This is a genomic window from Rhodococcus opacus B4, assembly GCF_000010805.1.
Classification (GTDB): domain Bacteria; phylum Actinomycetota; class Actinomycetes; order Mycobacteriales; family Mycobacteriaceae; genus Rhodococcus_F; species Rhodococcus_F opacus_C.
This window is the reverse complement of the sequence record NC_012520.1, coordinates 345315-402985: the sequence shown is the minus strand read 5'-3', so window position 1 is coordinate 402985 and position 57671 is coordinate 345315. Positions and strand designations below refer to the sequence as shown.

Below are 57671 nucleotides of genomic sequence, written 5' to 3'. Positions count from 1 at the left end.
CCATCTGCTTCGCAGGGGTTATCTGCTCAACATTCCCCACTTGCCACGGCAGGACACATGCGACTGATAGGTGCCCACACCGCGTAGGTGCCTACACCGCGTCCAAGCCCGGCAACGAAAGCACTCACGCTTCCGTCGACACCGACCTCGTCCGCGGAGCCTTCACCATCCAGCCGGAGCAGCCGCCTATGAGCTTGCGGCGGCGCTTCTCGCCAGATCCAGCCCCGTCACTGAAGCCGTCGGTACCACCGAGAAGGGGAATCGCCCGACGCCCCGCCCGAATCCGGGCGCCCCGGTTCGTCGACCCTGCCCTGCGGACTCGTACACCCCCTCGAGTTCGGTCTACCGATGCGACCCCGAGGATTTCGCCGCCGCATTCGCGCTCGCCGACGGCCACGAACAGCTCGCCCAGCACGACAATCTTCTCGGATCTGCTGCGAATATTCCACTTGCCCAAGATAATTCCTACTTTGAGGCGTGTCGAGGAGATCGGTCCGACTCGAGCCTACTGCTGCCGCTTGGGCGCGTTGCCCTGCTCCTGATCGTGTTCCGGTCCTCTTGCACGGCGCCGACTGACATCTAGCAGTTCCTCCTCCGACAAACATTGAGACAATGTCGCACTATTGACAAAGATTACTATTCTGTCGAGACTGGCCAGACGTGTGTTAGACCCCACATCGCAGGGAGAATCGATGACCTCAGCCTTGTCCGCCGAGCGTCTGCGCCCCGTAACTCCGATACGCCGCCTTCGACACGAAGCTGGCGAAACGCCACCCTTGAGACGCTGGATGCGCCACGACATGGGAAACACATGAGCACGGCGGCACCCTGGCGGTGTACGGCCCGGTCTTCGGCACCGTCCCGGACCGCGCGCGTCTGTCACGTACGAGGTGACAGCGCTTCGGGATGGGCAGCCAAGACGGGACTGCGACGGCCTTGGATCGCGGGTCACCTGGATACTACGTTTCCGAGACTGTTTGCTGGCCACCGAAGAACACCTTGCTACAGTCCGAACAGGCGAACCCCGGCAAGAGGCTTCGATCGAAGTCCCCTGGTCTGCGACTTCCGCGAAATTCCTCGCCGAAGAGCAATCCCCGCACGCAAACACTGCTCACCGCGACCAAGCTGCTGTCGATCAGATACCGGCCTTTTCCGGTGGTCGGCGTCATCAGCGCCTGCAACGTCCCACTGGTGGTATGAACGCGGGCCGAACAGATTGCACGCCCACCCGAGATCGGAGCGGTGAACCGGCGGCAACCACCGAGACCGCGCCCGCAAAGCCCTAGACAACTAGGCGACAGACGTCAAGGACGGTACCCCATGGTCAATCTGATTCACGCTCCGCTGGACAAGGCGCGCGAACGCGTGTCATCCGTCGTGATGCTCCCCGCGCCACGACGGATCGAGAACGCACTGCGCAGCTTCAGCCACAAATGGCCGACCCGCCACCTCGCTGAGCCACCGTCGGGCAGCGGACTCAAGCCGGTCGAAGGCGACCGAGGACTGCCGCTGCTCGGGCACACTCTGGACTACATCCGCTTCGGCTCGGATTTCACCCGCGACCGGTACAACCAGTTCGGACCGGTTTGTTGGATGGGAGCCTTCGGCACCCGAATGGTCATCGTCTCCGGGCCGGACGCTACCCAACACGTGCTCACCAACAAGGACAAGGCCTTCTCCCAAGACGGCTGGACTTATCTCATCGACAAGTTCTTCCACCGCGGCCTGATGCTGATGAGCTTTGATGAGCACCGCATGCACCGGCGCATCATGCAGGAGGCCTTCACCCGCGACCGGCTCGCCGGCTACGCCAACCAGGTAGGCCCCTGCGTGCGGGAGAACGTGCCGACCTGGCCGACCGACAGCACGCTACGCATCTATCCACGTTTGAAGAACCTCACGCTCGACATCGCCACCGAAGTGTTCATGGGCGGGTGCGGCGGCGGAGAGGACGCCGCAGCGATCAACCAGGCCTTCGTCGCCACCGTGCGTGCCGCGAGTTCAATCGTGCGGGCACCGTTGCCCGCCACACGGTGGCGCGCCGGCGTCAAGGGACGGCGAGTGCTCGAGGACTACTTCGCACGACACCTTCCAGAAACGCGGTCCGGCGACGGCAACGATCTGTTCGCCGGACTCTGTCACGCCACCACCGCCGACGGCGAACGCTTCACCGACGACGACGTCATCAGCCACATGATCTTCCTGATGATGGCCGCCCACGACACATCAACGATCACCACGGCCGCGTGCGCCTACTACCTCGCCAAGAACCCGGCCTGGCAGCAACAGGCCCGCGACGAATCAGACGCCCTCGGCGACGATCTACCCGACATCGACGCCCTGGAAGGACTCCAAACCCTCGACCTGATCATCAAGGAGACGCTGCGACTGGTCGCACCCGTACCGATCGTGATGCGCAAGACCGTCGCCGACACCGACGTCCTCGGCCACTACATCCCTGCCGACACCCTCGTCGCTGTCGCACCCGCGGTAAATCACTTCGTCGAGGACTACTGGACCAATCCCGACACCTTCGACCCGAATCGCTTCGCCCCCGACCGTCAAGAAGACCAGTCGCACCGCTTCGCCTGGATTCCCTTCGGTGGCGGCGTGCACAAATGCATCGGACTTCACTTCGGCACACTCGAGGTCAAAGCGATCCTGCACGAGATGCTGCGCGTCTACACCTGGACTGTTCCTGACGACTACACCGTCCGCTGGGACAACACTTCCTTGCCCGTTCCCGTCGACGGACTACCAATCCAGCTCAGCCGCAGATAGCCCACGACAACTTCGAGCAAGCGGGAGTGTGCCTTGCTCCTCTGACCCGAAAATCCCCTTGACCACGGGCGTACGTCGGAGACCCGGCGTAGCTTGCGGATCCGGGTTCTATTGTGGCGGTGCCGGATTCGGTTAGGCAGCTGGCGCGACGGTGACGCGGTAGCCGAGTCCGGCGCGCGGCGATGCGCCGGAACTTCGCCGAGAAATAGGTTCCCTTAGCAGGAGACGGCGAGGGCGGCGGTGCCGGGGCGCCCTTGAGATACCGGTTTCCGGGCCGGGTCTTCGTGGATTTCACCCGACCGGCCGACTCGTTCGACCCCGGCGCGGTACCCGCCCACGAGGCCAGATGCCCTGATGACGCTCGGCGAAAGTGCTCAGACCTGCTCGGTGAAAGTGCTCGCAGTTGCTGTCCGGACTGCGGAGTTACGCGACAAGGTTGATTTCGAACCGACTCATCGGACGCCGGCGCCGGCGAATGTCAGGGCGTCGGCGAAGGTGGCTCCGGCCGCGATTTTGGCGCGATACTTCATGATCTTGCCGGGCTTGTTGACTGCCAACGCGCCGACGAGCAGGTCGCCGCGGCAGTACAGCGCCAGCCAATCGTGGTCATCGATGCTACCGACGACCACAACGTCGTCGGCAGCGCAGATGCCGACCATCTGGATTTTGTCTGTGTACCAGTCCGACCAGAAGTAGGGGACAGTCTGATAGGGAGTGGCGTTGTCAGGATCGAGGGCGTTGCGGGCAGCGAGAGTCCCTTGTTCAGCCGCCGCTGTCCAATGCTCGAGGCGCATCGACTCCCCGAACAGCGGGTGGTTCCATCGGGTGATGTCGCCCGCCGCGTACACCGAGTCAGCGGCCTTCAACGTCGCGTCACACACCACACCGTCGTCGAGGTCGAGGCCCGAATCCGTGAGCCACTCCACAACGGGTTCCGCACCGATCCCCACGACGACGAGATCCGCGTCGAGCACGGTGCCGTCGGAGAGATGCACGTGCTCGATCCGGTCCGTTCCCGTCAGAGCGGTGACCGTGACATCGCAGCGAAGGTCGGTGCCGTTGCGGGTGTGCAGCGCGGCGCACGCCACCGCCATCTGCGGGCCGACAGCGCGGATCAGCGGCAGCGGTGCAGCCTCGACCATCGTGACGGGAAGTCCACGTCGACGGGCGGCGGCGGCGATCTCGGCACCGATGAATCCGGCACCGATGATCACAGTGCGTGCCTGCGCCTCGAGGGCCGTACGAATTGCCTGCGCGTCCTCGACGGTGCGCAGGGTGTGCACTCCGGGCAGCTGTTCGCCGGGCAGGGTGCGGGGACGGGAACCGGTCGCGGCGATCAGGCTGGAATAGTTGATCCGCTCATCGCCGGCGATGATGTGGTGTGTCGCGGTGTCCAGACCGGTGGCAGTGCAACCGAGGCGCACCTCGACACCCAGGTCGGGTAGCGAAGCGGCACCGGGGAACGTGGTAGGCGCCGGTGCCGGGCCCTCGGCGAGGAACCCCTTCGACAGTGGCGGCCGATTGTAGGGCAGGTGCTCCTCGGCGCCGAGCAGCGTGATCGGACCGTGGTAGCCGGTCTTGCGGGCCGACTGGACCGCATGCAGCCCGGCCAACGAGGCACCGACGACAACCAGGCCGGATTCGCTCACCGGGGTCAGTCCTCGATGCTCAGCGCGTCGGTTGGACAGACGCCCACCGCTTCCTCGATCAGCGCGCGGTGGCAGTCGGCGGGGTTGGCGTCGAGAATGTGCAGTGCACCGTCGTCGCCGACCTCGAAGAACTCCGGGGCGGTGGCCTCACACATCCCGGTCGAGGAACACCTGTTTTCATCGAGCACGATTCTCATGTCGTCTCCTTGTCAGTGCGACGGGCTGAACCGGACGGGGAGGTGGTTGACCCCGTGAAAGAAGGTGCTCACGGTGTAGGACGGCGCGCCACACACCTCGATGTCAGGCAAGCGGTGGAGCAACTCGTCGAAGAGCGCAGCGAGCTGCTGGCGGGCGAGCTGGTTTCCTAGACAGTGGTGGATGCCGCCACCCCCGAAGCTCACATGCGGGTTGGGATCGCGGGAGAGGTCGAAGCGTTCCGGATCGGTGAAGACCTCGGTGTCCCAGTTCGCGGAGGCGTAGAACATGACGACCTTGTCACCCTCGGTGATCTGCTGACCGGCCAGTTCGCAGTCGTGGGCGGCGGTCCTGCGGAAGGTCATAATCGGGGTGGCCCAGCGGACCATTTCCTCGACCGCAGTCTTGATGCGGGCATCGAAATCGTCCATCAGCCAGGCGCGCTGGTCGGGGAAGTCGGTGAGGGCCTTCATCGCGTGACTGGTGCTCTGCCGGGTGGTGTCGTTCCCGGCGATGGTGAGCAGCCCGAAGAAGGAGACGATCTCATCGTCGCTGAGCTTTTCGCCGTCGACCTCAGCCTCGACCAGGTTGGTCAGAAGGTCGGACTCGGGATGGTTGCGGCGTTTGCCGATGAGGTCGGCAGCCACCTCACGCAGATATCCCATCGCCTCGAACAGGCGGGGGATCGGCGGTTGGTCCCCCATCAGCTCCGGATCGCTCCATCCGCCCGCGTAGCGAGCTTCGTCCGCGACCTTGCGGCGCACATCCTCAGGCACACCCATCATGTCGCAGATGTTGTGCATCGGCAGCAGTGCCGCGCACTCGGTCACGAAATCCGCCTCGCCCTGGGGTGCGAGGTCATCGACGACTCGTTTCGCGTTGCCGCGGATCTGGGTGTTGATGCGGGTGATCTGCTTCGGGGTGAACGCCGAGGTCAACAGCCGGCGTACCTTGGTGTGCCGGGGCGGGTCCATCGCGATGAAACCCTGTCCGGCGTCGAGCAGTTCCTGCGGCATCGACTCCATCACAATGCCCTCGCCGGACAGGAAGTCCTCGTTCCGCTTGGTGACTTCCACCAGCGCCGCGTGGGACATGACAGCCCAAAAGCCTTGATCGTTGGGGTCTTCGATGAGGAGTTTCTCCACCGGCCGGTGCCAGCTCACCGGGTTCGTCGCGCGCAGATGCGCGAACGTAACTTCCCGTTCGCCGGCGGTCGACGACCAGAACGCGCTCGACGACAGGTCGGTCTCGTCGTACGGCCGTGCGAGGCGCCGTGTGGCGCTCGTCGGGGTAGTGCCAGAGGTCTCGGTGGTCATGGCAGCTCCGTCTGAGGAATCGTGCGAAAGGCGGTTCGAACGACGTCTCCATTCTAGCTAGAGTGTCCATAGTGTGACACTCTGTTTCGGAGTGTAAATCGGGCATGAGCGGGATACGGCGGAGGTCGTGGAGCCCACCGGTAGGCATGTCGGTCAGCGGTCGAGGAAGGCGGTTGACAGCTGCAGTTCGGTCGACGCTGGGGCGGGTATACCGGCGTCGGCTGGATTCGAGACGACCGTGGCCTAAGTTCTGCGACGGGGGTTGCGTAAGTGAACGATGACTCAACCCCCGAGACTTGCCGACCTGCTCGTCTATACCGGGCGCGCATTGGGGAAGCCGTGGCCCGAACCTCGACGGCGTCACAGTGAGAAAATCCCGTCACCGGCAAGATCGCGGACGAGTGGGGAACATCAACTTTCGGTTGATGTCCTGGGAGCGATAGGTGCTAGTTGGTGCTGTCGAGCGGGGTGGAGCAGTGATCAGGTCGACGGCGGCGGGTACGAGGTAAGCCTGCGGACCGCGCAGCGAGCGGGCCGCGACGGTCAGCGCCCGGCGAGGCTCGCCTCCATCTCCGGCAAGAACGCGGCACGGTCGGCGGCGACAGCCGCTCGGAGGATCGCGGGCATGCTTCTGTCGGACGCTGCGGTCGCCACTCCGCTCCGCCCGCGCGATGCGAGATGCGCCGCCTCCGCCGCTGCGTGGACGGCAGGATCGCCGAGGCGGTCGGCCAGTATTTGGCATCCTGAGGCTTGCAGGCTGCGGAAGGATTCCGGCTCCGAAGGCAAGTGGGGGGCGTCCGGTCGGGGTGAGATCGAGAGTGTCGGGGTCGTCGAAGACGTCGGGGTCGCGGTTGGCGGCACCAAGGAGTGTGAGCACGGCCCGCCCTGGGGTCAGGTCGTGGCTGGCGAGGGTGGTCGGGCGCAGCACTGTGCATCCGTTGGTTTGCACGAGGGCGTCGTAGCGCAGGAGTTTCTCGACTGCGGTGCCGACAATTTCGGGTCGTTCGCGGAGCAAGTGCATTTGCTCGGGGTGTGCGCGCAGCGCCGCCACCCCAGTTACCGATGAGATTGGTCGTGGTCTCGAAGCCCGCGGCAAACAGCAGCAGCGCGGTACCACGCATTCGTCGTCGTCGTCGAACGCGTTGTCCCCGCGCGCGGTGGCCAACCTGCTGAGTAGATCGTCGCCCGGCGCTCGGCGTTTTGCCGACAGTAACCCGGTGAAATAGTCGGTCAATCGATCCTCGGCGACGGCCGCGCGCGCGACGGCGGCGGCGTCAGCGCTGGGTTCGAGCGGGGCGACGAGGTCGCGAACCAGCTGCGCCGCCGCCGCACGGTCGTCATCCGGGACACCGAGCATCGTCCCGATCACCGAGACCGGTAAGGGTAAAGCCAGATCGGCAATGATGTCGGCATGGGGTCGCACGCTCATCTTGTCCAGCAGCAACTCGATCTGGGCGATCACCGACGAGCGCAGTTCGTCGATATGACAGGGGTGAACACATCTACCACGATGCGGCGCAACCGCGCGTGGTCGGGTGGGTTGCGAAAGCATCGTGCGCCGAAAACGACGCATCGCGGTGCGCTGCAATTCTTCGGGCCCTTCGCTGAGGCGAAACCCGAGCGATTCGTCGACCTTGCCCAGATTACGGTCTCGTCGCGCGGCGTCACAGTCGTCGTAGCGGGAGAGAATCAGCGCTCCGGTCCGCGTCGACAGTGCCGGGTGAGCGCCGCGCAACCGAGCGAACGCGGCGTAGGGGCCGGCGGGGCCGTGATCGGTGAGCAACGCATCGACGAGCAGCCCCCAGTGCTCGAGGCGGTCACGGGAGGTCCTGGTCGATATCCGTGGTGGACTGGGCACGTGTCAGCGAGGTCGTGAAATGTGCCAGGTCGACGACGATGAACAACGCGCGCGCCGATGCGGCAAGATCCCCGGTGGTCGCTACTTCCATCCGCGCGGTCACGTCGAGTTTGCGCCCGCGACGGCGCTGCAGGTCCGCGGTGATCACGTACCGAGTGCCGAGCAGGACGGGGGCGTGGAATTCGGTGTCGAGGCGCCTAGTGACCGCCATCTCGCCTACGGTGTAGAGCAGCATCCCGAACATGTCGTCGAGGACCGTGGTGACGGCGCCGCCGTGCGCGATCCCCGGAGCGCCCATGTGCCGGTCGTCGAAGACGTGCTCGGCGACGACCCCCTCTCCGCGACGGCGCGCGTGCAGGTGGTGCCCGTGCGGATTATCGGGTCCGCACCCCAGGCACCAACTGTGATGCGGTGGAAGCTCGTCGCCGTCTCGGACAGTCGGATGGTGCTGGTGAAATCTCCCCCACCACTGTCCCAACACCCCCTTGTCGGCGCTCTGCGGTACGCGCAAACCATCAGCCGAGTGTCGTTGTTCACCGCCCTCACCGTGATTGCTACACCTGCGACTCATACGGCACCTTTCGAAGGAGCTTGTACGTCTCAACTCGAAGAATCATTGCATACATATTTTGATCAATTGTATATGCAGATACATAGTCGCATAGTTTGTAAACGCGTTTTCGCTGACCGGCACTATCGGACCAGTGTCGCGATCTGAACACTTGTCACCCATCCGTTAAGGTGATGGTCGTGATCGGGGAATCCCTGCGGATGTCTTATCGGCGGCACATGCGAGAGGAAGCCTTGCGTGCGACGCAGACGTTGATCACCGAAAAAGGGTGGAACAAGGTCCGCTTCAGTGACGTCGCTGCCATGATCGGAGTTTCGCGTCCGACGTTGTACAAAGAGTTCGCCAGCAAAAATGAGCTCGGGGACGCCCTCGTACTACGTGAAACGGAGCGGTTCCTCACGGGAATACAGACCATCCTCGACACCAACACCGACTCCGTCCCGAGGGCTATCACCGAAGCGGTGCAATACACCCTCGACGAAGCAGTCGAGAGTCCGTTGCTTCGCGCAGCGCTGACCGCACCGCTCGATGACCTCCGGGGGGAATCGAGCGTACTGCGCTTGGTCGCCACGTCCACATCAATGCTCGAACTTGCCACGCAACGGCTGATCAGCTGGTTCGATGAACACTTACCCAACCATGACCGCGCCGACATCGACCACGCCGTCGACGTGCTGATCCGGCTCACGGTCAGCCACATAGTCCTGCCCGCCGCCGATGGCAACGTACACCGAGAGAATGTGGAGACCTGTCGGCAGATTTCTGATGTCGTTCTCCGTTTCCTTCGTCTGTGAGGACATTCTGTGAGGACATGACCGGAGCTCCATGCGTCGACCTGGACGCCTCAGATCACTCATCTCAGCTGACCGGAGTTGGAGCTTCACGAGCGGCCCGCCCCGCCAGGCGTGATGCGGGATCTGACACGAGATGGGTTCGGTCGAACTATGCCGGCGTCCAAATATTCGCACCACCCGCGGGAAGGACCTGTGTGTCCTGTTCGGCGTCGATGCTTTCCCTGATGGCCGCCTGCGCGTTGGGGGCAGCGTATGCATGATCTCCCTGACCGCTCCTGACGACGGAACACGGCCTCGCGAAACGGCAGCCCTGGAGTCGGCTGAATCTGCGCGACAATGCCTTCCATCTCTCTTCCGTGCCGCCACGATGATGGCCAGCCTCGACCAACGCCTGCTCCCGGGCAATCTGCGATTCATCCTTCTCCTCGCTCATACCGATGGGCCGATTCGGCGACCACTGAGGAACTGTTCCACGACGGGCTAGTGTCCCGCGTCAGAAATTCGTGAGATATATTTGGCGAGGGAATCGAGGATCTCCTCGGCGGTCTTGTGCCAGACGAACGGCTTCGGGTCGTCGTTCCAGGTCTTGATCCAGTTGCGAACGTCTTTCTCCAGTGCTGCAACGCTTTTGTGTACACCACGGCGGAGCAGCTGATCGGTCAGGAATGCGAACCAGCGCTCGACCTGATTGATCCAGGAGGACCCGGTCGGGGTGAAGTGGACGTGAAAACGTGGGTGCTTGGCCAACCAGTCGCCTACTGCCGGCGTCTTGTGGGTGGCCAGGTTGTCGCAGACGAGATGCACGTCCAACTCGTCGGGGACGGCCTTGTCGATCGCGGTGAGGAACTTCTTGAACTCCACGGCCCGGTGACGTCGATGAAGCTCGGAGATCACCGTACCGTCGGCGATGTTGAATGCCGCGACTCCCCCAAGGACTACGTCCAGGGAGGTACCCCCAGGCTGGTGACGCCGCTGCGGGCGTAGTCATGACTGCGCCGTTCCGGCATGCCGGGCATCATCGGCAGCACCGGCTGGGAACGGTTTGAATGCCTACATCTGGCCCTCCTCGTCCACACAGAGGATAACGGCATGCTCGGGCGGATTATGGTAAAGGCCAACAACATCGACAACCTTGTCCACGAACTGCGGATCCGTGGACAGCGTGAAACCGTCGGTCAGATGCGGTGTGAGTTCGAACTTGCGCCAGATCCGGCCGATCGTCGACGGTGACAGGCCGGTGCGCTTGGCCATCGCGGTACGCGACCAGTGCGTCGCATTGGCCGGGGTGGTTTCCAGTGTCGCGGTGACCACGTCTTCGACCCGGTCCAGCAAGATCGAGGGCGGACGACCCGGTCGAGGTTCGTCGACCAAGCCGTCGAGGCGTCGGTCGACGAAGCGCCCGCGCCATTTGTTGACCGTGTTAGCGGATATCCCCAGGTCTGCCGCGACTTGCTTGTTGGTCATCCCCGGCTCCGCGCAGGCCAACACGATCCGCGACCTCAGTGCCAACGATTGGGGGGTTTTCGCTCGCCGCGACCATCGAACGAGTTGTTCGCGTTCGTTATCGGTCAACATCAACTCAGCCTTCGGGCGTCCGGTTCGAGGCATGCCTCGGTATATCAAGTTAAAGCACGAATTTATGGCGTACGACACTAGTCGCTGGTGAGGAGGACCTCCCTGGGGGCCGAACATCACCAGATACCTACGAAAGAGCATTCCGATGTTGTCAAGCACGGTGCGCGCGACGGAAATATTGTGGGTCACGATCAAGATGGTGGCGTCGATCTGCGCATTGATATCGATCAACAGCTGGCTGAGGTAGGCCCGGCGGACCGGGTCGAGACCGGAGTCCGGCGCATCGCACAAAATGAGCTGCGGGTCGAGAACCAGAGCGCGAGCGAGACCGGCACGTTGTCGCATTCCGCCGGAGATCTCGCCCGGGAGCTTGTATCGGTCGCTGATTCACATTCCGTCGCTTTCGAGCAGGTGCAGATACCTGCGGAATATCACCAAGACGGGTGGTGTCGTCATCGTGAATAGCGAGCGTGCGGCGCATCTCGTCCTGGACCGAGGGCACCACTTCCCAGTCCGGGTAGTGGATCATCCCCAGCTCGGGTACCTACCCATCGCCCATGCCCTCCCTCATCCGCTGCCGTGGTGCGGCGGCCCCGTGTCGGGCCAATTCCGTGGCCTCCCTCCGCTCCGCACGTTCTACCTTCGCTGCGTGCGCGTGCTGGTTGTCTTCACGTGGCCCACGACCCCGTTCATCCTTACGCCTTTGGCGCCGGACCGCTTGCCCGTGAATACGAGCGGTCAGCGGCTGAACTCAGACATCGCGGCCCATGGCATCGGTGAGGAACGAGGCGGTCACATCGGGCCACCGCCGTAACCATCGATCACCGGAGCGGACGTCTTCGAGAAGCTGGGACAGAACATGTGGAATTTCCGCACCGCCATCGAGCAGCAAACGCGGTAGTCCGAGAACGGCACACTGCGACGCGACTGGAGCCAGCGTCCGTTTGGCCTCGTCCATCCGGCCCGCCGATGCAAGGCAGTGCACCAGCAGCAATGTCGACACCATCAGTGCTCGCGGCCGCTTTTGCTTCTTCACGCTCTCGACCAGCGCTCGCCCACGGGCGAGGGCCGCTTCGATGGATGCGTCAGAACGGTCGGCGAGGAGCAGCATTATCGTCGAATCTTCGTCGAATTGAGATGAGACCTCCGCGATCCCGTTCTCCATCTCCTCTCGAGGGCCGGCATCTTTCAGACGCGCTTCCAAAGAGGGATCGATTGGCAATCCGGCGCGAATTCGCTCGTTCACAATGCGCTTGGCCAAACGCGGAAGATGGAGCTTCTCCGCTATCCTCGCCCCTTCCTCCAGACGGATCGTCGCGGAATCACGGTCTCCGCGAAGTACCTTGATCCGTGATCCAACGCCGTAGGTGGCGAGCATGATGTCGACGACACCACCTTCGGGGCCGAGTTCGTTGCTGCGATCGAGCAACTCTTCCGCGCCGTCGATGGCGCCCTTGTCGTACAGCACAGAACCGAGAAGTGCGCCAGCGAGGCGTGCGGCGTGACTGTGCATGCCGGTCTGTCGTGCGAGCGCCAGTGCGGTATGAAAGATGTTCTCGGCCTCCCCGACGTCGAGAACCTCGTATGCTGCTACTCCAGCCATGCAGTGGCCGTAGACCGCACTGAACGGCCCGACGGTCTGCTCGTGATACCTGCGTGCCCAGTCCTGCCATCGCCGAGCTGCCGCGAACTCGAAGTTGTGAATCGCCAGAAACGACGCCACATCGCTCGCGGCCGACGCGACGAAAGGACGCAAACCGTCAGGATCTCGGAGAATGTCGTCGATCAGGTCCTGAACACCCTCGCTCTGATCGGCGAGGACCTTTGCGACTGCTCGGACCAAGTTTGCTTCGCGGGCGATAGCACGCTGTTCCCACTCGGTCATCGACTCCGAATCGAGGGAGGAAGAGAGACGGTCGAGCGCGAGTTGCATGACCTTCGGCCGCTGTAACAACACATTTCCCCACGCGACGGTGAGCTGAAGACGCGGTCGATTGTATGCCACAGCGGGGGGAAGCTTCGCGACAAGACCAAGCAATGTTGCCATCCTGGAGTTCTCGATCAACTCCATTCCACCTGATTCGACCAGATGAGCGGCACGATCGAAATCCTTCGCCGCCATTACGTGATCGACTGCCTCACTGAGCATTCCGTGGTCCTCGAACCAGGTCGACGCAGTGAGATGCAGTTCTCGGGCCCTTGCCGGATCGACTCGTTCGAGTCGACGTTGGAGGAACTCGGCGAACAGATGGTGGTAGCGGAACCATTCCTTGTCATCGTCGATGCTGGTCAAGAAGAGATCCCGACCTTCGGCTTCCTCGAGCAGTGCCTGGCCAGATTGCAGGCCGGTTAGTTTTGCGGCTAGGTCGCCGCAGACCTTCTCGGCGATCGCCGTGGCCATCAGGAAATCGAGTAGGTGGGGCTCGAGCGTGTGAAGCACGTTGGCCACGAGATACTCGCCGATGGCATGATGCCGTCCAGACAGATGTCTGATGAACTCTGCCGGATCGTCCCGGCCGCGAAGCGACAGCGATGCCAACTGCAGCGCGGCCGCCCATCCGTCCGTCGCGATGGCCAGTTCAGTGACCTCCGATTCGCTTAGCCGCAGGCCATTGACGTCGAGGAGGAAAGCCTTCGCTTCCGAGGCATCGAACCGCAGTGCGTCCGGGTCTATTTCCACGAGTTCGTCGCTCACCCGCATCCTGCTCAGGGGTAGACCGGCCTGAGTGCGACTCGTCACTACCAGCTGCAGATGGTGACACCCATGGTCGAGGAGGAAGTCCATGGCCTCGATCGTTTCGTCTGCGCTCACCCGATGCCAATCATCGATGACGACCACCAAACGCTCGCCACTGGAATGGATCTCGTCGATCAGCGAACTCAGTACGTATCGGGCCGCGTCCGGGGGATGGTCTTCGAGGATCTGTCCGAGCTCACGCGCCAGGGCGGGGCGAACCTGGCGGACTGCTTCTACCAGATGGGCGAGAAACCAGACCACATTGTTGTCGTCGGGGTCGACGCTCAGCCATGCGACTGAGGCACCGTCCTCGACCAGAACGCCTCGCCACTGCGACGCCAGCGTGCTTTTGCCGAAGCCGGCGGGCGCATGTATCAGGACCAATCTGCGGTGCGCACCACTTTGCAGAGTGTCGATCAGCCTGCGCCGCACCACCAATGGTCGAGTGGAGGTGGGCGGACGGAACTTGGTCGAGGCGCTCGGCGGTGTGGATGTCGCCGCAGGCATCCACCCAGCCTCATGTGCCCTACCAACCGGTTGGTCCGCGGAACGGTTCGCGAAAGTATCGGTTCCTGTGGGCCCTGCAAGCGCCATATCCGCGCTGTACAATCCGTGCTTCTCTCGGATTCCCCGGAGTTCATCTCCGAGAGCGACGGCCGATTGGGGGCGGTCTGTTGGAGACTTGGCCATCGCATGCTCAATTGCGGCCACCACATCGGGTGGAAAATTCCGCATACGGAGGTCGGGGATCGACGCACGGGTGATTCGTACGAACTGAGCAACAACGCCCTCGCCGGCCCGGCGTTCGAACGCTGCGTGTCCGGTCATCAACGTGAAGAGCGTCGAGCCGAGTCCGTAGATATCGGATACCGGTCCGGGTGCCTGACCCTGCAGCAATTCCGGGGCGGTGTAGGCGGGCGAGCCTGCGATGTGTCCCGTCGAAGTCTTGAAGGCGCCGCCGACCCGCGCGATGCCGAAGTCGGCTAACTGAGGCTCCCCGTAGTCGGTGATCAGGATGTTGGCCGGCTTCACGTCGCGGTGCAATATCTCGAGGTCGTGTGCTGTGTGTAGAGCGCCAGCGAGCTTGATCCCGACCTGAAGGACATCCGGCCAGGGCAAGGGGCCGTGGCGTCGAACCCACGCTTCCAGCGAATCGCGCGCGTGGAATGGCATCACGATATACGGGCGCCCTGCCGCGAGAACTCCCACCTGCAGTATCTGGACGATATTCGGATGCCCGGACAATCTTCCCATGACCCGTTGTTCTCGGACGAAGCGTTCGCGCTCGTCACGTTCGAAGCCTTCATTCAAGACCTTGATCGCGACTGTTCGATCCAATGCGGTCTGAACACAACGGTAGACGACGCCGAAGCCTCCGCGACCAACTTCCAGCGCGTCGTTGAAGCCTTCGGCTTCGAGCTCGGAGACGACTGAGAGCGCTACGTCGCGTTCAGTCCGTGCGGGCTCTGCATCGGCCATCTCCTAATCCTGGTCTCCCTGGCGATGCCTGCGTTAGCATTTTCTGGAAAGAATACGAATGCCCATCGTCCAACCGCCATGGGCGGAAGAACTGACCCGCAGGGCCATCATGGTGGGCCGGGCGCCTGCACAGGACGTCCGCGTCGCGGCGCAGGTGCCGTACCGACGCGCCTCGCCGCAGAGGAATCGTGGTGGGGTGGACGGCACGGAATACCTGGGACTCGTAGCGTCACCGCCGTGGTGGTGAACCAGTCGGCTCCGGCCAGCGTTTGTCGTGCTCGCCGCTCAGGGTGCCCGTTAGTAATGATGGTCAACGATGTGTGCCCGAGCAGCTTGGAGACCATTCCGACAGGGATTTCGCCCTAGCCTGGGTGGCGTAGGTGTGCCGGCCCCAGACCGTGTTGACGTTGGCTGGACTGGGCCTTTTTTGGGGGGGTGGCCGGTGCTTGACATGCCCTCACGGCCCGTTGCGCTGCTCAGGCATAGGCGGGCCGACCACCCACGCAGTTGGCGTCAGCGAGCTTCGATCGTGTGCCATCGGGCACTATCTCATCGTGTTGGCCACACCCGGGGCGCTGACCGCGGCCCTTACGTCCACTTCTGGTTGCACAACCGGGCCAGGAACTTCATAGATCTGGCGACGACGCTCAGTCGACTGTGCTCGTGCCGAGGAGCCCGTAGTGACCGGCCAAGCCGGCCGCGACGACCCGATTCGGCGCCCCCAGTTTGTTGAGCAGCGCTGCCACCATTCGTTTGGTTGTGCGTTCGGAGACGAGCATGTGCTTGGCGATCTCCGTGGTCTCCAGGCCGCGGGAGAGCAGAACCCAGAGTCGAATCTCCTCCACGGCCAGTTTGTCGAGCAGGCTTTGCGGAGGGTGCCGGACAGAATCGAGAAGTACGGTCAACAAATCAGGTGCGATGACTCGTAGACCGGCGGCCACGGTCAAGAGCGGAGCTACCAGTACGTGTGGGTCCGCCGACTTTGGTAGAAATCCGTCGGCGCCGGCTCGTAAGGCTTCCTCGGCGAGCTTGTAGTCCGTCGTCCCGGACAGCACGACGACTTTCGTGTCGGGGTATCGGGACTTGATTTGACGAATCGCCAGCATTCCGCCGGTCGGGGGCATCGTGAGATCGACGATTGCGATGTCTGCACCGCACGAGCCGACCAGGGCCAGGGCCTCATCTGCTCGGTTGGTGATGCCGCCTACCTCGAAACGGTCGGCGTCCTGCGCCTCGAGGAGCATTGCCAGCCCTTGCGTGAACAAATCATGATCATCGATCAGGGCCAATATCAGTTTCTGGTCACGCATTGCCTCACCCGAATTAGTGTCATGCCACAGTGATTACACATCAAACGACTGGTTGAGTGTAAGTGGGAGGTAACCATGTCGGCCGTTCCGTGGTGGCGCTCGTCGGGATCCAGTATGCACTCGGGCACGGAATCGTTTAGCGATACCGATATCCGAACGATCCAGCGGATCATCATCAGCGTCCGTTGTGGTGTCGTGCTGTCGGTGGGGGTGCTGCTGGCGGTGGGAGCGGGCAATGTACGCGAGCATCTCGGGTGGGCGCTACTTCTCCTCGGTATCTCGACCGTGTATTCGCTCACGGGGTTCTACTATCCGTCGACTGAACTGGGGAGCATGAGGGCGTCCGCAATCGTGACTACCCTGGACGCGGGGCTGTCGCTCGGGTTCATCGCGACAACCGGCGGTAGGGAAAGTCCCACCGTGGCGTTGCTGTTTCTGGTTATCATCGCCGCGGCGACGCGATTGTCTTTTGCGGGTACCGTCCTGCTCTCCCTTGCGCTGGGTGTGTCGTATTTCCTCCTCGCACTCACTGTGAACTCCGCGGACACGCCGCTCGAGGTTCGACTACAGGCCGGGCTGTGGTGGCCGCTATATCTGTTGTTCACCGCCGCATTGACGGCGGCCTTCACGTTGCTCACCGAAGGCGCGGCGCAAGCGCAGGCGGCGGCGCGGGCCGAAGCGGCCGCCGAACACGCGGCCGCCGAGGAGGAACGGGACCTGCGTGCTCGATTGCTGAAGTCGTATGAGGCCCAGGAGACTGGCCTACAGGTCATTTTGCACGAATTACGAACGCCGATCGCTTCTTTGAAGGCCCTGGCCGACGCAGGTCAACGCAATCTACCGGCCCACGATACTCAACGGGCCAGGGACCTGATCGCGGCACATGCAGGTCACCTGTCGGCGATGATGGATGCTCTGGGGGATGTTGCAGCGAGCCGTCGACCCACGTTCAGCACCGGGCATCGGCAGCTGGTTCTTCTGCACGACTTCCTGCTTGCCACCGCAGACGCCGTCGGCCTGGTCCCTCCTCAACTTCGGATGACGATCTCGCCACCGGATGTCCGGTGCCGGTTCGATCCGCAGTTGCTTCGCCGCGTGATCACCAATCTGCTCACGAACGCCAGTCGGCACGGACGGGGTGAGCCGGTCGACATAGTCGCTCGAGTGAGTCGGTCCGAATTGCATCTCGAGATCCTCGATCGCGGCCCCGGGCTACCTCCCGAGCTGGCTTCCATCGTCACCAAGAAGTTCGTGTCCGTCGGTGATCAGCGTGGTAGCGCGGGACTCGGCTTGTGGATCGCCGATCAGATCGTGATCTCGCTGAATGGGCGCTTGCACTTCGGTGCGCGGACAGGTGGTGGCCTCGCGGTGTACCTCGAAGTGCCCATTACGTGAGTGGAGGGCCAGTCCCGGCGCCTGGGTGTCGCGAATCCGAGGCGATGCCCGCCCGGTGCACTCCTCCGCAGTCTGTCGAAGTGGCCGCGTAGCCCTCGCGCGACCCGGCACGGCACGGTGATCAACGAATTCTCAGGTGATCGATCAGTCCACGACCTATAGGGCGCCCCGGTACCGGGCTCGCCGGTAACGCCCGGCTACCTATGTGACCGCGCCAAGGGAACAACTCGGTACACCGTGGTCGAGCCGTGGCATACATAGTCCTGCACCTGGCCCCCAGGGGCCATCAGCGGCACGCGCGGCTCGCGCGAACACCCCCCAATCATTGTGATGATGGTTACACGCCGTTCCGCGAGTGAGGGAGTCAACAGCCCGTGAAGACAAAAGCAGCAGTCCTGTGGGGTCAGAACGAGAAGTGGCAGGTCGAGGAGATCGACTTGGATCCACCCGGCGAGGGCGAGGTTCTGATCAAGCTGACCGCCAGCGGACTGTGCCATTCCGACGAACACCTGGTCACAGGCGACTTGCCTTTCCCCTACCCGCTCGTGGGAGGGCATGAGGGCGCCGGTGTCGTCGAGGCAGTAGGGGCGAACGTCGCCGACATTTCCGAGGGTGATCACGTCGTCATGATGTTCCTGCCCGCATGCGGCCGGTGCTCGTACTGCGTACGCGGGATCGGCAACTTGTGCGATTCCGGTGCCGCGGTGATGCTCGGACCCCAACTCGACGGGACGTACCGGTTCCATGCGCGCGGCGAGGATGTCGGTCAAATGTGTTTGCTCGGAACCTTTTCCGAATACACGGTCGTCCCAGCAGCATCGGTGGTGAAGATCGATGACGGCATTCCCCTGGACAAGGCTGCGCTGGTGGGCTGTGGAGTAACGACCGGGTACGGCAGCGCAGTTCGTTCGGGTGAGGTGCGAGCCGGCGACGCCGTCGTCGTCATCGGCGCAGGAGGCATCGGCATGAACGCGATCCAGGGAGCACGGATCGCCGGCGCCCGCATGATCATGGCCGTTGACCCGGTCGAGTTCAAACGCACCAAGTCACGCGAGTTCGGCGCCACGCACACCGCTTCGTCGGTCGACGAGGCGTGGAACGTGGTCAGCGAACTCACCCGCGGCCAGCTCGCGGATGTCTGCGTCATCACCACCGATGTCGCCGAGGGCGCCTATATGACACCCGCCCTGAGCCTCGTCGGCAAGCGGGGCCGAGTCGTCGTTACCGCCATCGGCCACCCCGAGGAAACCACCATCACGACAAACCTTCTCGAATTGACCCTCTACGAAAAGCAAATCCGAGGATCGCTGTTCGGATCATCGAACGGTCAGCACGACATTCCCCGCTTGCTCGAGCTGTACACCCTCGGACAGTTGAAGCTCGACGAGCTGGTAACAACCGAGTACGACCTCGAGGACATCAACCAGGGCTACGCAGATATGCGCGACGGAAAGAACATCCGTGGCGTGATCCGCTACTGAGTTCGCATTCTCCTCCACCAAACGCGCACCACTAGAAAAGGAAATGGTATGGCAATCGACCGCGTTATCGAGCATGGCAAACGAAGCGGATTTGGCAGCCTCAGCGAGGGCGGCCTGCGAATGAATTCATTCGCAATGAAATTGTTCCGCAAGGGAAACAAGAAGTTCTGGGACCCCGAAGCCATCGACTTCTCCCAGGACGCCCAAGACTTCGCCGGACTCTCCGATGAAGAAAAGCGGCTCACCTGCATCCTCGCCGCACATTTCATCGCCGGCGAGGAGTCGGTGGCACAGGATCTGCAGCCCTTCATGTCGGCGATGGCCGCCGAGGGCAGGCTGGCCGACGAGGCCTACCTCACCCAGTTCACCTTCGAAGAAGCCAAGCACATGCAGGCGTTCCGACTTTGGTTCGACGCAGTGGGACTGAGCAGCGATCTCCACGAATATGTGGATTACAGCGAGCCTTACCAGCGGATCTTCACCGAGGAACTCCCCAAGTCGCTGTACGCACTGACCACGGACCCGTCGCCGGCGGCCCAGATCCGCGCCTCGGTCACCTACAACCACGTGGTCGAGGGATGCCTCGCGCTCACCGGCTACTACGCCTGGGCCAAGGTCTGCAAGAGTCGCAACATCCTGCCCGGGATGCAGGAAGTGATCAAGCACATCGGTGACGATGAGCGTCGGCACATGGCCTGGGGCACGTTCACCTGCCGGCGGCATGTGGCCGCCGACGACCGGAACTGGGATGTCGTAGACGAGCGCATGCAGGAGCTGTTGGAGCCCGCCCTGCAGCTGATCGTCAGGATCTTCGACACCTTCGACGAAATCCCGTTCGGTATCACCATCGACGAGATGACCGACTACGGGATGGACAAGCTCAACCGACGGCTCGAGTCGATCGAAAGCGCGCGCGGCAGGCCGCTGGAGGAGATCGACGAGGACTACTCCCCGATGCAGCTCGAGGACAAGTTCGCCGCGGAAGACGAGCTCCAGTTGTCCCAACTTCTGACGAGTGCCACCTCCTGACCCGTCCGGTGTCGTGTCGCAGTCGCGGACACACATCCGTACCACCCGTCTACGCCAACCCTGAACCCGAGGAGCGATCTGCATGACAACCGAAATCTCGACAGCCGACGTCGCCGTCGACCTGCTGTTCGTCGGTGCCGGACCGGTTGGCCTCTTCGGCGCTTACTGCGCGGGTTTTCGAGGGCTCAGCACGGCACTGGTTGACGCCTTGCCCGAGGTCGGCGGCCAAGTACAGGCCATCTACCCCGAAAAGAACATCTACGACGTCGCCGGCCTGCCCGGCGTGCAGGGGCAGCAGCTCATCCGGAATCTCACCCAGCAAGCAGAGGCGTTCGCTCCCAAACACCTGCTCTCACAACAGGCCGACACACTCGAACGCCTCCCCGCCGGGTGGCGGGTCACCACCTCGAAACGTGTGGTGATCGACGCGCGGGCTGTGGTGATCACCTCCGGTGTCGGAGCTGTCACTCCGCGGCCCCTGGCAACCGGGGAGGCCTTTCTCGGTCGAGGACTGCGCTACTTCGTTCCCCGGCTAGACGTCCTCGACGGTCAGGATGTCGTCGTCGTCGGCGGCGGTGACTCTGCAGTGGACTGGGCGTTGGCCGCATTACCGCGGGCCCGCTCCGTCACGCTCGTCCACCGGCGTAAGCAGTTCCGGGCGCACGAGCACTCGGTCCGCCTACTGCGTGAGTCTGCCTGCGATCTGCTGCTCGATGCCGATGTGGCGGAAATACGTGGCGATGATCAGGTTGAGAGCGTTGTCGTCAAGGTCGCCGGCGAGTCGTCCGGACGTGAAGTCAAGGCCCAGGTTGTCGTTGCCGCGCTCGGATTCCTGATGAATCTCGGGCCGATCGCGGACTGGGGCCTCGAACTCGAAGGCCGGTCGATCACAGTGGACAGCACAATGCGGACCACCCTGCCCAATATCTTTGCCGCGGGGGACGCCGCCACCTTCGACGGGAAAGTGAAACTGATCGCCGTCGGTTTCGGTGAGGTGGCTACCGCGGTGAACAACGCAGCGGTAGCGCTCGACCCGAACGCATCCCTCGCACCAGGCCATTCGAGCGATCTGGTTCAACCCGTGCTCGCCGAGGCCTGACCTCGTCGGCAAAGTTTGTCACGCAAATAGCAAGGAGGTAGATCTGATGGCATTCGTCATTGGTGAACCGTGTGTGGACGTTATGGACAAGTCGTGCATCGAAGAATGCCCGGTAGATTGCATCTACGAGGGCGGCCGGATGCTCTACATTCATCAGAACGAGTGCATCGACTGCGGTGCATGCGAGCCGGTGTGTCCCGTCAGTGCCATCCGTCCCGCACAAAAGGTCGATGAGCAGTGGCAGCCCTTCCAAGAATCGTCGAGGGAAGTAACCAAGGATCTCGGCAGTCCAGGTGGTTCGAGTAATGTCGACCTTCCGATCGCCGATTCCGAGTACGTGAAGACGCTCGACGAAAAATGACAATCGTCGGTTGAGAATCGCCTCGGTCGTATTTCCTCGACAAAAGAGGCCTCCGCACTTGCGCCGCACCTCGTCGGTCGTGAAATGTGCCGCAACCATTCGACAGCCACTCACAATTGTTCGGGCTGCGTTGCGCCGCAAGGAAATTCTGAAGTAATCTTCTACACAGAAAGGCAGTGGCCGATGACCATGATGTCGGTGGACATACCCGAGGCGGTGCAGTCTTTCTTGCGCAGCGCTTCCGCGAGCATCGTGATCGGGACAGAGAAGTTGGCGGCAGCGGACGGCAGTGAGGTTCCCACCACGGACCCGGCGACTGGCGCAGTCCTGGCCAACATTTCGGCGGGCGGCGCGATCGACGTGGATCGGGCCGTCGACTCCGCAAGTGTGGCCTTCCAGGCCTGGCGCCGCCTGAGCCCCGCCGCTCGAGGTCGGATATTGCTCGACGTCGCGGACGCGATCGAGGCGCACGCGGAGGAACTGGCCACTCTCGAGACCCTCGACAACGGCAAGCCGCTGTCGGAGTCGTTGTATATCGACGTGAGCCTGGCCAGCCAAATCTGGCGATATTTCGGTGGGTGGACAACGAAACTCGCCGGCCGGACTCTGCCGGTTTCACCGGCGGTAGGAGAGGCACTGGTCTACACACAACGAGAACCGCTGGGGGTGATCGGCGCGATCGCGCCGTGGAACTTTCCGTTACTGATCGCTTCCTGGAAGGTGGCCCCCGCGCTGGCGGCAGGCAACACCGTAGTCCTCAAGCCGTCCGAACATACCTCGCTGAGCGCGCTCCGACTGACCGAAATCGCACTCGAGGCCGGACTGCCCCCCGGAGTCCTCAACCTGGTCACCGGGTTCGGCCCGGAGGCGGGCCAAGCCCTGATTGATCATCCTAAGGTTGCGAAGGTCTCGTTTACCGGATCGACCGAAACGGGGCGCAGGATCATCACCGCCAGCGCGCCGAGCATCAAGAAGCTCACCCTCGAGCTGGGTGGAAAGTCCGCAAACATCGTCTTCCCGGATGCCGATCTCAACGCCGCGGCACAGGGCGCATTAGCCGCCATCTTCCTCAACCAGGGACAGGTGTGTTGTGCAGGTTCCCGGCTCTTTGTCCACCGCGACGTCCACGACGAACTCGTAGCCGAGCTGGAGGCGGCCACCCGAGCGATTCAGCTCGGTCATGGGTTGGACGAGAGTACCGAGATGGGCCCATTGGTCTCCGCGATGCAGCTGGACCGCGTCGAGGGCTTCGTACGCGCGGGCACCCGGGAGGGCGCCACCCTCGTCTGTGGTGGTGAGTATCCGGGGGGCGCGCTCAGTAACGGGCACTTCCTCACACCAACGATTTTCACCGATGTGCGTGACGACATGTCGATCGCCACGGAGGAGATCTTCGGGCCGGTGCTGTCGGTGCTGACCTTCGACGACGAAGCGGAAGTGGTGCGCCGCGCCAACTCCAGTGCCTATGGACTCGCAGCAGGTGTGTGGACCGATAACCTCAAGCGGGCGCACCGGGTGGCGCGGGAGCTCGAGGCGGGCACCGTCTGGGTCAACATGTACAACATGCTCGATCCCGCGGCGCCGTTCGGTGGCTACAAAGCATCGGGGTACGGGCGAGACCTCGGCGAGGAATCCTTGCTGGGATACACGCAGACCAAATCCGTTTGGATCAGCCTGGACTGACCACGGGTCACTTGGCACACGACCGAATCTTCACAACGTCAAACACACGAAAGGATCATTCTCATGGGCGTATTCAAGAACGATGCAGAGGTCCACAAGTACATCGGCGGGGTCTTCGAGAAGGGACTGGCAGATCCCGAGATCGGACCCAAGCTCTCCGCGTCGGGCGTTGTCCTGCAGATCAATTACACCGACCCCGACGCGACCGTGACGGTCGACCTGCCCAACGGCAAGGTGTTCGCGGGCGCGACCGATATCAAGCCGGATGTCGAGTTGTTCATGTCCGCGGACACGGGCAATGGATTCTGGCAGGGCAAAGTGAACCTGTCGGTGGCAATGGCCAAGGGCCAGGTGCGGACCAAGGGTCCGGTGCAGAAGATCCTCAAGCTCGTCCCGACTGCGAAACTGCTGTTCCCCGCGTACAGGGCGATGCTCGAGGCCGACGGCCGCAGCGACCTCCAGCAGAAATGACCAGCGATACCGCACGCCGAGTCCACAAGGAATCCAACTGATGCAAGGCACGATGCAGAGCGCTCCCCTGTCGGTGGCGTCGATACTCCATCACGCCGCCGGCGTGCACGGCGACAGGCGGGTGATCAGCGCCACCGAACAGGGTTTCCGCCGTTCGAGCTACCGCGAGATCGGTGAGCGGTGTGCAAACCTGGCCTCTGCCCTGCGACGCCTCGGAGTCACCGGGGATGATCGGGTGGCCACCTTCCAGTGGAACAACCAGGAACATCTGGAGGCGTACTGCGCCGTCCCCGCCATGGGCGCCGTACTGCACACACTGAACATCAGGCTCTCCGCAGAACAGATCCGTTACGTCGCCAACCACGCGGAGGACAGAGTCATCATCGTGGACTCGTCCCTGGTGCCCCTGCTCGCGCCCGTACTACCCGATTTGCAGTCGGTACGGACGGTGCTGGTCACCGGCGAAGGCGACGTTTCGGCGCTCGACGGCAAAGGTCCCGAGGTGCTTCGCTACGAAGAGGCACTAGCCGGGGAATCGGATGAATATCCTTGGCCCACAGTGGACGAGACCTCCGCAGCGGCGATGTGCTACACCAGCGGCACCACAGGTGATCCCAAGGGCGTGGTGTACAGCCACCGATCCATGTATCTCCACTCGATGGCGGCATGCACCGGAAACGGCTTGGGTATTTGCGAGGCCGACCGCGTCCTGCCGATCGTGCCGATGTTTCACGCGAATGCGTGGGGCCTGCCCTACGCGGCGCTGATGGCGGGCGCCGAATTGCTCATGCCGGACCGGTTTCTGCAAGCAGGTCCGCTCACGCAGATGGTCCACACGGAGCGGCCCACCGTAGCCGGTGCGGTGCCAACGATTTGGAACGACGTTCTCCTGCATGCCGAGAAGAATCCTCAATTGGACTTCTCGTCGCTGCGGCTGGTGGCCTGCGGCGGATCTGCGGTGCCACGCTCGTTGATGGAGGCATTCGAGGAGCAGCTCGGGGTCACCGTCTTGCAGGCATGGGGAATGACCGAAACCTCGCCGCTTGCTTCGGTCGCACGGCCGCCGGTGGGGGCTTCCCCCGAAGAGGCCTGGCGCGTGCGGTCGACACAGGGTCGCGCCGTGTGTGGAGTCGAGATGCGAATCGTCGCAGATGACGGCGCGGTGTTGCCGCACGATGGCGAGGCTGTGGGCGAGTTGGAGGTTCGCGGACCCTGGGTCGCCGCCTCGTATTACAAGGTGGCGGACGAGGACAGGTTCCACGATGGTTGGCTGCGAACCGGCGACGTCGGTCACATCGACCGCGGAGGCTTCCTGACCTTGACGGACCGGGCGAAGGATGTGATCAAGTCCGGTGGCGAGTGGATCTCCTCGGTGCAACTGGAGAACATCCTGATCGGGCACCCCGATATCTTCGAGGCTGCGGTGATCGCAGTGCCAGACCCGAAGTGGCAGGAACGTCCGCTCGCAGTCATTGTGCTGCGAGAGGGAGCGGCTATTGCTCCGAAGGAGCTGCAATCGTGGCTCGCCGACCAGGTGCCACGGTGGTGGCTGCCCGAACAGTGGACGTTCATCGAGCAGGTCCCCCGTACCAGCGTGGGAAAGTTCGATAAGAAGCTGCTGCGCGCGGACCACGCGGACGGCAGGCTGACAATCACGAATGTGGGGTGACCGGTTCTACCCATGTGCATGCGGAAACGGCCCCGCGAAAGCTGTGATCGCGGGGCCGTTTCCCCGCTCTCCCCACGGCTCTCCCAACGCCTATCGGGCTTCATGCTGAACACATCGAATTGGCGTGGCTCACATTCGGGCACCCAATTCATGAGCACGGAGGACTAACGTGCAACTGCTGGACAGATCGGTCACGCCTGGCGAAAGAAGCGCCAAGGCGAGGGCAGCACTACGGGTGGCGCCACGCGCGGTGGGCGCCTTCTACGCGACTTCGCTCGAGACGTATCGCTGCATGTTCAAGCGGCCGTTTCACCTGCGGGAGTTCCTCCAGCAGGCTTGGTTCATCGCCAGTGTGTCGATCATGCCCGCGCTGTTGATGGCAATCCCGTTCTGCATGATGTTCGTCTACCAGATCAACATCCTCCTCGCTGAGATCGGTGCGGTCGATCTCGCCGGCGCCGGCGCGGGTGTCGCGATCGTCCGGGAAATCGGCCCCATCGTCACTGTTCTGGTGGTGGCCGGCGCCGGTTCTACGGCGATCTGCGCGGATCTGGGATCGCGAACCATCCGCGAGGAGATCGACGCGATGAAAGTCCTCGGCATCGATCCCATTCACCGTCTCTGTGTTCCGCGGGTATTGGCGTCGACCTTCATCGCGATCTTCCTCAATGGCCTCGTGTCGGCCGTCGGCCTCGTCGGCGGCTACATCGCCACCGTGTACATGCAGGGCGCATCACCCGGGCAGTACGTCACGGCAATCTCCATCATTACCGGTCTCGGTGATTTCTTCGTCGCCGAGATCAAGGCTGCCGTATTCGGCATGCTCGCCGGGTTGGTTGCCTGCCATCTCGGCCTGAACGTGAGGGGCGGGCCGAAAGGCGTGGGGGATGCTGTCAATCAGACGGTGGTGTTCAGCTTCCTGCTGCTGTTTCTGGCGAACTCGATCATCACCACCTTGGCAATGCACTGACGACCTATGAACTCTTTGCAGAATCCGCACGTAACCGACGACGGGAAGCTCGTGTCGAAATCGAACCAGCCTTCGGGTACCCGGAGAGCCCGTGCCGTCGCGCTCAAGGTGATTGATGCGCCGGTCAGCCATCTCGAGGAGATGGGCCGACAGTTCTCCTTCTACAACCACACGATCGCGGCGATTCCGCGAACATTCCGCCGCTATCGCGCCGAAACGGTCCGGCTCTTGGCAGAAGTGAGCATGGGAACCGGAGCGCTGGCGGTGATCGGCGGGACGCTCATGGTCATCTCGTTGCTGACCGCCGCGGTCGGTTACGAGGTCGGCCAGCAGGGGGCCACCTCTCTCGGCCGTGTCGGAATCGGCGCATTGTCCGGATTCATCTCCGCATTCTTCAATACCCGGGAGGCCATACCGGCGATCGCCGGCATCGCGTTGACCGCGACCGTCGGTGCCGGATTCACTGCACAACTCGGCGCCATGCGGGTCAGCGAGGAGATCGACGCGATGGAAACCATGTCCATCCCCTCCCTCCCCTACCTGGTCACGACCCGCGTGATGGCCGGGGTGATCGCGGTGATCCCGCTCTACTCGGTGGCATTGTTCGTCGGCTACGCCGCGACCCAACTCGTCACCGTCTACATGATCGGGGAGGCGAAAGGAACGTTCTGGCACTACTTCAACGTCTTCCTCGTTCCCAGCGATGTGATTTGGTCGGCAGTGAAAGTGCTCGCGATGTCCGTGGTGGTGATGTGCGTGCACTGCTATCACGGGTACAACGCCAGTGGTGGTCCGGCGGGTGTGGGTGTCGCGGTCGGCCGGGCAGTCCGGACGTCGCTGATCTCCATCATGGTGATCGACCTGCTCATCGGTATCGCGGTCTATGGCGGCTCCGCTGGGGCAGTGAGGGTGTCGGGCTGACATGAGTGGACACCTTGCAGAACGCAGCCGACGAGCCTACGTTGCACTCGGTCTCGTCATGGTCGCAGTCGGAGCACTCGCGACCGCGACTTCAATCGCCGTCTACCGGGGAAGCTTCACCTCCGCTGTTCCGGTCAAGCTCTATTCCACCCGGGCCGGCCTGATGCTCGAACCCGGCTCGGACGTGAAGATGCGCGAGGTCGTCGTCGGCCGGGTCACGGGCGTCAAGCTGGTCGACGGGCACGCCGAGATCTCCATGGACATCGACAAAGGACGTGCACACTCGATCGCCGCGAATGTCTCCGCCGCGATCGACCCCACCACCCTGTTCGGCCGCAAGTTCGTCACACTCGACCCGCCGGAATCACCTTCGCCGGAGACTATCTCGGCCGGCACGGTCCTCTCGACGGGCCAGGTGGCCACGGAAGTGAACGACCTTCTCGAGTCGTTGGTCACCGTGCTACGGACGGTGGAACCGGAGAAGGTCAACGGAACGCTGAACGCACTCGCCACGTCGCTACACGGCCGCGGCGACCAGCTCGGTGACACTCTGGTCGAACTCAATACCTACCTGGCGAGCTTCAACAACAGCCTGCCCACCCTGCGGCGCGATTTGGTGCGCGGAGCCGAGACCACCGACGTCCTCGCAGCCGCGGCACCGGACGTGATGGAAACGGTCGACCAGGCCAGCACGACGGCGACGACCCTCACCGACCGCCAAGACCAGTTCAAGGCATTCCTGCTCAGCTTCACCAGCTTCGGCAACAGCGGACGCTCCTTCTTCGAGACCAGCGGGACCCCGCTGACCGAGTCGCTGTCCTCCCTGGCCCCGACCACCGAACTGCTGGCGCAGCGTGCGCCGACACTGCCCTGCCTGGTCGAGAGCCTCGTGCAGACCAACACCTACCTCGAACGCACCCTCGGAGGTAGTGATCAGCCCGGATTGAACATCCTCGGCACCCTGCTGATGGGAGATCCGCCGTACACGAATCCGGCCAACCTCCCGGTGGTGCGAGCCGATGGGCCCGTCGCCTGCGACGACTGGTCACAGCCGCAGGGACACACCGATTTCGATGACGGCAGTGCCGCCTACCGACCCGCACGGACCCCGATGGATCTGATCGGAAACCCCTTCGCGCAGTTCTTCCTAGGAGGTCTGCGATGACGAAGACTTCGCCCAGCCTGAAGTTGCTGATCTTCGTACTGGTGACCACCCTGACGGGATTCGGTGTCGCAACGGTTGTCGGTAACCTCCGTTTCGGCAGCACGCACGCCTACAGTGCGGTCTTCACCAGCGCATCCGGCCTCGGAAGCGGTTCAGACGTGCGTGTGGCGGGAGTGCCCATGGGTAAGGTCACCGACGTCTCGGTCAACTCCGACGGCACGGCGTTGGTCACCTTCTCTCTCTCCACCGAGCGCCCGCTGACCGCGGCGACCGAGGCGAAGATCAAGTACAAGAATCTGATCGGCGACCGCTATGTCGACCTGTCCCCGGGTTCCTTCGACCCGAGTCCGCTCCAGGCTCCGATACCACTCGCTCAGACAACGGCTGCGTTGGATCTGGACCAGGTTGTCAACGGCTTTCGTCCCCTGCTCCAGGGCCTGGATCCGGACCAGACCAACCAACTATCCGCGTCATTGATCCAGGTTCTCAACGGGCAGGAAGCAAGCATCAGCCAGCTGATTTCCCAGATCGACACCTTCACCAATGCACTCGCCGACCGCGACCAGGCCATCGGCCAGGTCATCGCGAACTTCAACGCCGTGCTCGGGACCGTCAACAACCGACGCGACCAGTTCGCAACCCTGGTCGACCAACTACAGCAACTGGTCGCCGGCCTCAACGACGACCGGGATTTGATCAGCCACTCGCTGGGCCAGATCGACGACGCCTCGAACGCCATGGCGACCGTTCTCACGGAGAACCGGCCGCCCATCGCCCAGGATGTGTCCGCGCTCGGTGACCTGGCCGGCCAGCTCAACGCACAGACCGACACCGTGAATCTCGTTTTGAGCAAGCTTCCCGAGACCTACCGGCTGACCGCGCGGGCAGGCGGATACGGAAGCTTCGTCAACTTGTTCGTGTGCGGACTGGCAATCAAGTACGCGCAGGGCCCCGGCGGAGTCACGCCGATGTTCACCGCGCCCGCCGAAAGGTGCAAGTGATGGCAACCAAGTCGTTCCTCGAACGGAACCCGATCCGACTCGGTGTGATCGGAACCCTCGTCCTCGTCGGCGTCCTCGCCGTCGCACTCAACTTCGACACCATCCCAGGCATCGGTCCGAAGACGTACCACGCTGAGTTCCTTGACGCCAGCGGCCTCGTGGTGGGTGACACCGCCCAGATCGCCGGCGTCAAGGTGGGCAAGGTGCGGGAGATCTCCCTCAACGGAGACAAGGTCGAAGTCGAATTCGACGCAGACAGCGGCGACGCGCGCCTGGGCAACGACACTCGTGCTGCCATCAAGGTCGAAACCGCACTCGGGCGCCGATACATCGAACTGACCCCGGAGGGAGAGGGGGAGCTGGGGCGAGGCGACACGATCCCGGTCTCACGCACCACGTCCGGTTACGACGTCACCCGGTCGCTCGAGGAAGTGACCGACAAGGTCTCCAAGACGGACACCGTCGATTTGTCCGGTGCACTCGACCAACTCTCCGCGGTCGAAGAGGCCCTGCCACCCGACCTGAAGTCCTCGCTGACCGGCCTGTCCCGGTTGTCCGAGACGGTGGCCAGTAGGGACGCCGACCTACGGCACCTACTGACCAACACCGCCGGGGTGAGCACAGTGCTCGCCGAGCGCAGTCAGCGTGTCGCCGCGCTACTCGGGCAGGGTCAGTCCCTGTTCGATTCGCTCAATCAGCGCGCCGACTCCATCCACCGCATCCTCGTACAAACCCGCGAGATCGCCGACGAACTCACCGCCCTCAAGCGGGACAACGAGGCCACACTTGCACCCACTCTCGAACAGATGGACACGTTGGTCACGACCTTGAATAACAACTACGACAACATCAACGCCTCCCTGACCGGACTCGAGCGTTACGCCCAGCAGATCGGCGACGTCGTGGGCAGCGGACCGTTCTTCAGCGCTCTCCTGCACAACATCCTTCCCGCGAACCTGGCAGGTCAGGTCCCCGGCAGCCTCGGAGGTCCCCGATGATGGCCACGAGGACCACCTCGCGCGTGCCGGCGAAGATTCTGCTTCTCGTGGTGATCGTCGCCGCCCTGGTACTGGGCACCGGAGCCTGGGTCACCGGGCACTCCACGCACCACATCACCGCCTTCTTTCGCAGCACGAGCGGACTCTATGTCGGCGACCGTGTCATGATCCTCGGCGTCGAGGTCGGCCAGATCAACGACATCGTGCCCGAAGGCGACCAGGTCCGCGTCGAATTCAGCTACGACGGAAAGTACGACGTCCCCGCCGACGCCAAAGCTGCCATTGTCGCCCCGGTTCTGGTCACCGGTCGATACATCCAACTTGCCCCCGCTTACGTCGGCGGCGACAAAATGGCAGACGGGCAGACGATCCCCGTCGAGCGCACCGCAGTTCCAGTCGAATTCGACGAGGTCAAGGAACAGGTCGTCAAGCTCGCACAGGACGTGGGACGCACACCCGAGGACCCCGACGGTTCGCTCAACCGCTTCGTGACGAACACCGCGGATGCTCTCCGCGGGAACGGGCAAACCCTGCACGACTCGCTGGTACAGCTCTCCGACGCCACTAGCACTCTCAGCAAAGGCGGAGAGGATCTGTTTGCCTCCGTCCGAAACCTGCAGACCTTCACCTCGGCGTTGGCCACCAACGAACAGCAGATCACCGCGTTCAGCCGTGAACTGGCCACGACGTCGTCGATGCTCAACGACAACCGCACCGAGCTCGACGCCCTGCTCAACAGCATGCTCGCCACGTTCAACGAGGTCACCGCGTTCCTTCAGAACAACCGGGGGGCACTGACCACCGACGTCGGTAAGCTCACCGACCTCACCCGCCAGCTCGTCGACCGGGAAGACACCCTCGCCTCGATCCTGCACACTGCGCCGACCTCACTGTCGAACTTCTACAACATCTACGATCCCGACTCGAACTCGCTGACGGCCGCGATTGCAGTCTCCGACCTTCCGCCGGACCCCCGGTCGCTGATTTGCGCACTGCTCACCACGGCCAATGCGCCGGCCGACGAATGTTCCAAAGCCACCGGTGCGCTCGCCACCGGACTGGTCCAGAAAGCGGTGGCACCGGCACCGAGCGGAGGAACACGATGATCTCGATCAGGCAATTGAGTGCCTGCACCGCCCTGACACTCGGTGTGGCGGTGACTGCCACCGGGTGCCGCTTCGACGGAATCAACTCGATCCCGTTGCCCGGTAACGCCATCAGCGGTGACACCTACGAAGTCACGGTCGAGCTGGCCGATATTCAGAATCTGGTCGGCAACTCCCCCGTGAAAGCCGACAATGTGATCGTCGGAAACATCGCCAGCATCGGTGGGGAGAACTGGATCGCGCGCCTGACACTCGAACTGCGCGCGGACGCACGGATCCCGGCGAACGTCGGTGCGAAATTGGCGCAGACCAGTGTTCTCGGTTCCCAGTACCTGGAGCTGTCGGTTCCCTCCGGTGAACAACCGGTCGGGACGCTGGCGGACGGCGCCGTCATTCCCATCGCCCGCACCAGCCAGTACGCGTCGACCGAAGAGGTTTTGTCGGCACTGTCGTTGGTACTGAATGGCAGTGGACTGCAGCAAATCCGCACGGTCACCTCCGAACTCGTTCGGGTGCTCGACGGCAGGGAGCAGAACCTGCACGAGCTGTTCGGCAACCTCGAGACCGTCGTGGGAAACCTCGACCAACAACGCGCGGATATCGTCCGGGCGATCGATGGACTCGACCGGCTCGGCGCCGAGCTCGCGGCGCAGAACGCCACCCTCGATCGCGGTATCGAGACGATCACCCCAGCGGCACAGGTACTCAACGATCAGCAGAAGCAGCTCACGACAATGCTGACCAGTGTCGGCCAGTTCGGGGAGGTCGCGACCAAGGTCCTTGACAGTAGCCGCGAGGATCTGCACGCCAATCTCACTGCACTACAGCCGACCCTGAGCCATCTCGCCTCGGTAGGCGATTCCATCCCGGAGGCCCTCAAGATTGCTGCCACGCTTCCGTTCCCGGTCGAAACCACGGATCGGGCGATCCGAGGCGACTACGTGAATTTGTTCCTCACCCTCGATCTGACTGCCGAGACCGTGGGCGGCAAGGTCCTCGGAAGCATCCCGGTGTCCGAACTGGCGGGACTGAACCCGGCGCGGCAGGCGGCCAACCCGCTACTCGTTCCCACCGAGCGGCCCGCGAGTGCACCTCCGGCCGCGACCCCAGCCGCCGGGGCGCCCCAACCGCAGGGAGGTCAGCGCTGATGCGCTCGAAATTGGTCCGAGCCCAACTCGTGATCTTCACCCTTGTCGCGGTCGTGGCTGTCGCCAATTCCGTCTACAGCTACATGGGATTCAACCGGCTCTCGGGTATCGGAATGTACTCGGTCGATGTCGAACTCGAACGCGCCGGCGGCCTGTACGCGAGCGCGCTCGTCACCTATCGCGGCGTCGATGTCGGTGTGGTCAGGTCGCTCGACGTGACCCCCGATCACGTGACCGTGCACCTGCAATTGGACTCGGACCACCCGATCCCGAAATCGACCGACGCCTACGTGCGCAGCGTCTCGGCGATCGGCGAACAGTATGTCGATCTGGTGCCGCCCACATCCCAGGGTCCGTTCCTGGCCGATGGCGACGTCATCGATCGGTCCCGGACAACGTTGCCGGTATCGGCAGCGCAGGTCGTCGACGAGGTCAGCACCCTCCTCGAGGGACTGCCGAAGGACGACTTGAAGACCACGGTCGACGAGGCCTACGCCGCCTTCGACGGCGCCGGTCCCACCCTCTCGCGTCTGATCGACTCGTCCCGCCCGCTCATCGCCCTCGCCCAGGCCAACCTGGGCCCGACCACTACCCTGATCACCGACGCGGAACCGGTTCTGACGGCGGTGAACTCAGCGGGTCCCGATATCGCGCGTTTCTCCACCGACCTGGCTTCGTTCACCGAGCAGCTGACCATGAACGACGCCCAGATCCGGGGAACCCTCGACAACGGTCCTGCCTTCTTTGATGCGTTCGGCGGAACACTCGCCGACCTGCAGCCGTCGCTGCCGCTGCTGCTGGCGAATCTGCAGAGCGTCGGAGAGGTATTGCGAGTCAACGTTCCCGGTATCCGCCAGATCCTGGTGATCTACCCGGCAATGTCCGCCGCGATCAATCACATGCATCAGGGTGTGCAAGGCGCGGACCGCACGTATGGTCAGGGCCCCCTCGATATCAAACTGGGCAACACCGCCAACCCGCTGCCCTGCACCGAGGGCTATGAGGAAACACAGCGGCGCGATCCCAGCGATCTTTCGCCGGCCGAGCCCGCCACCAGCTCGTACTGTACGTTGCCGCCAAACGAGCCGCGTGTGGTGCGCGGTGCCCGGAACCTTCCCTGCGCCACCGACCCCTCCGTGCGGACCGCGGAGGTCGGCGAATGCCCCGGCGGTCTGCCCTCGAGCTGGCCGCAGATGCTGGCCCGGCCCGGGCAGCCCTACGCCCCTGCACCGAGCGCACCGCCCGCGCCGCCCACAGCAGCGCCGGAGCCGCAGCAGTCGGACAACTCTCAGCAGGCTCCTGTCGCGGCGACCCCGGCGGCCTGGTCCAGCCGGCAGGCCCCTGCGGTCGCCACCGCTCCCTACGACCCGATCACCGGCGCCTTCCGCGCCCCAGACGGCGCCCTGTACTCCATCGACGCCACATCCCCAACCCAGTCCGAGGAGGAACTGACATGGCAAAGTCTGCTGCTGCGCTAGCACTGGACACGATCGACGACGACAACGTCCTCGATCGACCCGAACGACCACCCGAAACATCGACGGACGCCGCCGAGGACTCCGGCGGCCCCGCACGACGGCGGGGCGGCGGTCTCATCCTCGCTGCGGTCGTGTTCCTCGGTGCGATCGTGCTGGCCGGTTCGGTGTGGGGGGTGAGATCGTGGAGCGACTGGCGGACCACGGACGCCGCCGCGGCCCGTGATGTCTCCATCCTCGATACCGCCACCCAAATGTCAACCAACTTGGTCACCCTCCGTCACCAGAGCGTCGACGAGGACATCAAGAAGGTCGCCGACGGCACGACCGGACCGTTCCACGACCAGTTCGCCACGTCCTCGGGGGGTTTCGGGGATGTACTGAATCAGGGTCAGGTCGAGTCGACCGGCGAAGTGAAGTCCGCCGGCATCATCGACTCGTCGGACGATCACGCCACCGTCCTCGCGGCAGTGACGTCGACGGTCAAGAACACCGAGGCCCCCGACGGTGAGATGCGGGTCTACCGCATGAAATTGACCCTCGACCTCGTCGACGGTCGCTGGCTCGTTTCCGATGTGGAGTTCGTCGCATGATTACCTACATCGCTCGCATCTCCTCGCTCTTCGACACGTGGAGCAGCCGTAAACGCACACTGTTGGTCGCGGGCCTCGGCGTGCTGGCGGTCGCGGTGACAGTCGGCAGCGTGACATTGACGATCCGCGCACACGAGGGCCGGAGCCAGGAGGACACCCGGCAGCAGGCGCTCACGCAGGCCGCGCAGTTGGTTCCCGACATCCTGTCCTACGACTTCAACACGGTCGACGACCACTTCACCGGTTCGCTCGAGCACCTCGGGGGTGAGTTCCGCACTCAGTTCGAGAGCGTGAGCAAGGACGTCATCATTCCGTCCGCGAAGCAGCGGCAGGTGGTCACCTCGGCCACCGTCGTGGAGTCCTCGGTTGTCTCGGCCTCCGCTGACGCTGCCACCGTGCTGATGTTTCTCAATCAGTCCACGACCAGTACCGACAGTCCCGCCCCCAAGCTGGACGGCAGCCGCGTTCAGGTGTCGCTGCACCGCGATGGAGATTCCTGGCAGATCACCGAGATGTCCCCGGTGTGAACCGCGGAGCACCGACTGCGTGATGTATCCCTTCCCGAAAATTCACGAATCGACGTAAGGAAGACTCGATGGGTGTCGAAGTTTCAGTCAGCGACCTGACCAAGTCGTTCGGCTCGCAGAGGATCTGGCAGGACGTGTCGCTGACCCTGCCGGCCGGTGAGGTCAGCGCGTTGCTGGGCCCGTCGGGAACCGGTAAGTCGGTGTTCCTGAAGTCGCTGATCGGTCTGCTCCGCCCGGAGCAGGGGTCGATCGTGATCGACGGCACCAACATTCTCGAGTGCTCGTCCAAGGAGCTGTACGAGATCCGCAAGCTGTTCGGCGTGCTGTTCCAGGACGGCGCCCTGTTCGGCTCGATGAACCTGTACGACAACGTGGCGTTCCCGCTGCGCGAGCACACCAAGAAGTCCGAGTCCGAGATCCGCAAGATCGTGATGGAGAAGATGGAACTCGTCGGTCTGCTCGGGGCCGAGGACAAGCTGCCCGGCGAGATCTCCGGCGGTATGCGCAAGCGCGCCGGCCTGGCCCGCGCCCTGGTGCTCGACCCGCAGATCATCCTCGTCGACGAGCCGGACTCCGGCCTGGACCCGGTGCGCACCACCTACATCTCGCAGACCTTGATCGACATCAACGCCGAGATCGACGCGACGATCCTGATCGTCTCGCACAACATCAACCTCGCCCGCACGGTGCCGGACAACATCGGGATGCTCTTCCGGCGGAAGCTGGTGATGTTCGGCCCCCGCGAGGTGCTGCTCACCAGTGAGGAGCCGGTGGTCAAACAGTTCCTCAACGGCACCATGATCGGCCCGATCGGCATGTCCGAGGAGAAGGACGAGGCCACCATGGCCGCCGAACAGGCGATGGTCGACGCCGGCCACCACGCCGGCGGGGTCGACGACGTCGAGGGCATCGTCCCGCAGATGAAGGCGACACCGGGGATGCCGTTCCGCCAGGCCGTCGCCCGCCGCCAGGAACGCGTCCGCGACATCATGCACACCCTCCCCGAGAGCGCCCAGATCGCGATCCAGGAAAGTTTCGACGAACACGAGCTCTACAGCGATTTCGATTCCGCTACTGAGGAACTCGGCGCCGTTGATGTCCATGATTGGAGCGCCCCGTGACCGAAGTCATGGCACGAGCTAGCCCGGCACCGGAACTCGAAGACGACTGTCCGATGTAGAGAAACGAGCGAAAGATGTCCGACCCCTCCGCCATCATTGCGGCGATCGTGATCGCCGCCGGTGGCGCCGCGAACAGCACTAACCTGCCACCAGAGGTGGAAACGCAGGTCACCGACACCCTGGCCGTCGTCGAACAGGCAGCACCGGCCCTGGATCAGCAGGTCGGGGACGTGATGGCGACGCTTCCCGCCCCCGTACAGCAGTTTGCGCAGCAGGGGATCGACAATGCCGCGCAGGCGTTGTCCGGGGTGATTCCTCCTCAATCCCCGCCCGCGCCCCCGCTCCCGCTCCCACCCGCCGACGCGCCGCCACGCCCGGATCCGTCCCCGGCGGCGCCCGAGCCACCGGCCGACAGCGATGTCGTACCCGAGCCCGGCAATACCGACAGTTCCGGCGTCTCGAGCTGGGCAAACACAAACGCCCTCGACACCGCGTTTGCCGCACCGACCAGCAGCGTGCTGCCCCGCCTCACCTTCGCCCCCGGCAACGCGTTCGCCACCTTTGTGCCGTGGCTGACCAAGGCCGGCGCACTGTGTGACGGGATCACGGCGCCGACACTGGCGGCCCTGTATTCGGCGGAGAACGGATTCCGCTACGGTGCCACCGCACCGGTGTCACCCGTCGGCGCCAAGGGTCCCGGCCAGTTCATGGACGGCACCTGGCGCACCTACGGCAAGGACGCCGACGGCGACGGCACCGCCGATATTCTCGGCGTCGCGGACTCGGTCATGGCGTCAGGACATCTCTTGTGCGACATGTACAACCAGATCGACACGTGGAAGCACCAAGGACGAGTTCGCGGGGACACGCTCGATCTCGCGATCGCCGGATACAATGCCGGGGTTGGTGCCGTGCTCGCCTCCGGGGGAATGCCCTCGGGTAGCCCCGACTACGAGAATCAGACGAAACCGTACGTCGCGAAGATCCGCGCGGCCCAGGACTACTTCGCGCGGCTGCTCTCCCCCTTTGGTGGACCTGCCCTGTCCGAGCTGGGCGCCCGGGTCGTCGAGAGCGCAATGAACTTCCTCGGCCTTCCGTATGTGTGGGGCGGCGGCAACATTCACGGCCCCTCCCAGGGCGGGTTCGACTGCTCCGGCCTGACCTCGTACGCGGTGTACACCGCGACCTCAGGCAAAGTGACACTCCCCCGCACCTCCGAAACCCAATGGAACGTAGGAGTCGAGCGCCCACTGTCGGAGGCAGTACCCGGCGACCTCCTGTTCGGGAACTGGAGTGCGAACGGTCCCGGGCATGTCGCGATCTACATCGGAAACGGGCAGATGATCCACGCACCCACGACCGGCGACGTCGTACGCGTGGCATCGGTTTTCGCCGACATGCGGGCACGGCACGTGATGTGACACCCGAGTAGGATCTGGTGTTGTAGGTTCTCACGCTACTTTTCGCTCTTCTCACTATTCTGTCGCCAATTCGTCGGCGGCGAACCGGATGACCAACGAATCTCCAGGTCAGCGACTCATGGGGATGGCCGGCAGGCGGCGCCGAGCGGTGGAAGCTCCCCGCCGGCCGAGGAAAGCGACATTTCGATGAGAAAAGCCACCGACAGAAGGGTGAGAAAGCTACGCGAAACCGCAGGTCAACGCTTCTCTCGGGAACTTTTTGTTCAGAAATCATATTTGTGCTGGTCAGCGGCCTGCTTGTGTGCACTACAGGTTGGGCACGTGGTGGTTGTGGTCGGCCGTTGAGGGTTGCCATCAGGTCTCGGTTGGTGGCGCGGGCGGCTGCGAGTTCGTCGTCGCGGTCCTGGAGCTCGTGTTTCCTGCCGAGGAGCTGCTGTTCGAGTTCGGCGGCCCGCTCCCGGAGGGTGCCGATTTCGTCGTGTCCGGTGAGACCGGCGCCGTGGAGAACCTGTTCGCCGAGAACCTCGGAGAGTCTGTCGGCGAGTTTCGTGTTCTGCTGCCGTAGTCGTTCGTTTTGTGCCCGCAGGTTGGCTACATCGGCCAGAAGTGACCGATAGCTGGTGCGGGTGCTCGACGGTGGCGGCTCAGGTTCGGCGGCGACTGTCAGGATCTGGGCTCGGAGATCGTGGTGGCGATTAGAGGAACGAGCGGTCGACTCTCGCGGTGCGAGCGACGGCAGAGATTGTGATCTCCGCCCCGTCGGTGCGGAGCCGGGAAAGCGCGTCGAGGACTCTTTGCCGTCGACGGTTGCTGTCGCCGCGGCGGGCCGCGATCAGATGTTCGGTGGAGTTCGAGGTCATGAGTGCGTTTCGAGGTGTGGGTCGAGCGTTTGCGGCCCGGTGGTGGGTAGTCCGAGGTGCACGGTCTGTCGGGTGCGACGCACTACCCGAACGGCTTCTTCGATCTGTCCACGCTCGTCCTCGGTGAGTGCGTCAAGCTCGTGTTGGACGCGGCGGATCGACTGCCTCAGCCTCGTGATCTCCGCTTCCGACGGCACCGCCTCGTCGCGGGCCCAGTCGTCGAGTTCGGTAGCTGCACGGACTCTTTCGCGGTCACGCAGCAGGGTGTCGAGGTAATCCCGCAGCTCGGGCAGGTAGGAGGGGTCGGAGCGGAAGTGACCTTCCGTGTCAAGTCTGCGCGTGTTGTCGATCAAGTTCTGTTCCTCGCTCGGGTCCGAACCGACTATGCGCGTGCTGAGACCAAGCTCGGGGCTCAGTGGGTGTGTCGTTGCAGTGGGCGGACGACGTCGTTGGTCTGGCTTTGCTCGCGCAGTTGGGCGTTTTCCACTTCCAGGACGTGGATGACGCGGGCGTAGGTCGCGACCTGGTCTGTGAGCCGGGTGTGTTCGGCGCGGAGGTCGGCGAGTTTCGTGCGGAGCTGATCGTTGTCGGCGTGCAGTCCGTCGGCGATCTTGGGGCGGTGGTCCTGGGATCGCACGAGCGCGTAGAACAGGTCCTTCAGCCCGGTGTGCTTGTGGGTCAGCTTGTTGCACCGCAGACCGGCTTCCTCGGCGCCTGGTGATGGCGAACATCTCGGTGGTGACCGGGCCGTGCGTGAGTCCACGCTCGACCAAGAACTGCGCGTACTTCTCCAGCACAACGCGGTCGATCTGCCCCAGGCAGGTGACCTGGTGCTGGTCCAGCCACTGGGCGAAGCCCCTCCATGCCGAGAAGGTGCGTTTGAGGCTGCCCGCTGACAGCCTCGGCCGGGTGGACGAACCCGAGCGGTGAAGCAGTATGTCCGGCGTCGGAAGGTTGATCACTGCCCAGCCCGCGCGCATGAACCCGGCCCGCAGACATACCGGGACACCCTCCCAGTCGACGGTCAGCGAACGTCCCGCGGCGCCGTGGGCCAAGGCCGCCAGCTGCCAGCGCAGCTCACCGAAGCGCGGGATGTCGGCCTCGCGGGTGCCAGGCCGCGCGCGGTCGGCGGGAAAGACCGGGGTGTCCGGGGTCGGGTCGACCAGTCTCGGCGCCTCATGCCTGAGCGGGTGTGATGGGATACTCATGCGTCCAGCCTCCGGTCGAGCATGCGGTCGATCAGGTCCTGGTCGCCCTCGGTGAGCTGGGCTCGCAGCGCCGCCCGTTCGGCCTCGGTGGTGTGCGTGCTGACCAGGTCAGCCACCCGGCCGTGATGTTTGAACCGTCCTGGACGAGGTGGAGACTCCTGATCTAACAAGGAGAATGCTGGTATGCCTGCACCGAAGAAGTACGACGCCGAGACCCAGGATCGCGCCGTCCGGATGTATCGGGACCGGATCGACGAGCACGGAGGCTCGAAGGTCGCAGCCCGGCGCCATGTCGGCGAGCTGCTCGACATCGCGCCGGCGACGCTGCGGAACTGGATCGAGCGGGAGGAGAGCCGCCAGGCCCCCGGCGCATCGTCTTCGGCACCTGACGTGTCGGCCGAGGTCGCCAGACTTCGCCGAGAAGTAACCGAATTGCGCAAAGCTAACGAGATTTTGAAGACCGCGAGCGCGTTTTTCGCGGCGGCGGAGGTCGACCGCCGACTGCGGTGATCGTCGACTACATAGACGTTCACCGCTCCCGTTTCGGGGTCGACCCGATCTGTACTGTGCTCACCGAGCACGGCATCAGCATCGCCCCGTCCACCTATTACAAGGCCAAGCAGCGCGGACCCATCTCGGGCACCGACCTGACCGAGGCTTACGCCGCCAACGCCGTGCACAGGGTGTACGTGGCCAACAAGCGCCTCTACGGTGCCCGCAAGATCTGGTGGGCGATGAAACACGCCGGCCACGACATCGGGCGCGATCAGGTGGCGCGCCTGATGAAGATCTGCGGGATCCGCGGGGTGGTCCGCGGCAAACGCCGCACGACCACCACCGAGCGCGACGAGCGGGCACCACGACACCCGGATCTGATCAACAGGAAATGGGACGTCCCGGACCGCCCCGATCAGTGGTGGGTCGCGGACTTTACGTACGTGTGGACACTCACCGGATTCGTGTACACGGCGTTCTGTGTCGACGTGTTCTCCCGCCGGATCCTCGGGTGGCAGGTGATGACATGCAAGACCACCGTGTTGGTCACCGGAGTGCTCGAGCAGGCGTTGTTCACCCGCAGGAGAACCGACATCCGTTTCACCTCAACGGGTTTGGTGCATCACAGCGATGCGGGGAGCCAGGGCGGATTCAACCGGTCGTCGCAACACCGTGCCGTGAGGACGAGTGTACCTGTTCGGCAAACACTTCCGCTGGAGTTCTCCAACCGTGCACTTTTCGGGGGCGGTTGTTGAGCGCATCGGCGACCGCCTGAAGCTCACGGAACTTGTATCGGGACAGATCAGTTCCCTTCGGAAAATATTGTCGCAGCAGCCCATTGGTGTTCTCATTCGTTCCGCGCTGCCATGGACTGTACGGATCACAGAAGTAGACACGGATACCCGTAGATGCCGTCAGCTCGGCATGACGCGCGAGTTCCTTTCCGCGATCCCACGTCACGGATCTGCGTAGATGCTCGGGCAGCGGTGACAGCGTCGCGGCCAGAGCATCACGAACGGACTCCGAACCATATCCGGACAGCGCCGGCCCGTTCTTCACCATCGCCGCTGTTCCATAGCCCTTCAGTCGCGGCAGGTGTAGTAGAGTCGTGTATCTGCTGGTGCGCTCGACGAGCGTGCCGATCGCGGACCGGGTCAGACCGATGATGAGGTCGCCCTCCCAATGCCCCGGCGTCTTCCGGCTCTCGACCTCCTCCGGACGGGCGCTGATGGTCACCTCCTCGGTGATAAATCCGGTGCGCTGCTTCCGTGCTCGCGCACGAGGCTTTCGCAGCGCCCGGCCGGTGCGCAAGCACGCGACGAGCTCCCGCTCCAGGCCGCCGCGACCCTCGATGTAGAGCGATTGGTAGATCGCCTCAGGTGAAATGCGCATCGTCGGGTCCTCCGGATAGTCGATCGGTAGGCGATTCGAGATCTGCTCCGGACTCCACGCCGTCGCCCACCGACGATCACCGCGCCGAGGCTTGTTTCGGCCAATCCAAGCGGCATCCGGACCGGACACCACGGTTCCATCGTCGGCACGAATCACACCAGACAGTTTGTCCTGCACATATTCTCGTAGCCGATCGTGTTCGGCGAGCTTCGCTGGTTTTGGGCGCCTCGCGGCGAGGTCGGCCTTCCACTGTGCGGTCGACGCTCGGTATGTGAGCTTGCCATTGCGGGTGGCGGCGTTCCGCCGCAACTCCCGCGAGATCGTCGACGGTGACCGTCCGATCCGGTCAGCGATGTCGCGCATACTCATACCCTTGGCTCGCAGCAGCGCGATATCCTCACGCTCGGTGAACGACAGGTACCTCCCCGAGACCGGGGTCAACTCGATCGGTGGCATCCCACCAGCCTGGCGGAACCACCGTGTCCCCACCGGCCCCGACACGCCGCATGTGGTCGCTGCGTCGTCGCTCGTGAGACCCTCGGCGATCCGCGTCCAGAATGCCCGCTCTAGATCTCGGCGTATCGGAGGCCGTCCCGGTGACCGCATCACCGCACGCCCCGTCAACGCTGCTGCCCACCCGGGTGGTCGTCCCATTCCCACACCTCCGTTATCGAGGTGTTGCTTCCACCGGTTGAGCCTGGTCAGTACACCGCAGCAGCTTTCGTCGATGTATGCCGCCGTCATGGGATTCAGCTAAGTCGAGGACGGGTCGGCTCGAGTTACGATAATGCTCTCGCCGAGTCGTTCTTCCAAGGACTCAAGAGGGAGTGGCTGCACGGACGGAGTTGGACGTCGAAGTCGCAGGCACGGCTGGACCTGTTCGAGTGGCTCTCGTACTTCAATCGACGTCGCCGTCACTCCGCCCTCGGATACCTCACCCCAGTGGAGTTCGAACAACGACTCATCGCGTCGTCTACGCTGTCAGTCGCCGCATGAAATCCGGTGTCCACTCCCGAGGGGCAACCTCACTACCCCGGTTCAACAACGGTGTCCGTAAAGATGGTTCCCCGTGAGTTCGGGACTGGCCAAGCGGGTGACCTTGTCCTCTGTTTCACCACCCGCGGTGAGGTGATCGTTGAAGTGGTCGGGCACGTCGAGGGAGGAGACCACATGACCACAACAGCGCCGGATTCGGTGCTCTCCACCGCCGAGTGCATTCGCTTGCTGCGGTCGGTTCCGGTCGGTCGAATGGTCTTCACCGAGAACGCGGTGCCGGCGCTGCGTCCGGTGACCTTCGCCACCGTCGGGGGCGAAGTCGTCATCCCCACCGACGACGAGTCGTTCGCACGGTTCGACGGGGAGCTTCTCGCATTCGAAGCGGGGGACATCGATCTGATCACCCGAATCGGATGGAGTGTCACTGCCATGGGCCACGCCACCTACGTGGCATCCGCGGACGCCGTGGCCAGATTTCACCACCGGAACGCGGTCCCGTGGTCGATCCATCCCGGCGACCGGCACCTCATCATCGACATGGAATACGTCTCAGGTCGCCACGTCACGCTGATACGCCGCGACGGTGACACCCGATGAAGGACGGTCGAATGGCACCGGTCGTCGGGATACCGGACCCCCGAGGGCCGAAAACCGAGGACCGAAACAGCAAGCCCATCAGGCACATGGCCATCAGGTCCGAGAGGTACACGACCGTGTGGCCGAAATACAGGGTCCGCGGGACCCGAGGCGGAAACGAGGCGGCCGAGAGTCGCCAAAGGTCTTGCCTTGCCGGGACGATTCGTTACGGTCGCTGGTGGGCGACCGAGTGGGACTCGTAGCCGCGGGCGGCGGCGCCCGCGGCGAGGCCGGTGCCATCACCTCACTGCTCCCCCGGCTGGGCCGGCCGCCGACCATCCTGGTCGGGCGCCCTGAACGTGGTCGGGTTGGCCGGCAATGCCCACCGGGTCTCACCGAGGCCGCGGAAACCGTGGTGCCGCTGCGTGATTCGGTGGCCCTGCGCGAGTGTTCTCGGTGGCCGGCGGCGTCGCCGACAGCGGGCTCCGCTACCTCGGGCAGATCGCGGGCCTGCGGGTACGGTTGGCGAGCCTGTTCGACACCACCCGGATCCACGAGACGGTCGGCACCCTGGTCTCGTTCGAGAAGGTGCGGGCGAACATCGACCGGGGCCTGGTGGAGGCCGTCGCCGTCGCGACCGCCCTCGGAGGCGACCGGCGGCACCGTCGTTTTCTTGCACAAGCCGGAGCTTGCCCCTGGGATGTCATACCAACACCTGCCCGGTCGGTGTCACCACCCAGAACCCCCGCCGCGGGTGCGCTGCCCCACCAGCAGGAGTGGACGCAGGCTTTTGCGACGCAGACCTCTTGTCCGCTGTGCACGAACGTCTCTCGCCTCGTCGTGGCCCGGCCCGGCCGGCTTTGGCCTCAGCCAGGGACCCGACCGCGATCGTGGGTGCTGACCAGCAGGTCGGTGGGCTGATCACCGGACGGCCCGGGCCCTCGTTGTGGGCTGCGCGCCGCGGAAGTGCTCACGTGAGGGCGGGGCGGCCGTCACCGCCCAGCCGAGCGCCGACGATCGGGGTGGCCGCGAGAGCCGATCTTATCGCTATACAGCCGGCCACCAGCGTCGCGAACCCCGCGCCGGGAACCATCCACTTCAAACGCAACACGAACCCGACCGCACACGGCCACTGCGGACACAAGGCATACCTGGGCCACCGAGCTCGCCAACGCCGGGATGAGTCTGCAAGCGTTGATGGCGCTGCTCGGGCATTATGTGGGTGATCTTGTCAAGGTGATCATGTCAGGAGGCGGACTGGTCGAGTCGGGTGAGCAGTCCGTCGAAGATCTTCTGCCGACCGAGTTGGCCCTTTTCGGCGGCGTCGTCGCGCTGCGATTGCAGGGTGGGGCGGAACTCGATGGTGGTCTGGAAGAACGTGCAGGATTCGCAGATGGATTCGAAGTGGCAGTCGAGTCCCACGGGTCGGGCGCAGTAGCCGTTGCCGAGCATCCGGCGGTGCATCTCGGAGCGTAGCTTCCGCATCTCGGTCCCCTCGTCATCGGCGGGCAGTTCGCGGGGTGCGTCGTAGAGTGCCTCGACCTTCTCGGAGACCCGACACCGTCAGCTGGCTCGGCAGCGAGATGCTCAAAACCCGTGTTGCCCACGGCTACTGCTCCCGCCACGAAGCGTCCGGCGCCTGCCCCTACGCCAACATCTGCGAAACCTGCGACAACTTCGTCACCGGACCGGAATTCCGCGGTGCGCTCGAGGCGCACCGCACCGACATCCAGGCCCTCGAGGCCGACGCCCGCGACCGTGGTTGGCTCGACGAAGCCGCCCGTCACCACCGCGTCGCCGGCACCCTCACCGACCACCTGCACCGCCTCGACCGCTGACTCAAATCGACCGCCAGGGGTTGATCCGGCCCCGAGGGCCGGATAAAGGAGCGACTGAATAAGGAGATCCGCCGGAGGACCGATGTCGTCGGAATCTTCCCCGACCGCACCGCGCTGATCCGGCTCGTCGGCGCGGTTCTCGCCGAGCAGCATGAATGGATCGAAGCCCGCCGTTATCTCGGGCTCGACGTCCTGGCTCGCTCTCGCGGCGCCAGCACCGCGGGCGACACTGCGGAATCGGCCGAGGAGGTGACACCCGCGCTGACCGCATGACCACCCACCGACGAGGAATCACACGGCTGCTTCGTACACCACGTCCTGGGACTTGACCCCGACGCCCTCCGCGGCGACGGTCGGTACCGTGGCCTCTCAGCTCGCGCACGGCGACTTGCCGACAATCCGCCGGACACACGGTACGTGCGGAACGGAGCCCTTCCGCGCCGGCCTGGGCGGCGCGAGCGCGGCGCTCCGCTAATGGAGCCGTTCGGTCAACCGGGTAAAGACCCGCTCGAGGCAGTCGAGTTCCGCCGGATCGAGATCGTCGAGGAAGAGCTCACGGGCGCTCTGCGCGTGAGGAGGGACGGCCTGATGTAACGCCCGCAGGCCTGACGCGGTCAACACCGCCCGGCTCCCCCGGCCGTCGTCGGGTGCCGGTTCCCGCGCAACAAGGCCCCGTTTGCGCATCGACCCGATCTGGTAGGTGATGCGGCTACGGGAGAACACCATTCGGGCGGCGAGCTCACTCATCCGTAACCGCTGGTCCGGGGCCTCGGACAGCAACAGCAAGACGTGGTAATCGATCATGCTCAGCCCGGTCGCCGCGCGCAGCGCCTCATCCAGCCGGGTCTCCAGCCGCAGGCTGCCCTCGATGTACACCCGCCAGGCCTGACGCTGTTGTTCGGTCAACCTGCTCCGCACCGTCCCACGCCCCTTTTGCCGCTCACCTACCCCTAGTTAAGAACTGTACTGCTCGCCGAGATGGGGGGCGTATTGGGGAACCAAATCTCCTGGGAATAAACCAGACGCGGCCAACGTTGAAGGTAATAGAAACTTGAATTATTGCGTGAAGGCCTCCTACCGAAGGAGCCGGACATGACGAAGAACCTGGGTCTCATCGACCCCGACGAGGCGGTGTAGCCGCTCATCGACCACCGGAGCGGCCTGTTCCAGGTGGTCAACGACCAACCGTTCACGCAGGTCCGCGCCAACACCGTTGCCCTGGCGGCAACCGAGGGCTACAAGGTCTTCGGGGCGATCGACGCCTCGGGCACCTACCCCACGCTCCCTCCCGGAGACCGCGACGGCCGGATGGTGAAGGCCCCGTACTCCGGCGTCATGACCACCGACCAGCTGATAATCGAGTCGAACCAGCGAACCCAGGCCGACGCGACCGGCAGCGACAGCAACGACGCCCACGCCGAACGCAAGCTCGCCGCGACCACCGCAACATCCCGGTAACCAGTCGGGACGTGACCTGCCCTATCGTTTCATCCCTCCCCGACCAGGTGAGGAGAAAGCGATGTACGAGAATGAAATTCACGAACGCCGACTCTGCGGTGACCGCCGGCAGTGGCACGGCACCACGGTGCTGTGCACCGCCGACAAATGGCATCCCGGCCGGCACCGCGCGATGGCGATCGATGCCGCAGGACACCTCACCACACTGTGCACCTGGACCGACCTGAATGCCCCCGGCCACGACCTGGCGGCCTGACACCTCGCGCACCCGATCAGGAACACGTATCGACGAACCCGGAGGACAGTTCGGCGATCCGCCGTCGGCGCCGGATCGGACTGGGCGGGTTCGGAATCTCTATACCGTTGGTAACGTCACACCGATCCCACCACCGGCCGCGCAGCCACCGAAGCCACCGCATCGACGCGATGGGTGGGCTATCGGGTCTCGGTACCGAGGTGGATCAGCGCGAAGTCCAGTGAGACGGCGACCACGTCGTCGGTGTCGTCGATGCCCACGTCATGGTCACCTCGGCGAACCAATCCAGGCACGCGTCGAGATCGCTGAGATTCACACTCAGGAACCGCATCCGCGGGGAAGAGAGACAAGCACACGGTCGCCCAGATCGCGGCCATGCTGAACGTGCCCCGCACCACCGTGTACGGGCACCTGAATACACGGACCACCGGCGGTTCCGATGCACACTCGGCCGACGAGGTGGTCTCCCCTACCGCGACGGCGAGGACGTCACGCGCCTGCCCGACCTGCGGCACGAACCGGCCACCCGCGCCGAGGCCGCCCACCAACGCGCCGACCTCGCCGTCACCTGGCTGCACCCGGACCCGGACCATCCTGGCGTGCTCAGCCGAAGTCATTGCCGCCATTGCGAACCCGCCCACCCTGCGTTCGACATCGCCTGCTCGGTGCGAGCGACGGTCCCATCCTGACCGGTGTCCTCGCGGAAGCCACCGAGACCGGTGGGCTACCCGACTCGGTGCAACGGTGGCTCGCATCGACCCGATGGCACACCGGTCCGGCATTGCTCTGCCCCGACCACACCTGACATCGGTGGACGGTCCCGCCACCCTGTCCTGGCGCCGGGGTTCCCCGATGACGGGCCCCGCTCCGAGGACGGTGGACGTGTCGGACAGGTTGTGCGCCACTTGTGGATGACAGGGCTTCCGGCCGGGGAGCACACTACGAGATATGCGGAGCGTGTTCGCTCACCAAGCCGTCCTGGTCATGACACCGGATGCCGATACCGGCGCGCCCGGCGCCGCGGTCACCTCCGCGTTGTGCACGCACTGGGGACGCCAGCCGCCTCGCTCCCTCGCACCGCATCACACCCACGCCGACCGACTCGGCGACGAGGTCCGGATTCGGATCGTGTTCGCCGTCGATCCGGCCAGACAGAACGCGGTCCGGTCCCGGATCGACCTGGCGCTGGCCACCGGCCACACCTGCGGGCCGGACGGCACGATCACCCGGTGGCAACTGCGCAGTTGCGGCCCCGCCGCACCCATTCGCGGCCGAGGCGAGCGTCCTCTTTCCCGGCGTGGCGTGAGCACAACGAGAAATTAGAGCGGCATCGACCGCAGATAGCCGGTCGCCTCGCCGACGAGCGGCGAGGTCAGTTCTTGTCGGCGGTCATCTGACGGACACGGGCGCCAAGCTTGTCGAGCGCCATCGCCGGCCTCGGCGTCAGCAGAAAGCTCCCCGCTGACGCAAGCCCACCGCCGAGCCCGGTTGGTGGGGCCTTGCTCCGCGTGGGTGCTTCGAGGAATCTTCACTTCCGGTCCGTCCTTTGGCTGCCGTGGACACGTGCCTACGTTCCAGTTGAAGAATGTAAGTGCGTGGGCGGCCGGGCCGTGACTCCGCGGCGAAGCCGACTGTCGACGCGCCCTGAACCCGGTGCGGGTGGATAGACTAGCGGCATGCAGCGGGTTTCTCTCGAAGCCTTGGCTCGTCAGCAGGTGAAACAGGCGGCCACAGCCGGTGGTGGTCACACCGCCGACACCGTCTACGGCGGGCATGAGAAGGTCTTGCGGCAGACGGTGATCGGCATGATCGAGGGTGCCGTTCTCGGGGAGCATGCGAATCCGGGTGAGGCGACGGTGCAGGTCTTGTCCGGCCGGGTCCGGCTCAGGGCCGGCGAGCTGTCGTGGGAGGGGCGTGCGGGTGACCTGCTCATCGTGCCCGACGCCCGGCACAGCCTCGAAGCGTTGGTGGACTCGGCGGTCCTGCTGACGGTCGCGAAGCTGGCGTGACCCGCGCACCCGCACACTGGGCTACGAGCCGTCTCCGGCTAGCACTTCCGATGCCCCATGGTGCGCCGCTATCAACGACAGGCCCGTTCGCGGCGACGGCGCAGAGCCCCCCGAGCGCCGTCACTGCATTTCTCCCGCCCGATTTCTCCCGCCCGCTGTCCATCAGTGGCCCGTACAAGGAGGAGATCGGTCGCGCTAGGTTTGAGCGCCGCGGCGCCTGACGTCGTGAACACGGGGGTGCCGCCGGTACCGGGTCATCTCTTTCCAGTGTCGTAGCTCGGCGCACGGCTGTCCGGCCGCCCGGTGGTCAACCCGTCCGTCCTGTGGGAGGCGGAGGAACCGATCCGCGCGTACGTGCGGACGGCCCGGCGGGCGGTCCGCACGAGGTCGGCGATGCCCTGGGTAGCCGGTGCGGTGACGGTGTTCGATTCGGGACGCCAGTGCAGCTGGGGATCGCCCAATCCCGCAGTGTCGTCTCGGGATCTGGGATCGGATCCCAGCAGAGGATCCACCAACCGAGGGTGTCCCAGCGAAGGTCGGCGGCCTCAACCGATCGACAGCACAACATCACCGAATTATGACGCCAAGCGCTGCTGGCACTGTTCGGGCAGATGGAACGCACCTACGCCGTCGAGCGCGCCGCCCACGCCCGCATGGTGGCCACCGAGAAGGGCCGCCGGGTCGGCCGGCCCAGCGTGGTCACCGACGCCCAGTTCGCCTACGCCACCGAGCTGCGCGAGCGCGCGCGCCACCATCGCCGAGATCACCGACAAGACCGGGCTGACCCGCTCGACCCTGTAGCGGCATCTGCCACCCCGGCCGGCGGATACAACTGCGGGATGTTATGGGAGATATCGGTGAACTCGGCGACTGACCCCCGACTCCCATCCCTTCCGACACCACATCCTGCACCACCGGGAAACGAAGCGTGAGCGGGACGCCGTCGAGGCGGGTCGGCGCACACTGACCCGTCGAGCCCGAGCATCGGCAGTGTCGAACGATCGGAGGTCCGCCTTGAGCGTCGCGCTGTACTTCGTCGGAATCAGCCTCATCGGCATCGTCGGACTGAGCGACCTGGTCCGCGGATCGAGGCAGACCGCTCACCATGGCCTACACACGTGGTCGACATCTCTAGCCGTGGCCGGCACCCTCTGCTGGATAGCCGGAGCCGTCCTGTCCGGTCAACCCCTCTGGTGGAAGATCTTCGCCTCCGTCTTCGTGAAGACGATAGGTTTTCTCATGGCCATAAGATCACGGTTCGTGCCCGACCGCCAGAAGAAGGAACCCGGAAACGAATGACGGGATCATCCTTCCGCAGCCCGACGTCAGTGGAGGCTGGCAGAAGAAGGCGGCCAATAAGTGCCTGTGGGACCGTTCGGACTGACACCAGCAACGCCTCCTCGCCCAACGGCAGTGACGAAGCCAGAACGACCGCGAAAAACACTGACCGCGTCCGGGTTTCGGGTGGATGCTCGATCGCGATATCGGCCAGTTGGGTCAACTCAGTCGGAATGAGCAGTGTCCGAGCCCGTCCTGCACCACCGGCGCCGCGAACACGGTCATCGTCGCGGTCCTGACCTGACCCTCCCGATTCTGTTCAGCACGCGAAAGACGAGCAGACCGATCAGGGTAAGCGCGCCGACGTCCCGCTGCCCTAACCTCCTTGTCGTCGTCGGGACAGCCGATCTCGTGCTGTTCCGCCCAGGGCCGCACGAACGGCGGGGCCGATGTCGAAGGCTTACGCCGCACGGCGGCGATGATCTTCGCCACCTCTGGAGCGGCCGCCCAGCTGTCCGGGCCGAAGACTTCGTAGTGGATGTTGTCGGCCGCGACGTCCTTGTCGAGCAAGGCTTCGCGCATGCCGAGCATGAACAAGGGTGGCGCGCACTCGTATACGCCTGTCTCGAATCAGCAGACCCCGAAACTGGCGTACATGTGGTGCTGGAACGCCGCCCCGCCGCACATCACACAGTCCGGATCTGGATCCACTCGCCACCCACAGGGGAACGAAGCCGACGTCATCGCCGACACGCCCTCCACCCACCGGGCAGCGCGCCGCGTTCCCCCGGATCCCGTGCGCCGCACCTCTCCGCCAATATTTCGGTGCCCACGCGACGCGTCGACCGGTTCGATCCATGGCCACCTGGCGTCCGCACTCGCATCGGTGACACGATCCTCGACCTCCAACCCCTGATCGCTCGGAGCAGCCGAAACACCGCTGACCAGCGGAGCTACCTGCGGCGACTCCGGTCGACGAGAGTGAGCACGAGCAACCAGCACCCCGCCGTGAGAACCCGGCAGTGGTCACCGCGACCACGACCATCGCCGACACCAGCACGCCCTGACCACGATCACCCTCCCGCCGCGACGCACACGCTTCACCGACCCCCACACCACCAATCGGACGCTACGGCAGCGGGCGGGGCCCACCGCCCACTCTTCGTTCTCGCCGCCGTGACCACCGTCTGGACCCCGCTGACGACCGATACCTGGGAATGGCGAGAAGCACGGCGATCGTCGGCTACCAGGCACCCAAACCCAGCTGGGCGACACGATGATCTACTTCTCCGCCGCCCTTCCGTGGTCACCCTGGCCGTCACCGCGGTCCAATTCCGCGACCGAAAGACGGAGCGCGGCTGGCCGCCCGTGCCCGCTGACGTGAGGGTGGACGGCCCTCGAAGCTCAGCGCGGACCGGATCGAACTCGCTCAACGCCGGCACGACTCCGGGGAACACACCGTCGCCCAGATCGCGGGCGGTTAACAAGTACGCACCGCAGACGTACGCTGAGGATTTCGCCATCCACTTCAGGGAGGGCGCATGGACGCCTGGACCATCCGAGACTTCGAACCCGAGGACCTCGAGGCCGTCGTGCGCATGGACAGCAGTTCCACCACCACGGACCAACTGCCCCTGTTCGCGCTCTCGGATGTGGTCGGGAGTCTGCTGAACCGTCACCCCGCCGTCGTCGCGGTGCGGGACGGGCACATCATCGGGACGGCAGTTGCTCGCGTCGACGAGGACCGCGCCTGGGTCATGCGCCTCTCCCTCGATCCCGAATGGCGGGGTCAAGGGCTCGGCAGCGCCCTGTTGTCTCAGCTCGAGCACCAGCTCCTCGCCAAAGGAGTGCGACGAGTGAGCGCGCTCCTCCCCGAAGGTGAGACAGGTGCCACCGCGCTGAGCAATTCCGGATTCACTACCCGCAGCGGAGTCACGTACTACGAGAAGCTCGGGACGGTGTCGCCCCGCACGGCCGGGGTCCTGGCGACTCTCGGCGGTGCGGTGCCGCCCGCCGGACTGTGGAAACAGGTCGCCGGAATGACCCGGGAGAAGTCGCTGATCGAACGCAAGATCGTGCTCCCGCTGTCGAGGCCGGCGCTGGCCGCCGACCACGGGGTGGCGGCACCGCGCGCGGTGGTGCTGTTCGGACCGCCGGGAACCGGGAAGACGACGTTCGCGCGTGCCATCGCCAGCCGGCTCGGCTGGCCGTTCGTCGAACTGTTCCCATCGCGGCTCGCGGCCGGCGAGAACGGGCTCGCCGCCGGTCTCGGGGAGGCGTTCGCGTCGATGGGTGAACTCGAGCACGTCGTCGTCTTCATCGACGAGGTGGAGGAGGTGGCGGCCCGCCGCCGGCCCGGTTCGCAGTCCGTCGGGGTGGTGAACGAACTGCTGAAGTCGATCGTCAACTTCCGCGAACGCAGCGGACGGTTACTGGTGTGCGCGACCAATTCCGTTCGAGCACTGGATGATGCATTCCTTCGACACGGACGTTTCGACTATGTGCTGCCGATCGGGGCGCCCGACTCGGAGGCCCGGCACGCCCTGTGGGAGCGGTACCTCGGCAACGAGCAGGTCGACGTGTCTGCCCTCGTTGCGGCGACCGAGGGCTACACGCCCGCCGATGTCGCGCACGCGGCACGGACCGTTGCACAGGCGACCTTCGAGTGCAGCGTCGATTCGGGTGGACGCTGCCACGCCGGCACCCAGGACTACCTGGACGTGATCGGCACGGTGCGTCCCACCCTCACCGCCGAGATGATGCAGGCGTTCACGGAGGACATCGTCGGTCACGCCCGCACCTGAGTTTGAGACTGCGAGTGTTTAGTAACCACGGGCGGTGTGTTTCGGTCACAGTGAGGGCCGCCGCAGCGATCATCGCCGTCACCCTCACCGCCGGTGAATACCTGTGAACTGGCGTACCAGTGCTGGCCCCTTGCCCTGCTGGCCAATCGCGGGTCGCACTGTGTACCGGCCGACGGGTCGAGGCCGCCCGAAAATGGGAGCGAGCGGCGCTGACCACAATACGGTGGCAGGCCTTCACCGTCCCCGGCTCGCACCGACGCTCGCGGCAGCGGACGTGTATTACTCCCGGCGGCGAGGTGTGGCGCGTTCCCACCAGTCGATCGCCTCGCCGTCTGCCGCTAGCCGTTCCACCGCACGCGCGGTGAACTCGACCTGGGCGCCGGATCCGGACCAGCAGAACGTCCACAGTTGTTTCGCCGCGAGATGATAGTGGTGCAGGGCCTCATCGACGGCGTACGCGTCCACCTCACCGGCCCGGAAGCGGTCCACCTCGGCAGCGACACACTCGATCAGCTCACCCAGCCGGGCCTCGTGATATGCGGCGACCAGCGCCCGATCGGCTCGCCGCTGCCCCTTGGTGCCCACGGGCACCGACGGTACCGATATCGAGGCACCCACGCCCCGAAGACCACGCCCACCGGGAACGGCGCGCCGCTCGCCGCGGCGACGTCGTCTGATCGGTCCGATGCACGGGCCGCCGGTGCCACTCGACCGCCGACCGAGGTGCGTGATGTGATTCGGTCGACGGTACCGGCGATGTACGGCCCCTCCGGTACGGAAATGGAGGACCGAGATGACCGAAGTCGACCACATCGACGTGGTCGGGGCGCAGTCCGTGCTCGAGGTGGCCGAAGCGGTCGCCGCGGTGCTCGGCGCCCGGATGGAGATGGGCGGCGAACCCGGCCGCATCGTGGTCACCGGAGCCCCCGATCCCGATCTTCGGGTCGTCATCGGGCTGGCGATCAACGACCGCGGGATACCCGAAAGGTGGACCAGGCGAATCACGATCAGCCACGATCGCGGGAGCGACGAACGCCGCCGCTGGACACAACACCTACACCGCGCCCTCACCGAACGCCGCGACTGGACCCTCACCCAAATCCCCGGCGACCCACCGAACCCACACACCCCACCCTGATCGAACGCGTTGAACGCCGTCCAGAGCATCTTCGACGGGCGCCTGTCCGCCACGAACATCTCACCACCACAACGTCAGTCAGTCACACCGATCACCGACCGACCCATCGACCCGGGATCGCCAGACGCGACAGTGCCCTCCTCACTACTCGGGGTGTACAGGAGTTCGGCGAGGCGGTCACCGGTGACGGTAAATCTCGGGGCCGCCGGCTGCCCGAAGAACGCCCCCTTACGGGTGCGCAGCAGGTCTTCGCCGTCGCGCTGCCGGGAGAAGCCGGGCCTGCGCAGCAGGACCCGGAGGACCGTCGACGCCGCCGGGTGGCGCCCGGCCAGTCGGCGCAGCGGCAGGGCCGAGACCGTGTCGTCGTCGAGATATCCGCGGAGAACGGTGATGTGGGTGTGGTCGCCGGCCAACGCGGGATCGGCGAACATCGCATCCAGACGGCCGAAGTCGCGGTAATAGTTCAGGCCCTCGGTCTCGTCGTAGATCAACCCGACGGTGTCCGCGTCGAGGTAATCCTCGGGCAGTCGGCCCATCTCCTCGGCGGTGAGGGCGCCCGGCGCCGCCGGGTGGGTGGGCGTACCGTCGGCCTCGACGGAGGCACCGACCTGAGCCAGGCGGCGCCGGTAGTGTTCGATCAGCCGTGCCGGGGCCGTGGTGGGCGGCAGAATCACCAGATCGGACCCGAACAGGTCGACGAATGCGGCACGGTCGTCGGCCTGCAACTGCCAGGCCCGCTCGTACAGATCGCGATTGCGGCGCAGCAACCCCGGGTCGGCGGCCACCACCTCCATGCGGCCCGGGCCAGGGTCGGGCCGACGGAGGCCGGAAAGGAACCCCCGGTGACCGCTGATCAACCAGTGGCCGGTGGCGGGATGAACGGGCACGATCCGGCCGTACACGAACATCTTGGGCCGCACCGTGGCGAACACGTCGGGGCCGATATTGGAGTGCACCCGATAACGCAGGTCGTCGACGAGGTTGTGAAAGACGGTGGTGCCGATACCGTCGCCTGCCGGGTGGACCTCGAAGTAACCCTCGACGACATCGCGCCAACCCAGCAGCATCTGGGACTCGTCCTCGGTCAGGCGCGGCCGCTGTTGCGCGACGAACCGTTCCACCACCGTGCCGCCGTCGCGGAGCCGGTTCTCCAGGACGAAATGATCGAGGGTGCGGACGAGGATGCCCTCGTCCAGCGGACCGAGATCGGCCGCGGCCCGCATCAGGGTGGTCAACTGCCTGCCGAAACGGGCATGCTGGGCGAAGTCCAGCAGCTCACCTTTCAGGTCCCCCCTGCGGGCCACCAACTCGGTGACCGTCATCGGCGGCGAGGCAGCCGGCCACCGCGTCGCCACACCCGGCTTCTCTCCGGGCAGCTCAGACATGAACCCCGGTCCTGTTCGCAACGTGCGCATCACGGCCGTGGTTACTACCCGGATTGACCGATCGACCGATGTCGACGACGCGCAGCCCACCGCGACGTGTGGGGAACCGGTGTGGGACCACACGACGCCGCGTCCGGAACGCTTCCCAACTCTCCGGAGGCTTCCGTACCAGGTTTGATCTCGCCGAACAGGGAAGGAAGGTCGATGTCAGCATGAGGAAGTACCGGATCGAGACCGAGAAGACGTAGCCCTGCCAGACGTCAACCACATGAGCCGAAACGTCCCCGACCCGGCCCGCATATCTCGAAAACGATCGGATGAGAAGACGAACCGACAGACGCACACCAGGCATGCGTGCCCCGCCGATGCCCCGCCGTCGCAACTCGACCCGTACCGTGGCGCTGTGCGCGATCAACTGCCTCCCGGCCTGCCCCTGGACCCGTTCGCCGGCGACCCCACCGACCCCGCCGCCGCCCTCGACGCCCTCGAACCGGACCGGCCACTCGATCCCCAGGAGCGGCTCGCCGTGGAGGCGGACCTGGCCGACCTCGCCGTGTTCGAGGCGCTGCTGGCACCTCGCGGGATCCGCGGTCTCGTCGAACACTGCGAGGACTGCCGGCACGATCACTACAGGGATTGGGACATGCTCCGCGCCGACCTCCTCCAGCTTCTGGTCGGCGGCCCCGCCCGCCCGCACGAGCCCGCCTACGCCCCCACCCCCGAGGCGTACGCCACCTGGGACTACTGCTGCGGGTACGCGGATGCCCAGGTGAACGACGCGGTGCACGGCCCCCGCTTCGACGCCTGAGGACCCAGCCCTGCCGCGGCGGCCGGACAAGTCGCATCCGCGGCGGGAGTTCTTGCAGCGCACACGAAACCGACCCGACGGCCGGTGCACCGACCTCCGCACGCCCGGCGCGGCAGAATCGGCACCTCAGTCCACCCGATCCGCCTCGCTCGGCAACCAATACCCCAGCACGGGAATGGTTTTCGTCGACCTCCAGAGTGCCGCACCAGATCACCGATCCACCGATGGTCACCGGACCTCGGCACCGACGGATTGGCCCCCGCCGCACGAATGCGGAGGACGCGGGAAAAGACCACCACACCCCGCCGGCAACGCACACCGATGCCGTCACCGGCCACGCCCAATACCGCACCGGCGCCGCAGCAGCGACGACCCGCTCCCCCGATCATGAAGGTCGACGCGAACACCAACGTTCCCAGGAGCTCCTCAGCGTCATGCGCATCCCTCCCGTCGAGAGTTCACCTCGATCACCGGGATTCGGGTGTGATCTCGCTGCGGCGGGGTGCGCCCCCTTCGAGGGCCGTGGGCGCCGATTCACAATTTCGGGCGTCCCCGATCCACACACGTCCGCCGCAACCCTCCTGGGCCCGCGGCACCGGTGCTGCCGGTGCATTCCCCTCCCGCCCCGATCGTCCGTACCGGGCGGGAGGGGAGTGGTCGTGGTCGGCGTGGCTGTTCGGCTCCCTGCTGGACCGAGCCCTGGTCGCCACCCCGCACTGCGGCACCTCGGCGTCCAGGCATGGGCCCACGACAGCCGTCACGCCGATCTCGTACCGCCAGTCCACCCATCGGCGGCGTCCGGCTCTGGCCACTGGCCCGATTTGGCCGTCACCCGGGGAGAACTCGTAGCCGCCTACCGGGAGAACCCACCGGGCACAAACGGCTGTGTCCTTCCACCTCGATCACACCGCGCCGGGCGTGGCCGACCCGCCCATCTATCTGTCCACGATCGGCGCCGTCATCGCCGCCCTGATCATGCACGGTGCCGGGTCCCCGGAAACGACCCCGTCGCCGGGCAATCCGCTCTTCGACCGACTCACCCTCTGGAGCATCTATGTCCGCGGCGTGTCTGTGTCGCATTGAGCATCCAATTTCTCCGTGGGCCCCGACCGCGATCTCCCGCAATGCCGTCCCGCTCGCACCGGCCGGTCCCGCGCTCACCGACATTGGTCTCAGGACGGTCTGGCACCGGCGCCCGTCCAGCGCGGGCTGTCGCGGGCGAAGGCGGCCGGGACGAGACTGAGAAGATGCTGATCCTCTCGGGCGCCACA

The 57671-nt window shown here is 64.6% G+C and carries 54 protein-coding genes, 10 pseudogenes and 1 other annotated feature (1 of these 65 only partly in view); of the genes and pseudogenes, 43 read left to right on the top strand and 21 right to left on the bottom strand.

From position 1 onward, the window contains the following. Positions 1–1320 precede the first annotated feature (1320 nt). Positions 1321–2781: a cytochrome P450 gene (locus ROP_RS37895; RefSeq protein WP_007297956.1), complete on the top strand. Its 1461-nt coding sequence runs from the start codon at positions 1321–1323 to the stop codon at positions 2779–2781. A 169-nt stretch (positions 2782–2950) separates the two neighbouring features. On the opposite strand, the pseudogene ROP_RS42040 reads toward ROP_RS37895, so the two are convergent. The 6 genes and pseudogenes from ROP_RS42040 to ROP_RS42030 all read right to left on the bottom strand — a co-directional run. Then, a pseudogene (locus tag ROP_RS42040) lies at positions 2951–3142 on the bottom strand (transposase); the annotation flags it as partial. A gap of 91 nt (positions 3143–3233) precedes the next feature. Next, complete coding sequence (locus tag ROP_RS37890; RefSeq protein WP_007297955.1) at positions 3234–4430, bottom strand: NAD(P)/FAD-dependent oxidoreductase; 1197 nt, start codon at positions 4428–4430, stop codon at positions 3234–3236. A gap of 5 nt (positions 4431–4435) precedes the next feature. Continuing rightward, positions 4436–4627 (bottom strand): ferredoxin, encoded by a 192-nt coding sequence (locus ROP_RS37885; protein WP_007297954.1) that lies wholly within the window; start codon positions 4625–4627, stop codon positions 4436–4438. Between the two features lie 12 nt (positions 4628–4639). Then, a complete protein-coding gene (locus tag ROP_RS37880) occupies positions 4640–5941 on the bottom strand; it encodes a cytochrome P450 (protein ID WP_007297953.1) in 1302 nt (433 codons plus the stop codon). 379 nt (positions 5942–6320) lie between these two features. Beyond that, entirely contained in the window at positions 6321–7724 is a 1404-nt protein-coding gene (locus ROP_RS42035; RefSeq protein ID WP_193384909.1) for a cytochrome P450, read from the bottom strand. A gap of 34 nt (positions 7725–7758) precedes the next feature. Beyond that, entirely contained in the window at positions 7759–8277 is a 519-nt protein-coding gene (locus ROP_RS42030; RefSeq protein ID WP_012686937.1) for a PaaI family thioesterase, read from the bottom strand. Positions 8278–8543: 266 nt separating this feature from the next. Here ROP_RS42030 and ROP_RS37865 point away from each other — a divergent pair, with 266 nt between their 5' ends. Beyond that, a complete protein-coding gene (locus ROP_RS37865; protein WP_308821644.1) occupies positions 8544–9164 on the top strand; it encodes a TetR/AcrR family transcriptional regulator in 621 nt (206 codons plus the stop codon). 148 nt (positions 9165–9312) lie between these two features. Here ROP_RS37865 and ROP_RS44615 read toward each other — a convergent pair. Next, a pseudogene (locus tag ROP_RS44615) lies at positions 9313–9644 on the bottom strand (ABC transporter ATP-binding protein); the annotation flags it as partial. Then, positions 9645–10739, bottom strand: a pseudogene (locus ROP_RS37860) (IS630 family transposase). A gap of 87 nt (positions 10740–10826) precedes the next feature. Between ROP_RS37860 and ROP_RS44980 the strand changes: the two are divergent. Next, positions 10827–11204, top strand: coding sequence for a hypothetical protein (locus ROP_RS44980; RefSeq protein WP_162130651.1), 378 nt, complete (start codon positions 10827–10829; stop codon positions 11202–11204). 286 nt (positions 11205–11490) lie between these two features. Here ROP_RS44980 and ROP_RS37855 read toward each other — a convergent pair whose 3' ends face one another. Next, positions 11491–14955: a serine/threonine-protein kinase gene (locus ROP_RS37855; RefSeq protein ID WP_007297946.1), complete on the bottom strand. Its 3465-nt coding sequence runs from the start codon at positions 14953–14955 to the stop codon at positions 11491–11493. Positions 14956–15013: 58 nt separating this feature from the next. Between ROP_RS37855 and ROP_RS42020 the strand changes: the two genes are divergently transcribed. Continuing rightward, positions 15014–15202, top strand: coding sequence for a hypothetical protein (locus ROP_RS42020; RefSeq protein WP_012686933.1), 189 nt, complete (start codon positions 15014–15016; stop codon positions 15200–15202). A gap of 400 nt (positions 15203–15602) precedes the next feature. On the opposite strand, the gene ROP_RS37850 is transcribed toward ROP_RS42020, so the two are convergent. Then, entirely contained in the window at positions 15603–16265 is a 663-nt protein-coding gene (locus ROP_RS37850) for a response regulator transcription factor (RefSeq protein WP_007297945.1), read from the bottom strand. Positions 16266–16340: 75 nt separating this feature from the next. On the opposite strand from ROP_RS37850, the gene ROP_RS37845 reads away from it, so the two are divergent. The 21 genes from ROP_RS37845 (at position 16341) to ROP_RS37745 (ending at position 38464) form a co-directional block, all read left to right on the top strand. Next, positions 16341–17660: a sensor histidine kinase gene (locus tag ROP_RS37845; RefSeq protein WP_012686932.1), complete on the top strand. Its 1320-nt coding sequence runs from the start codon at positions 16341–16343 to the stop codon at positions 17658–17660. A gap of 374 nt (positions 17661–18034) precedes the next feature. Next, entirely contained in the window at positions 18035–19141 is a 1107-nt protein-coding gene (locus ROP_RS37840; protein ID WP_007297943.1) for an NDMA-dependent alcohol dehydrogenase, read from the top strand. Between the two features lie 48 nt (positions 19142–19189). Next, positions 19190–20170 (top strand): R2-like ligand-binding oxidase, encoded by a 981-nt coding sequence (locus ROP_RS37835; protein ID WP_007297942.1) that lies wholly within the window; start codon positions 19190–19192, stop codon positions 20168–20170. An 82-nt stretch (positions 20171–20252) separates the two neighbouring features. Further along, positions 20253–21269 (top strand): NAD(P)/FAD-dependent oxidoreductase, encoded by a 1017-nt coding sequence (locus ROP_RS37830; RefSeq protein WP_007297941.1) that lies wholly within the window; start codon positions 20253–20255, stop codon positions 21267–21269. Between the two features lie 46 nt (positions 21270–21315). Then, on the top strand, positions 21316–21630 hold the full coding sequence (fdxA, locus tag ROP_RS37825) for a ferredoxin (RefSeq protein WP_007297940.1): 315 nt from the start codon (positions 21316–21318) through the stop codon (positions 21628–21630). A 183-nt stretch (positions 21631–21813) separates the two neighbouring features. After that, on the top strand, positions 21814–23313 hold the full coding sequence (locus ROP_RS37820) for an aldehyde dehydrogenase family protein (protein WP_012686931.1): 1500 nt from the start codon (positions 21814–21816) through the stop codon (positions 23311–23313). Positions 23314–23376: 63 nt separating this feature from the next. Next, positions 23377–23784 carry an SCP2 sterol-binding domain-containing protein gene (locus ROP_RS37815; protein ID WP_007297938.1) on the top strand — a complete coding sequence of 136 codons (408 nt, stop codon included), beginning with the start codon at positions 23377–23379 and terminating at the stop codon, positions 23782–23784. Positions 23785–23824: 40 nt separating this feature from the next. Beyond that, a complete protein-coding gene (locus tag ROP_RS37810) occupies positions 23825–25453 on the top strand; it encodes a fatty acid--CoA ligase (RefSeq protein ID WP_007297937.1) in 1629 nt (542 codons plus the stop codon). A 169-nt stretch (positions 25454–25622) separates the two neighbouring features. Further along, positions 25623–26423 (top strand): MlaE family ABC transporter permease, encoded by an 801-nt coding sequence (locus ROP_RS37805; protein WP_012686930.1) that lies wholly within the window; start codon positions 25623–25625, stop codon positions 26421–26423. Positions 26424–26429: 6 nt separating this feature from the next. Then, positions 26430–27344 carry an MlaE family ABC transporter permease gene (locus tag ROP_RS37800; protein ID WP_012686929.1) on the top strand — a complete coding sequence of 305 codons (915 nt, stop codon included), beginning with the start codon at positions 26430–26432 and terminating at the stop codon, positions 27342–27344. Position 27345: 1 nt separating this feature from the next. Continuing rightward, positions 27346–28509, top strand: a complete 1164-nt coding sequence (locus ROP_RS37795) for an MCE family protein (RefSeq protein ID WP_012686928.1) — start codon at positions 27346–27348, stop codon at positions 28507–28509. Further along, positions 28506–29510 (top strand): MCE family protein, encoded by a 1005-nt coding sequence (locus ROP_RS37790; protein ID WP_007297933.1) that lies wholly within the window; start codon positions 28506–28508, stop codon positions 29508–29510. The genes ROP_RS37795 and ROP_RS37790 overlap by 4 nt, the downstream gene beginning before the upstream one ends. Further along, complete coding sequence (locus ROP_RS37785; protein ID WP_007297932.1) at positions 29510–30508, top strand: MCE family protein; 999 nt, start codon at positions 29510–29512, stop codon at positions 30506–30508. The genes ROP_RS37790 and ROP_RS37785 overlap by 1 nt, the downstream gene beginning before the upstream one ends. After that, entirely contained in the window at positions 30505–31614 is a 1110-nt protein-coding gene (locus ROP_RS37780; RefSeq protein ID WP_012686927.1) for an MCE family protein, read from the top strand. Before ROP_RS37785 ends, ROP_RS37780 begins: the two co-directional genes overlap by 4 nt. Continuing rightward, on the top strand, positions 31611–32762 hold the full coding sequence (locus tag ROP_RS37775; RefSeq protein WP_007297930.1) for an MCE family protein: 1152 nt from the start codon (positions 31611–31613) through the stop codon (positions 32760–32762). Before ROP_RS37780 ends, ROP_RS37775 begins: the two co-directional genes overlap by 4 nt. Further along, positions 32762–34240, top strand: a complete 1479-nt coding sequence (locus tag ROP_RS37770) for an MCE family protein (protein ID WP_007297929.1) — start codon at positions 32762–32764, stop codon at positions 34238–34240. The genes ROP_RS37775 and ROP_RS37770 overlap by 1 nt, the downstream gene beginning before the upstream one ends. Next, on the top strand, positions 34216–34830 hold the full coding sequence (locus ROP_RS37765; protein WP_007297928.1) for a hypothetical protein: 615 nt from the start codon (positions 34216–34218) through the stop codon (positions 34828–34830). The genes ROP_RS37770 and ROP_RS37765 overlap by 25 nt, the downstream gene beginning before the upstream one ends. Then, entirely contained in the window at positions 34827–35357 is a 531-nt protein-coding gene (locus ROP_RS37760) for a hypothetical protein (RefSeq protein ID WP_007297927.1), read from the top strand. The genes ROP_RS37765 and ROP_RS37760 overlap by 4 nt, the downstream gene beginning before the upstream one ends. A 68-nt stretch (positions 35358–35425) precedes the next feature. After that, complete coding sequence (locus tag ROP_RS37755; protein ID WP_012686926.1) at positions 35426–36478, top strand: ABC transporter ATP-binding protein; 1053 nt, start codon at positions 35426–35428, stop codon at positions 36476–36478. 74 nt (positions 36479–36552) lie between these two features. Continuing rightward, positions 36553–37899, top strand: coding sequence for an NlpC/P60 family protein (locus ROP_RS37750; protein ID WP_007297926.1), 1347 nt, complete (start codon positions 36553–36555; stop codon positions 37897–37899). Between the two features lie 301 nt (positions 37900–38200). Next, positions 38201–38464, top strand: coding sequence for a hypothetical protein (locus ROP_RS37745; RefSeq protein WP_231869113.1), 264 nt, complete (start codon positions 38201–38203; stop codon positions 38462–38464). Positions 38465–38755: 291 nt separating this feature from the next. On the opposite strand, the gene ROP_RS37740 is transcribed toward ROP_RS37745, so the two are convergent. Both ROP_RS37740 and ROP_RS37735 read right to left on the bottom strand, forming a co-directional pair. Then, positions 38756–39112, bottom strand: a complete 357-nt coding sequence (locus ROP_RS37740) for a hypothetical protein (RefSeq protein ID WP_007297923.1) — start codon at positions 39110–39112, stop codon at positions 38756–38758. A 59-nt stretch (positions 39113–39171) separates the two neighbouring features. After that, positions 39172–39522, bottom strand: coding sequence for a hypothetical protein (locus tag ROP_RS37735; protein ID WP_007297922.1), 351 nt, complete (start codon positions 39520–39522; stop codon positions 39172–39174). Positions 39523–40150: 628 nt separating this feature from the next. Between ROP_RS37735 and ROP_RS37725 the strand changes: the two are divergent. After that, a pseudogene (locus ROP_RS37725) lies at positions 40151–41106 on the top strand (IS3 family transposase); the annotation flags it as partial. Continuing rightward, positions 40435–40566 (top strand) — a sequence feature (AL1L pseudoknot). It overlaps the preceding pseudogene by 132 nt. Positions 41107–41113: 7 nt before the next feature. On the opposite strand, the gene ROP_RS37720 reads toward ROP_RS37725, so the two are convergent. Next, positions 41114–42508, bottom strand: coding sequence for an IS30 family transposase (locus tag ROP_RS37720; protein WP_043827253.1), 1395 nt, complete (start codon positions 42506–42508; stop codon positions 41114–41116). Between the two features lie 48 nt (positions 42509–42556). Here ROP_RS37720 and ROP_RS42015 point away from each other — a divergent pair. From ROP_RS42015 to ROP_RS37710, 3 genes and pseudogenes are all read left to right on the top strand, one after another. Next, positions 42557–42850 (top strand): annotated as a pseudogene (locus tag ROP_RS42015) (integrase core domain-containing protein); the annotation flags it as partial. Positions 42851–43024: 174 nt separating this feature from the next. Continuing rightward, the gene (locus tag ROP_RS37715) at positions 43025–43447 is read left to right on the top strand and encodes a pyridoxamine 5'-phosphate oxidase family protein (RefSeq protein ID WP_007297104.1); all 423 of its coding nucleotides are present in this window, start codon (positions 43025–43027) and stop codon (positions 43445–43447) included. Between the two features lie 426 nt (positions 43448–43873). Next, positions 43874–44347 carry a hypothetical protein gene (locus tag ROP_RS37710; protein ID WP_007297105.1) on the top strand — a complete coding sequence of 158 codons (474 nt, stop codon included), beginning with the start codon at positions 43874–43876 and terminating at the stop codon, positions 44345–44347. Between the two features lie 49 nt (positions 44348–44396). Here ROP_RS37710 and ROP_RS43300 read toward each other — a convergent pair whose 3' ends face one another. Both ROP_RS43300 and ROP_RS37705 read right to left on the bottom strand, forming a co-directional pair. Further along, complete coding sequence (locus ROP_RS43300) at positions 44397–44537, bottom strand: hypothetical protein (protein WP_158306529.1); 141 nt, start codon at positions 44535–44537, stop codon at positions 44397–44399. 134 nt (positions 44538–44671) lie between these two features. Further along, positions 44672–44980, bottom strand: a pseudogene (locus tag ROP_RS37705) (integrase); the annotation flags it as partial. Here ROP_RS37705 and ROP_RS37700 point away from each other — a divergent pair. After that, on the top strand, positions 44959–45264 hold the full coding sequence (locus tag ROP_RS37700) for a hypothetical protein (RefSeq protein ID WP_012686922.1): 306 nt from the start codon (positions 44959–44961) through the stop codon (positions 45262–45264). The pseudogene ROP_RS37705 and the gene ROP_RS37700 sit on opposite strands and share 22 nt — an antisense overlap. 48 nt (positions 45265–45312) lie before the next feature. Further along, positions 45313–45537: pseudogene (locus ROP_RS42005) on the top strand (transposase); the annotation flags it as partial. Between the two features lie 198 nt (positions 45538–45735). On the opposite strand, the gene ROP_RS37695 reads toward ROP_RS42005, so the two are convergent. After that, on the bottom strand, positions 45736–46182 hold the full coding sequence (locus ROP_RS37695; protein ID WP_007297108.1) for a MarR family winged helix-turn-helix transcriptional regulator: 447 nt from the start codon (positions 46180–46182) through the stop codon (positions 45736–45738). Positions 46183–46434: 252 nt separating this feature from the next. On the opposite strand from ROP_RS37695, the gene ROP_RS37690 reads away from it, so the two are divergent. Both ROP_RS37690 and ROP_RS37685 read left to right on the top strand, forming a co-directional pair. Next, on the top strand, positions 46435–46722 hold the full coding sequence (locus ROP_RS37690) for a hypothetical protein (protein ID WP_007297109.1): 288 nt from the start codon (positions 46435–46437) through the stop codon (positions 46720–46722). Positions 46723–46783: 61 nt separating this feature from the next. Then, positions 46784–46978, top strand: a complete 195-nt coding sequence (locus tag ROP_RS37685) for a hypothetical protein (RefSeq protein ID WP_007297110.1) — start codon at positions 46784–46786, stop codon at positions 46976–46978. Between the two features lie 179 nt (positions 46979–47157). On the opposite strand, the gene ROP_RS43435 is transcribed toward ROP_RS37685, so the two are convergent. After that, positions 47158–47595, bottom strand: coding sequence for a hypothetical protein (locus ROP_RS43435; protein ID WP_012686921.1), 438 nt, complete (start codon positions 47593–47595; stop codon positions 47158–47160). Between the two features lie 331 nt (positions 47596–47926). Here ROP_RS43435 and ROP_RS37675 point away from each other — a divergent pair, with 331 nt between their 5' ends. After that, the gene (locus ROP_RS37675; RefSeq protein ID WP_007297112.1) at positions 47927–48301 is read left to right on the top strand and encodes a hypothetical protein; all 375 of its coding nucleotides are present in this window, start codon (positions 47927–47929) and stop codon (positions 48299–48301) included. A 353-nt stretch (positions 48302–48654) separates the two neighbouring features. Beyond that, positions 48655–48987 carry a cupin domain-containing protein gene (locus ROP_RS37670; protein WP_007297113.1) on the top strand — a complete coding sequence of 111 codons (333 nt, stop codon included), beginning with the start codon at positions 48655–48657 and terminating at the stop codon, positions 48985–48987. A 254-nt stretch (positions 48988–49241) separates the two neighbouring features. On the opposite strand, the gene ROP_RS37665 is transcribed toward ROP_RS37670, so the two are convergent. After that, complete coding sequence (locus ROP_RS37665) at positions 49242–49448, bottom strand: hypothetical protein (protein ID WP_007297114.1); 207 nt, start codon at positions 49446–49448, stop codon at positions 49242–49244. Positions 49449–49577: 129 nt separating this feature from the next. Between ROP_RS37665 and ROP_RS42965 the strand changes: the two are divergent. Continuing rightward, positions 49578–49785, top strand: a pseudogene (locus tag ROP_RS42965) (recombinase family protein); the annotation flags it as partial. A 216-nt stretch (positions 49786–50001) separates the two neighbouring features. After that, entirely contained in the window at positions 50002–50286 is a 285-nt protein-coding gene (locus ROP_RS37655) for a hypothetical protein (protein ID WP_012686918.1), read from the top strand. Between the two features lie 480 nt (positions 50287–50766). On the opposite strand, the pseudogene ROP_RS45340 reads toward ROP_RS37655, so the two are convergent. Further along, positions 50767–50889: pseudogene (locus ROP_RS45340) on the bottom strand (hemin transporter); the annotation flags it as partial. Between the two features lie 776 nt (positions 50890–51665). Here ROP_RS45340 and ROP_RS44605 point away from each other — a divergent pair. Next, a pseudogene (locus ROP_RS44605) lies at positions 51666–51749 on the top strand (Hin recombinase); the annotation flags it as partial. A 57-nt stretch (positions 51750–51806) separates the two neighbouring features. Further along, the gene (locus tag ROP_RS37645) at positions 51807–53069 is read left to right on the top strand and encodes an ATP-binding protein (protein ID WP_007297117.1); all 1263 of its coding nucleotides are present in this window, start codon (positions 51807–51809) and stop codon (positions 53067–53069) included. Positions 53070–53348: 279 nt separating this feature from the next. Here the strand turns inward: ROP_RS37645 and ROP_RS37640 are convergent, their stop codons facing one another. Then, positions 53349–53654: a hypothetical protein gene (locus ROP_RS37640; protein ID WP_012686916.1), complete on the bottom strand. Its 306-nt coding sequence runs from the start codon at positions 53652–53654 to the stop codon at positions 53349–53351. A gap of 208 nt (positions 53655–53862) precedes the next feature. On the opposite strand from ROP_RS37640, the gene ROP_RS37635 reads away from it, so the two are divergent. Then, positions 53863–54207, top strand: coding sequence for a hypothetical protein (locus tag ROP_RS37635; protein WP_007297119.1), 345 nt, complete (start codon positions 53863–53865; stop codon positions 54205–54207). A 74-nt stretch (positions 54208–54281) separates the two neighbouring features. On the opposite strand, the gene ROP_RS37630 is transcribed toward ROP_RS37635, so the two are convergent. Further along, positions 54282–55592: a hypothetical protein gene (locus ROP_RS37630; protein WP_231869112.1), complete on the bottom strand. Its 1311-nt coding sequence runs from the start codon at positions 55590–55592 to the stop codon at positions 54282–54284. A gap of 403 nt (positions 55593–55995) precedes the next feature. Between ROP_RS37630 and ROP_RS37625 the strand changes: the two genes are divergently transcribed. From ROP_RS37625 to ROP_RS37615, 3 genes are all read left to right on the top strand, one after another. Next, a complete protein-coding gene (locus tag ROP_RS37625; RefSeq protein WP_007297121.1) occupies positions 55996–56400 on the top strand; it encodes a DUF5319 domain-containing protein in 405 nt (134 codons plus the stop codon). Between the two features lie 918 nt (positions 56401–57318). Beyond that, positions 57319–57483, top strand: coding sequence for a hypothetical protein (locus ROP_RS37620; protein ID WP_231869111.1), 165 nt, complete (start codon positions 57319–57321; stop codon positions 57481–57483). 164 nt (positions 57484–57647) lie between these two features. Beyond that, positions 57648–57671: the 5' portion of a hypothetical protein gene (locus ROP_RS37615; protein WP_007297123.1), read on the top strand. It continues 732 nt past the right edge of the window; 24 of the gene's 756 nt are visible here — the first part of the coding sequence; the start codon lies at positions 57648–57650; its stop codon lies beyond the right edge, outside the window.

Excerpts from the sequence above, each read along its gene's own strand:
- ROP_RS37775 (WP_007297930.1), top strand. The coding sequence starts at position 31,611 with ATGATCTCGATCAGGCAATTGAGTGCCTGCACCGCCCTGACACTCGGT.
- ROP_RS37670 (WP_007297113.1), top strand. The coding sequence starts at position 48,655 with ATGCAGCGGGTTTCTCTCGAAGCCTTGGCTCGTCAGCAGGTGAAACAG.
- ROP_RS37770 (WP_007297929.1), top strand. The coding sequence starts at position 32,762 with ATGCGCTCGAAATTGGTCCGAGCCCAACTCGTGATCTTCACCCTTGTC.
- ROP_RS37675 (WP_007297112.1), top strand. The coding sequence starts at position 47,927 with ATGCGGAGCGTGTTCGCTCACCAAGCCGTCCTGGTCATGACACCGGAT.
- ROP_RS37685 (WP_007297110.1), top strand. The coding sequence starts at position 46,784 with ATGTACGAGAATGAAATTCACGAACGCCGACTCTGCGGTGACCGCCGG.
- ROP_RS37785 (WP_007297932.1), top strand. The coding sequence starts at position 29,510 with ATGGCAACCAAGTCGTTCCTCGAACGGAACCCGATCCGACTCGGTGTG.
- ROP_RS37810 (WP_007297937.1), top strand. The coding sequence starts at position 23,825 with ATGCAAGGCACGATGCAGAGCGCTCCCCTGTCGGTGGCGTCGATACTC.
- ROP_RS37830 (WP_007297941.1), top strand. The coding sequence starts at position 20,253 with ATGACAACCGAAATCTCGACAGCCGACGTCGCCGTCGACCTGCTGTTC.
- ROP_RS37755 (WP_012686926.1), top strand. The coding sequence starts at position 35,426 with ATGGGTGTCGAAGTTTCAGTCAGCGACCTGACCAAGTCGTTCGGCTCG.
- ROP_RS37780 (WP_012686927.1), top strand. The coding sequence starts at position 30,505 with ATGATGGCCACGAGGACCACCTCGCGCGTGCCGGCGAAGATTCTGCTT.
- ROP_RS37630 (WP_231869112.1), bottom strand. The coding sequence starts at position 55,592 with ATGTCTGAGCTGCCCGGAGAGAAGCCGGGTGTGGCGACGCGGTGGCCG.
- ROP_RS37635 (WP_007297119.1), top strand. The coding sequence starts at position 53,863 with ATGACCGAAGTCGACCACATCGACGTGGTCGGGGCGCAGTCCGTGCTC.
- fdxA (WP_007297940.1), top strand. The coding sequence starts at position 21,316 with ATGGCATTCGTCATTGGTGAACCGTGTGTGGACGTTATGGACAAGTCG.
- ROP_RS37645 (WP_007297117.1), top strand. The coding sequence starts at position 51,807 with ATGGACGCCTGGACCATCCGAGACTTCGAACCCGAGGACCTCGAGGCC.
- ROP_RS37790 (WP_007297933.1), top strand. The coding sequence starts at position 28,506 with ATGACGAAGACTTCGCCCAGCCTGAAGTTGCTGATCTTCGTACTGGTG.
- ROP_RS37855 (WP_007297946.1), bottom strand. The coding sequence starts at position 14,955 with ATGGCCGATGCAGAGCCCGCACGGACTGAACGCGACGTAGCGCTCTCA.
- ROP_RS37760 (WP_007297927.1), top strand. The coding sequence starts at position 34,827 with ATGATTACCTACATCGCTCGCATCTCCTCGCTCTTCGACACGTGGAGC.
- ROP_RS37865 (WP_308821644.1), top strand. The coding sequence starts at position 8,544 with ATGGTCGTGATCGGGGAATCCCTGCGGATGTCTTATCGGCGGCACATG.
- ROP_RS42020 (WP_012686933.1), top strand. The coding sequence starts at position 15,014 with ATGCCCATCGTCCAACCGCCATGGGCGGAAGAACTGACCCGCAGGGCC.
- ROP_RS37800 (WP_012686929.1), top strand. The coding sequence starts at position 26,430 with ATGAACTCTTTGCAGAATCCGCACGTAACCGACGACGGGAAGCTCGTG.
- ROP_RS37815 (WP_007297938.1), top strand. The coding sequence starts at position 23,377 with ATGGGCGTATTCAAGAACGATGCAGAGGTCCACAAGTACATCGGCGGG.
- ROP_RS37765 (WP_007297928.1), top strand. The coding sequence starts at position 34,216 with ATGGCAAAGTCTGCTGCTGCGCTAGCACTGGACACGATCGACGACGAC.
- ROP_RS37850 (WP_007297945.1), bottom strand. The coding sequence starts at position 16,265 with ATGCGTGACCAGAAACTGATATTGGCCCTGATCGATGATCATGATTTG.
- ROP_RS37820 (WP_012686931.1), top strand. The coding sequence starts at position 21,814 with ATGACCATGATGTCGGTGGACATACCCGAGGCGGTGCAGTCTTTCTTG.
- ROP_RS37715 (WP_007297104.1), top strand. The coding sequence starts at position 43,025 with ATGACCACAACAGCGCCGGATTCGGTGCTCTCCACCGCCGAGTGCATT.
- ROP_RS37895 (WP_007297956.1), top strand. The coding sequence starts at position 1,321 with ATGGTCAATCTGATTCACGCTCCGCTGGACAAGGCGCGCGAACGCGTG.
- ROP_RS43435 (WP_012686921.1), bottom strand. The coding sequence starts at position 47,595 with ATGACTTCGGCTGAGCACGCCAGGATGGTCCGGGTCCGGGTGCAGCCA.
- ROP_RS37885 (WP_007297954.1), bottom strand. The coding sequence starts at position 4,627 with ATGAGAATCGTGCTCGATGAAAACAGGTGTTCCTCGACCGGGATGTGT.
- ROP_RS37880 (WP_007297953.1), bottom strand. The coding sequence starts at position 5,941 with ATGACCACCGAGACCTCTGGCACTACCCCGACGAGCGCCACACGGCGC.
- ROP_RS37795 (WP_012686928.1), top strand. The coding sequence starts at position 27,346 with ATGAGTGGACACCTTGCAGAACGCAGCCGACGAGCCTACGTTGCACTC.
- ROP_RS37835 (WP_007297942.1), top strand. The coding sequence starts at position 19,190 with ATGGCAATCGACCGCGTTATCGAGCATGGCAAACGAAGCGGATTTGGC.
- ROP_RS37750 (WP_007297926.1), top strand. The coding sequence starts at position 36,553 with ATGTCCGACCCCTCCGCCATCATTGCGGCGATCGTGATCGCCGCCGGT.
- ROP_RS37720 (WP_043827253.1), bottom strand. The coding sequence starts at position 42,508 with ATGGGACGACCACCCGGGTGGGCAGCAGCGTTGACGGGGCGTGCGGTG.
- ROP_RS37845 (WP_012686932.1), top strand. The coding sequence starts at position 16,341 with ATGTCGGCCGTTCCGTGGTGGCGCTCGTCGGGATCCAGTATGCACTCG.